This is a genomic window from Rahnella variigena (assembly GCF_003610915.1).
GTDB lineage: Bacteria > Pseudomonadota > Gammaproteobacteria > Enterobacterales > Enterobacteriaceae > Rahnella > Rahnella variigena.
This window is the reverse complement of sequence record NZ_NSDJ01000001.1, coordinates 4,549,903-4,607,573: the sequence shown is the minus strand read 5'-3', so window position 1 is coordinate 4,607,573 and position 57,671 is coordinate 4,549,903. Positions and strand designations below refer to the sequence as shown.

Genomic DNA, 57,671 nt, shown 5'->3' with positions numbered 1-57,671 from the left:
CATAATGCGTGCACCCACTGCATCCCAATATCAGCGCGATAAGAGGAAGTCTGAGCGATACAGATAATCTTTGCATCATAGGGTGGAATTCCAGATAAAAAAAAGCCCGATCACGATGATCAGGCTTTCAGTATAGCCAATTACAGAATTCGGCTGATGAGTCTGTCGATTCTTATCCGCCGTAAGCGTCGGATAAGCTTACGAACTTTGACCGGATAATTTGGAATGCTTTCCAGTTCCATATAGTGCGAAACCACATGCGTATGCTGGCGAATTTCTTCCAGCTCTTTATGACGCGAAGCGGCCATTTCTTTATGCGGATCGTGGATCAAAATGGCATTCTCAAGATCCAGACGCCAGGCGCGGGGATTGAGGTTATTACCGGTAATCAGTTGCCAGCGGTCATCCACCCACATGCCTTTCAGGTGATAGCTGTTATCACCGTCTTTCCACAGACGGACAATTAACTGTCCGCTGTCAACAAAACGCTGTAAACGGCTCAGGAAGCGGCGCAGGTTAATTTCATACAAGTACGGTAAGGCACCTATGATTTTGAATGGCTGATCTTGCGGAATATAGAAATCGTTCGCGGTTTTATCACCCACGATAATTTCCACCTGCTTTCCACGGCGCAGCAGATGAATAATGTTGCGCGCCAGCATGGCAGGCATATTGAAGTAAGGCGTACACAATGTCAGCTTATGATCCGTACTGGCCATAAGATGATGGATAGTCCGGTTCAGCTCATTTTGTTTGCCAAGACCCACAATCGGCGTGATGGCCAGTTCATCATTACCGGCGCTATCTTTAAAATGATAGCCACTGGTACGTAAGGTCTGGCGGAACTGACGTGTTTCGTTCTTGATCTCAATACTTTTTGGACGATCTTCACGATCCAGTCGCTGTACGGCAGACGCGGTCAGGATCGATTTCTTCATAAAGTCGATCATTGTGTTGGCCAGCGCCGTATTCGTCAGTAACTGATAACGGTCATAACGATACTTTTCATGGCGATGCAGATAGACATCGTTAAGGCTCGCGCCGCTGTAAATGACCTGATCGTCGATCACAAAACCCTTGAGATGCAAAACGCCCAGCGCTTCGCGGGTATTTACGGGCACACCATATACCGGCACGGAAAGTCCGGGATGCTCTTTCGCCATACGACAATACCAGTCAGCATTGGTGTTTGCCGCTGCAGCGCCGATACGACCACGCTGAGCGCGGTGCCAGTCAACCAGCACGCAAATCTCCAGCTCGGGACGACGCTGCTTGGCATCATACAACGCCGACAGCACATCGCGACCGCCATCATCGTTCTCAAGATAGAGCGCGACCAGATAAATCCGTTGGGTGGCGTTAGCAATGGCTTCGAGCAGCGTCGTACGGAAATCTGTCGGACAGTAGAGCGTTTTTACAGCATCAACCGTTTGGGGGAGTTTGGGTAGCTGAGCAAGGTGTTGTTGATGTTTATTACGTTTGAATTTTGACAACATCACAGTGCGCTTCTTCTCTCTTCATGTAATGGCTTTAGCGGCACAAACAGATATAGGTAACCGCACAATCGGTCGATAATACCATTAGTCCTGTCTGATGTGCGCATCTTTTGCCTGTTCATCGCGCAGGCTCACGGTTTCCTGCTACAAAATTCGGGTCTTTTCCAGCGTCAGGGAGAGGTTCACGATACCGTCCTGAATCTGAATATCGACGTCAAACCCCAGCTTTCTGGCCAGCGTAATCATGCCGCGATTATTGGGCATAGTGATTCCGGTCAGACGTTGCAGCCCATGCTCTGAGGCGTAATTGATCATCTTATCCAGCAGGCGTCTTCCGAGCCCTAAACCTTTCAGGTCTGAGCGAACCAGAACCGAAAATTCGGCGTCAGTATTATCGGGATCTGATACCGCTCGGGTGACACCAATAATTTCACTTTTTTCATTAACAGTATGAATAGCCACGAACGCCATTTCGCGGTCGTAGTCGATTTGCGTCATATTCGCTAAATCTTCATGTGTGAATTCGTTGATCTCACTGAAATAGCGATAGTAGAGATCTTCCTTCGTCACTTTCAGGATAAACGCTTTAAGCAGCGGTTCATCTTCCGGCAGTATCGGGCGGAACAATGCTTGCGACCCGTCTTTCAGTATAACGTGCTCTTCGAGTTCACGTGGATAAGGACGAATTGCCAGTCGTGAGGGTGCGCCGGGCTTCTGTGCCGAAAGCTGCATTGAAACATCGAGCAGGCTGAGTTCATTGCCGGAAACCAGCAAAGGATGAATATCCAGACGTTCGATTTCCTGGCAATCAATAATCAGGTTCGACACGTTTACCAGCAGCTGACTGAGCGCCGGGATATCGAGAGGATGCAACGCATTGCGCCCCCTGATTTTGCCGCTCTTGAGCGCCTGAACGACCTTATAGCGTGCCAGCGTCATGTTCAGCGGCGGCAGGGAAATCGCCGCCTGTCTTTCCGGAAGCCAGTCAGTGCCGCCCTCGGCCAGCATAATCAGCGGGCCGAAGACCGGATCCTGTTCGACCACCACGCGAAGCTCCTGTGAGCCGGGCCGGTTAGCCATGGTTTGCACCAGCAGCCCCTGAATTCTCGCCTGCGGGAATGCCTGCCTGGCGCGGTCAAATATCGCATTCGCCGCCTGTTCCACTTCACTCGCGGTGCGCAGATATAGCATAACGCCCTGGACTTCTGAATTATGCGGGATGTCCGGAGAACGCAGCTTCAGCGCCACCGGATAGCCAACCTGACTGGCGATATTCACCGCTTCTGCACTGTCACTGGCTATCCATGTCGGCAATACATTCATTCCGTACGCCTGCAAAATTGCGCGCACTTCATGGGTATCGAGCTGTGTGATGCCTTCCGCTAATGTCCGGGCGATCAGCTGATGTGCCTGATCGGTGTTCTGTTCAAGATCTGCCGGTAGTGCCGGCGTTTCTTTCAGCTGTTTCTGGTTACGACGATATTCCACCATGTGCATAAATGCCGTCACCGTGCCTTCCGGCGTCCGGTAAGTCGGGATGCCAGCTTCAGTGAACAGTTTGCGGGCTTCCTGCGACGAAAACTCACCGCACCAGTTAGTCAGCAGCGTAATGTATTTACCTCGGGGATGCTGGCGAACGGCTTCAATCAGCTGGCTGGCCGTCACGGTGCCATGTGCCGCCGCGCTGGGAGCGTGGATAACCAGCACTGCGTCGTAATCTGTGCTGTCGAGCAGCGCGGTCATGACCGCCTGATACAGTTTGGGTGTAGCATCGTCGCGCAAGTCTAACGGATTGGCGGCGGTAATCGATGGTGGCAAAACGGCGCTCAGAGCGTGACGGGTTTCATCACTGAGTTTCGCCAGTTTGCCGTTACGCGAGAGTAACTGATCCAGTGCCATCGCAGCCGGGGCGGCGCCGTTGCTGATAATCAGTATGCGCTCACCGCGCAACGGGCGCATATGGCTCAGCGTTTCAACAGCGGAAAACAGTTCATGCGTATCCTGCACACGCAGTAAACCGGCGCGCTGAATAGCGGCATCATAGGCTGCGTCGAGGCTGAGCGGGCTGTTGAGCAGCTGCTGTGCCTGTCCGCTTCGACCGCTTTTGATCACCAGAATCGGTTTATTTCGTGAGGCACTGCGTGAGGCGGAAAGAAAACGTCGTGCATCGCTGATGTGTTCGAGATACAGCAGGATGGCGCTGGTTTTACTGTCGCGGGCAAGGAAGTCGAGCAGGTCATCGACATCAATATCCAGGCTGTCACCGAGAGAAACGAAATAAGAAAATCCCACGGCACGCTGTTGCGCCCAGTCGAGAATAGTATTGGCGACGGCCGCCGATTGCGAAATAAACGCCAGTTTGCCGGGAAGGATCGGTACCGGTGAAAAACTGGCGTTCAGTTTCTGCCACGGGGCAAGAATACCCAGACTGTTGGGGCCAAGCAGACGCATCGAAAAGCGCTGAGCGCAGGATTTCAGATCAGCGAATTGTTGTGGCTGTGAGGAAAGCACAATGACTGTTTTACAGCCGCGTTCGCCAAGCTGTTCGAGCAGGGCGAGATTGCGGTCAGCGTGCGTGCAGAGAATAGCCAGATCCGGTGACATCGGCAGGCTGGCGACATCCCGCCAGGTTAGTACGCCACATACGGCACGATAAGCGGGCGTGACTGGCAGAACCGGGCCATTAAATCCGCTGTCGAGCAAGTTGCGCATCATCAGATATCCGGCGCGGCCCGGCTTATTGCTGGCACCAATAACCGCGATAGATTCAGGTCGTAAAAGTGCTTCCAGTCCGCGCTGACTCATAACTTCTCCGGTTCATCATGTTCCCATGATTCTAGAGGCTTTCTTCGTTCTTTGCTGTGAGCTGATGCACCGGATGGTGGGGTTTTCCGGCCAGATACTGGGTACGGAAATGGGTGAAGTGTCGTGACAGACCCGCAGAAGCGTCAACATCACCGGCTTTTTCCAGCAGGGCAGCGGCCACTTCCACGGTGCAATGCAGTTCCGGGCGCGAGGCTTCACGCAGGATATAACCGGAGCTGGCGCTTACATCGAGGGAGAACACTGGCAGATTATCCAGATATGGGCTTTTGCGGAACATCTTGCGGGCTTCGTTCCAGGTGCCGTCGAGCATAATGAATAAAGGCGGTTTGCTGCCTGCCGGAACGTCGGTAAATACCTGTCGCGGCGGAGTTGCGAAAGACGCGGGAAACACCACGTAAGCCTGACGTTCGGGATCGGCAATGGCTTCCAGCAACGCCGGATCTGTTTCAGTACGTGACCACAAAAACGCCTGGGTATCGGGCAATACATCCGCGATTAACCGGCCGGTATTGCTCGGTTTCATTGGCTCTGTGTCAAACATCACCAGACAAAAACGGCTGGCGGCCTGATGGATTTCGCGCGTGGCGCAGATGCAGTTACGTGTGGGTAACAGGCAGGTCTGGCAGCGAATGGCCCGGGATCCGCGCGCAAGGAAAGGGCGGGTGGAACGGGCTAAGCGCTGCTCACGCAGGCGAAGAACGGCATTGTCTGACATAAGCATTCCGGTTAACGAAAAACGGCTATTCTAATCACCCGGTCAGGGCAGGCAAGTGGCAACTGCGAATAACAGTAAAAGGCCCGTATTGTACGGGCCTTCGGCAGGGCTTTATGACGGCATATGCGTTACAATGATTCATTAAGCCAGTTGTTGAACGGGGCTTTAGGCATCGCTCCGCTTAACATATCGACCATTTTGCCTTCATTAAACACCATAATGGTCGGAATACTGCGGATACGGAACCGCGCGCTCAGTTCAGGTTCTGCTTCGGTATTAACCTTAATGAAACGGATTTTACCGGCGCGTTCCTGTGCCACATCTTCAAAAATTGGCGCGAAGTTAACGCAAGGGCCACACCACGGAGCCCAGAAGTCGATGACAACGGGCAAATCATCTTGCAGATATTTGTCCAGGGTTGCGGCGGTGGCGTGAACGACATCGCCTTCAAAAAGTGCGTGACCGCAGCGGCCGCATTTTGCGCCGTCGTCGATACGATCCTCAGGCAGGCGGTTGGTGGCCTGACAAGATGAACAAACCGTATTCATAAATAGCCTCTACATTGCTTAACGTGAGAAGGGTATCAACCACAAACCCGTTTTACCCTTAAAAGCGGTTAATAAAACGGCTGATATGTTGCTTGTATGTTGTAAGTATGAGGGCGATACCTCACCTGAACAACGTGGTTTATTCAATGAATACGATAGTTTTAAGCTTTTGGTCCAAAGCCTGTGGCTTAGCTCACAGACATCAGGTAATCTTCGCGCCCTGCGCGTAGGTGGAGAGAAAAATGAACGATTCATTCAGTGGCAAGAACGGCAAAGTCAAAGTGATGTACGTCCGTAGTGACGACGACGGCGATAACCGCAATAACGATAAACGTCCTTCCAACAATAAAGGACGTCCGGGCGATAAACCTCGCCAGGGTTCCCGTCCCGACGATGCCCGCCGCAATGAGCGTCGTAGCAGCGACTCCCGTGGTGATTCCCGCGGTCCGGCTCCGCGTCGTGGCGATGATCGCCCGCGTCGTCCGGCGCGTGATGACGACGGCCCGTACTCTTCGCCGTGGAAAACTGTTTCACGTCCGCCGGCAGATGAATCTGTTCCGGATCACGGGGGTATCAGCGGCAAAAGCTTTATCGATCCTGAGCAGCTGCGTCGTCAGCGTCAGGAAGAAACCCGCGTGTATGGCGAAAACGCCTGTAAGGCACTGTTCGCAAGCCGTCCGGACGCTATCGTCCGTGCGTGGTTTGTGCAATCCGTGACCCCGCGTTTCCGTGAAGCACTGCGCTGGATGGCGGCAAACCGCAAAGCCTACCATGTGGTTGAAGATGACGAACTGGCGAAAGCATCCGGTACCGAACACCACGGCGGCGTGTGTTTCCTGATCAAAAAACGTCAGGGTCTGGATGCAGAAACGTATCTGCAAACGGCTCCGGCGAAAGACTGCGTACTGGCGCTGGAAAACGTCGGCAACCCGCACAACCTCGGCGGTATCATGCGTTCTTGTGCGCATTTCGGTATCAACGGGATGATGGTTCAGGATCCGGCTCAGCTGGAATCTGGCGCCGCAGTCCGTACCGCTGAAGGCGGCGCGGAACACGTTAAAGCCATCAGTGCTGATAATTTCCTTGAAGTGCTGGAAACCTTCCGTAACGCGGGATACACCATCGTGACCACGTCGAGCCATAAAGGTACGGCGCTGGGCAAAGCGCAGTTACCGGCTAAAATGGTGCTGGTGCTGGGTGAAGAAAGTGATGGTTTGTCTGACAGCGCCTGGCAGCAGGGTGACCTGAGCGTGTCAATCGGCGGTACCGGTAAAGTGGAAAGCCTCAACGTTTCCGTGGCATCCGGTATTTTGCTGGCAGAATGGTGGCGTCAGAACCAGGCGTAATCGCCCGGTTTTAGCCATAAAAAAACGGACGCGTAATGCGTCCGTTTTGCTTTCTGACATTCAGGGAATACCTGGATCAGTGCGCGCCACCGGCTCCGCCACCGCTGGTGAACGGCGGACGGGCGAACCAGATTAAGATCAGCAGTACCAGGAATGCGCCACCGGATAACCAGAAAATCTCATTGGCAGAGATGATCAGTCCCTGATTAGTGATTTCCCGCGCTATCCAGCCAGAAGCCTGCTGATGGCTCATGCCCATCCCTTCCAGCTGCTGATAGGTTTGCGTTGCCGCCGGATTAAACGGCGTGATGTTTTCCGTCAATTGCGCGTGGTGCAGCGATTCACGGTTAGACCACATGGTGGTAGTGATCGACGTACCAATCGAGCCTGCCAGCGTACGGATAAAGTTCGACAAACTTGATGCTGCCGCCATGCGTTCAGGCGGTAAACCGGACAGAATAATGGTCGTCAGCGGCATAAAGAAGCAGCCGACGGCGAAGCCCTGAATAAACTGCGGCCACGCAGATGCGCCAAAATCCATCCCCGGTTCGAACGTATACGCACGCCAGAAGAAGCAGTAGGCATACATGATAAAGCTGAAGGTCACCAGCTTTCGCATGTCCAGACGGTGTGCAAAACGCCCGATAATCGGCGACATCAGAACCGGCAAAATCCCCACCGGCGCGGACGCCAGACCCGCCCAGGTGGCGGTATACCCATAGACCTCTTGCAATAGCTGCGGCAGCAACACAATTGCGCCGAAGTAGAGCATGTAGGCCAGGCTGATACACAGCACGCCAATGGTGAAGTTTCGCGATTTAAACAGTGACAGGTCGACTATCGGATGGTCGTCGGTCAGTTCCCAGACCACAAGGAAACAGAGCGCGACCACCGCCACGACCGCCAGCACGATAATTTCCGTCGAGTTAAACCAGTCGAGTTCTTTACCCCTGTCGAGCATCACCTGCAATGCGCCAATGCCCAGTACCAGCAGCACTAACCCCACACTGTCGATGGGCCTGATTTGCGTCGCGGTTTCGCGCCCCTTCAGCGTTCTCAGCGTCAGGAACACCACCGCAATGCCGATCGGCACGTTGATAAAGAAGATCCAACCCCAGTGGTAGTTATCACTGATATACCCGCCCAGGATCGGCCCGCAGATCGGGGCGACGATCACTGTCATCGACCAAAGCGCGAGCGCGGTACTTCGCTTGGCCGGCGGATAGTTATTCAGTAACAGACTTTGCGAAAGCGGGATCAGCGGACCTGCCACCACACCCTGCACCACACGGAAGAAGATCAGCATTTCCAGACTGGTGGACATACCGCACAGCCACGATGCAATCGCAAACAGCACCGTGGACCACAGGAAGAGTTTGACCTCGCCAATACGTTTTGCCAGCCAGCCGGTGATTGGGATCGAGATGGCGTTCGCCACCCCGAACGACGTGATAACCCAGGTGCCCTGTGAGTTCGAGGCACCCAGATTCCCGGCGATGGTCGGGATCGCCACGTTGGCGATCGTCGAGTCCAGCACCTGCATAAAGGTAGCCAAAGACAAAGCCACCGTCATCCAGGCCAGCGGGGCGCCTACCAGCGGTTTATTTGCCACGAAGGCCTCCGGAGATTTTAGCCTGCATTGGCATGGATAACGTCAGCAATGATGGCGTTGACCGGCGCCAGATCCAGCGTCAGCGCGCTGGTCTGATACAGCGGTTCGCTGCGGACTTTATTCGCCAGCACCAGACCATCACGGTTTTGAGTATCGACGGTCACCAGCGTGGATAAACCGATACGCAGCGGATGCTCAGCCACTTCCTGATCGTTAAGTTCGATACGTACCGGCAGACGCTGAACCACTTTGATCCAGTTGCCGGTGGCATTCTGCGCCGGTAACAGCGAGAACGCGCCGCCAGTGCCCATGTCCATACCGACGACTTTGCCGTGGTATTTCACGTCATCGCCGTACATGTCACTGACCACGGTTGCCACCTGACCAATACGCATATTCGCCAGCTGGGTTTCTTTAAAGTTGGCATCGACCCAGATGTGATGCGCCGGAACCACCGCCATCAGGGAGGTTGTCGGACTGATCTGCTGACCAATCTGTACGGCACGACGTGAGACAAAACCGTCAATCGGGCTGCGCACTTTGGTACGTTGCAGGGCAAGCCATGCGTCACGCACCTGAGCGGCGGCCTGCAGAACCTGCGGCTGCTTATCGACCGGCGTATCCAGAATCATCGCCTGATTGGCGTTGTATTGCTGAACGGCGACATCGTATTGCGCTTTCGCCGTATCGACTGCATCACGGGCGTGTTGCAGTTCTTCACGACCAATCGCATCGACATTACCCAGCACGATACGGCGTTTGAGGTCAGTCTGCGCCTGTTGCAGTTGGGTCTGACGCAGCGCGATATTGGCCTGATATTGTTTACCGTTGATGATCAACTGATGCGTCTGACGCACGCTGTTGGCCAGCGCCGTTTTAGAGCGTTCGAAAGCCTGCTCTGCATCGGTCGGATCGATAGTCACCAGCACGTCGCCTTTTTTTACAAAGTCGGTGCTGTCGAAATTGACGTCGGTCACACTGCCCGACACCTGCGCCATAATCTGAACCTGATTACCGGCCACATATGCATCGTCGGTAGACTGGAAATGACGTAACACCAGAAGCCAGTAGAACAGGTAGGCGATGGCGATAATAATGAAAATCCCGGTTAACAAGAGCATCGCGACTTTGCGCGTTTTTTTCTTATTTTTCGGAGCTTGCGTCGTTGCCTGAGTTTCGGCATTTGCGCTCATGGTCTTCTCCACACTGAGTCTTTTATTATGATTTTTGGTCCGCGACCGGGGCCTGATAGCCACCCCCAAGCGCACGGATGAGACTGATTTTTGACTGCATCAACTGACTGCTGGCGTTGAGTTGCGCCTGTTGTTGTTGCAGAAGCGCTGACTGGCTGCTTAACAGCTCATCCCGTCCGATGACGCCAGCGTTGTATCTTGCATCCGAAACGCGATACACCTCTTCCAGCGACTTAGCGGCAGAAGATGCCTGCTGCAATTGTTCCGCGCTGCTTTTCGAGACTGTAATGGCATCCGCAGTTTGCTGGATGGCGTTCAGGATGGTCTGGTTATACGACTCAACTGACTGGTCATATAACGCGGACTCTTCGCCCAGTTTGGAGCGCAGTGCACCGGCGTGGAAAATCGGCAGCGAAATGGCTGGCGCGATATTCCAGGCTTTACTGGCTGCTTCAAAAAGATTCGGGCTGGTGCCGCCGTAATTGGTGGTCGTCAGACCGCCGAAGGCACTGATGGAAAGGCTTGGATAAAATTCTTTTTTCGCGGCACTGACCCGCTGGGAATAGGACTCCACCAGATCACGCTGTGCGGCGATGTCCGGGCGTTTACCCAGTAAATCCAGCGTCAGTTCGGCTTTAGGTGCCAGCGCTTCTGCCGGTGGCAATGCCACGGCGTGGAGGCCATTCATCGCATCCGGACCACGTCCTGCCAGCGCAGAAAGCTGATGTCTCAGCTGTTCAGTTTGCGATTTCAGGTTGATGATCTGCTGTTTGGCACTGTCAGCCTGAGCCTGGGTTTGTTGCGGAATTTCAATGCCATAGACCCCAGCCTGATATTGCGCTTTCCGCAAATCTGCCAGACGCTGGTTGTTATCCACTTCATGTTGCAGAACATCTTGTAAGGCAAGATTGGCCTGCAACTGATAATAGGCTGACGCGACCGAACTGGTCAGCGTCAGAGCGGCTTCAGCCTGTTCAGCACGGGCGGAATCCACCTGTGCTTTTGCGGCATTCACCTGATTGCGGTATTTACCCCACCAGTCAAACTCATAGCTCAGATTCAGCCCGAGGCTGTTGCTGCTGTCGTAGATCGGCGCTTCAGGATAGCTGGTCAGGAACGGCGGGATCGTGTTTTTTGCGACACGTTCACGACGCGTAGAACCATTCAAATCCAGATACGGACCATTGGCGGCATCGGCTTCTCCCATCACGCTTTGTGCTTCGCGCACGCGAGCGGCGGCCTGACGTAATGACGGCGAGTTTTGCAACGTCGTGGTCATCAGGTTATCCAGTTGCGGGTCATTAAGACTGCGCCACCACTGAGGGCCGAGGGTCAGGGAACTGACTTTTGCCTGCTGCAGATGAAGCTGTTGCGTATCCAGCAGCGACGACTGAGGAGCAATATTATTACTGGAGGCACAGCCGGCCAAAATCAAAACGGCAAACAGCGGCGTAAGCCTCCAGCGAGCTTGGAGTGACATGTGTAGTTTACCTGAACAGAAATTTAGAATTGTTGTAGTGCTGTTGCATCCATCTGATCAAGGCGAGTTAACAGTTTGCGGGTCAGGGTTTCTAACTGCTTCTGCTCATCTGCGTCTAAAGTTGACCAGAGAAAATGCAGACTCTTGTGTTGAGGCGGCAGTAACTTCTGGATAAAGGCTTCCCCGTCAGGCGTCAGGTGCAAATGCAGGCACCGGCGGTCGTTATCGCTTTCACGGCGTTCAATCCATCCGCGTTTTTCCAGCTCATCCGCAATACGGGTGGCATTAGTACGGGAAGAACCCAGCGCAGAACTGAGCTCAGAAGGCTGAATGCTGTGACTTTCCTGCGCATCCAGGGTCAGTAACGCCATAAACAGCGTTTCATTAATCCCTTGTGCTTTCAGCATTTTATTGCGGTTTTCAAGCAATTTACTTTGCATGTGCATACACAGGCGGGTCAGCAGAATTTCCTGATAAGGGAAATCTTTTTGCTTTTTGGCCCGGAAATTTAACATGTTTTCAATTGGCGCGAACGAACTGTCCATATGAGAAGCCTCATTAGTTACAGATGACATAGTAACGATGGTAATTAATAATATCAATGTCATGAATCACCAATTCTTTAGCAATTAGTGTGATTCATAACTCCGGTGAATTATTCGATGTTTAAAGTATTCGGCAGAGTTTGCCCTGCGGTTACTCTGCAGTAAAAAAAGGTCTTCAGCCTGCGGCCATCAGCATCACCTTAAACACCAGCCCGTACGCCAGCGCACCGGTCAGTGTGGCAATAATGATACTTTTGGTTCGCCAGAAAATCAGCGCGAGAAGCACAAAACCGGCCAGCGAAGGCAGCAGCTTTTGATGATCACGCAAAATTTCAGGCGTGCTTGAAACCACCAGTAACGCGCAGATAGACGCGATACCGATGCTGTCGAGCACGCGGGACAGAGGGCCACTTTTTGGCCCGGATTTCTGCCTTGCGCCCATGCGCAAAGGCAAATACCGGAACAGGTAATTCACGGTGCCGACGAGCAGACAAACCAGAATGACATTAGTGCTCATCTGAGGTTATCTCCGTGGCAGAAGAGGATTGAGGGCGTTGCAGCAGGGCGGCAACGCACCCGGCGGCCAGACCGCAGCCGATAGCGGCGGGAATTGACCAGAACAGCAGTCCGCCCAGCGCGCCAGCCAGCGACGCGACAAACACCATAATTTGCTGGCGCCTGAACGCCGCGAGCAGAAAACTCAGAAACAGCGCCGGTAACATAAAGCCGAGTGCGGCTTCGACAGCCGGGAAATTTTCCAGTGGCCCGTTGCCAAATAACGCCCCCACAGCAGTGCCAAATACCCATGAAAGCCAGGAAGACAGCGCAATGCCGCACATCCAGTTTTCGCTCCAGCTGCGTTTATCACGGATAAGCCGGGCTGTGGCGGCGGCAAACACTTCGTCCGTCAGGCCAAATGCCCACAGCGCGGTTTTTTTGCCATTGAGTTTGCCCACCAGACGGTTACGCAGCGACGGCCCGTACAGCACATGTCGTACATCCATTGCCATCACGGTAAGGGCAGAAACCCACAAGGACATTCCGGCGCTGAGAAGCGCGGTGATCACAAACTGACTGGCGCCAGCGTAGATAAGAATGGAAAAAAGCAGACTTTCAGCTGGGGTGAATCCCAGTTTTACGGCGCTGAGGCCAAATGCAAAAGCGATGGGCAGATAGCCAATGACAATGGGCAGGCTGTCGGTTATACCTTGTGCGAATGTTGAAACACGGACGGGGTCGGGTGCTTCGAGATCTGGGTTGCTTTGCATGGGTGTTTAAAAGATTGTGAAACCGGATGAGTTCCGGCAAATAATTCATGGTGCAAACATTACCAGACTGTAAGTATTGTTAACACCCTTTGGTTCAAATAAATTTCCAATATGATTATTCGCAAGCTAATCAGGAGGGGTGATGGTTCCCTCCTGATGTAATTTCGTACGTTATTACGCCAGCTTGTATTTATATCCTTTCAGCCAGACCAGTAAATTCAGCACACACATGATGGTCCCTGCTGCTGACACTCCGTACCAGCCTGCGGCCTGATAGGCGGATGCGGACACCAGCGAGCCGACCGCACCCCCAATAAAGTACGTCGTCATGTATCCCGCGGTCAGGCGGTTACGTGCTTCCGGCATGGTTTTGTAGATGACACTTTGATTGGTGATGTGGACGCCCTGAACCGAAAGGTCCAAAACGATGATGCCGATAATCAGCGAAATCACCGAGTGCTGGCCCCAGGCAATCGCCGCCCAGGACAGCAATAGCAGAATCAGGCCCGCCGTGGTGGTCAGATGCGCTTTGCCCTTATCCGCCAGATGTCCCGCACGGGTAGCCGCCAGCGCACCCGCCGCGCCCACCAGCCCGAACAGTCCGATCACCGCTTCGGAATAGTGATACGCCGGGCCCGCCAGCAGGAACGCCATTGACGTCCACAAAATACTGAAGTTAGCGAAACAGAACATGCCGATCAGCGCGCGGGTGCGTAACACCGGCGTGTGGATGAACAGCGTGAAGATGGATTTAAGCAACTGCGGATAATTCAGATCCGTTTTCTGCTGGTGTTTCGGCAGCTTGCGCCACAAGACCAGCGCCATCACGATCATCAGTGCGCTCGCCACCCAGTAAACCGTGCGCCAGCCGCCCAGCGACGCCAGAGCACCGGCGACGGTACGTGCCAGCAAAATGCCCAGCAGCAGACCGGACATAATCAGCCCGACCACCTTACCACGACGCTCTGGTTCAGCCAGCGTAGCCGCCAGCGGCACCAGAATCTGCGCTACTACCGAGAACAGCCCGGTCAGTGCCGTTCCGACCAGCATGATGGTCAGCGTAGGCGCCATGGCTGTGAGCAGCAATCCTGCGGCGGAAAGCAGCGTCATCAGCACGATTAACCCGCGACGTTCGAACATATCGCCGAGCGGTACGATAAACATCAGCCCGCAGGCATAACCAAGTTGTGCCACGGTGACGATAAACCCAGCCTGATTGACTGAAAGATCAAATGCGCGTGCGATAGTTTCCAGCAGCGGCTGCGGGTAATAGTTACTGGCGACGGCGAGCCCGGTGGCGACTGCCATCAGAATAATCAGCGCCGGGCTGAGTGGTGAATGTGTGGTCGTTTTTTTCATAATGGAGATAACAGATCTTATTGAAGAAGCAGGGGAATGCGAAAAACGATTATCGTTTTGGTTGAAATATTAAACCAATGAATAGTTTTCATGGCAACTATTTGGTTTTGCAATAGCGCTTTTTATATATACGTCACCACAAAAAAAACGGGCGGAGATTTCTCCCCGCCCGCTGGCCTTACTGAATCTGATGTAATGTTATTTCGCTGCCGCAGCCGCTTCTTTTACCCAGCCGTCGAACTGTTCCTGGTGGGCTTTGATCCAGCCATCTGTCTGCGCGGAGATATCAGCATCTGAATTTTTACCCGCGTGCATGGCGGCGTTCTGCGCATTGATGTCTTTCAGTGGCAGTTTCATGATGGCGAACAGTTTTGCCGCCGCCGGGTTTTTCTCAGCCCAGGCTTTGTTCGCTACGATGTGCATGGTACTCACCGGGAAACCGTAGTTTTTGCCGTTTGGCAGTGTGGTATCGGCATTTTTATCACCCGGTACCACTGAGAACGGTACCTGCATCCACAGCACGTCTTTGCCCGGAACCAGCACATTGCTGACCCAGTACGGCGTCCAGGTGTAATAGAAGATCGGCTTACCTTCTTTGTAACGCGTGATGGTGTCGGCAATCATCGCGGAATAGTTACCCTGATTGTGGGTCACGGTATTTTCCAGTCCGTATGCTTTCAGCTGTTCATTCAGCGCGGCTTCACAACCCCAGCCCGGCGTACAACCGGTCAGATCGGCTTTACCGTCGCCGTTGGTATCAAACAGCTTGGCCAGTTTCGGATCCTTCAGCTGTTCAATATTGGTAATGTGGTATTTCTCAGCAGTTTTTTTATCGATCAGCCAGCCTTGTGCTGCGCCGGTCACGTAGGTGCCTTCGCGGTAAAAGACTTTGTCGCCACCGGCGGCTTTGTACATTTCATCATGCAGCGGTGACCAGTTGACGGCGGTGAAGGTCGCATCACCGGCAGCCAGCGTTGTGTAACCGACGTTGTAATCGACCTCACGGGTTGGCTGCACGTCATAGCCCAGTTTCTCCAGCGCCTTGCTTACCAGTTCGGTCTGAAAAGACTCCTCACTGATGGTGCTCTGGACTGGCGTCACACTGATGCCTTTACCCGGCAGATCGGCAGCGAATGTAGTGGCTGTTGCAAATGTGGTGAGGGCGGCAACCGCCCAGATTCCTGTCTTTTTCATAAATTCCTCGATTTTTATAATGCGTTATTTTGCTGCGGCAGCAGCTTCTTTAATCCAGCCATCGAAGGTCGCCTGATGCGCCTTGATCCAGCCATCAACGTGCTGCTGGATATCTTCTGATGAGGATTCACCTTCATGCATTCGCAGGTTCTGCGCGTTCACGTCGGCCAGTGGCAATTTCATGATGGCGAACAGTTTCGCGGCCGCCGGGTTTTTTTCAGCCCAGGCTTTGTTCGCCACAATGTGTTCGTTATTGACCGGGAAGCCATAGTTCTTGCCGTTAGGCAGGGTGGTATCCATGTCTTTCTGCGAACCCGGATTTGCCGAGAAAGGCACCGTCAGCCAGACCACGTCTTTGCCCGGTTTCATCTCGTTGCTGACCCAGTACGGTGTCCAGGTGAAATACAACACCGGTTTGCCGGATTTAAAGCGGGTGAGAGTGTCAGCGATAATCGCCGAATAGTTCCCCTCGTTTTGCGTCACGGTATCGCTCAGGCCGTAAGCTTTGATTTGGGTATTGATCACCTGACCGCAAACCCAGCCCGGATTACAGCCTGCCATATCGGCTTTACCGTCACCGTCAGCATCAAACAGTTTGGCGATTTTCGGGTCTTTCAGCTGGGATAAATCATGAATGTGGTATTTGTCGGCGGTTTTCTTGTCGATCAGATAACCCTGTGCCGCGCCGGTGATATAAGTGCCCTGACGGTAGAATTTCTGGTCGCCACCGGCTGCGTTATACATGTCTTTTTGCAGCGGCTCCCAGTTCACGGCCATGTAAGTGGAATCACCGCTGGCGATGGCGGTGTACGCCACGTTGTAATCTACTTCACCGGTTTGCTGAACGTCGTAGCCTAGTTTTTGCAATGCACGGTTAACCAGTTCGGTCTGGAAAGTTTCTTCTGCAATGGTGCTTTGCAACGGTTTGACGACCACGCCTTTGCCCGGTAAATCGGCAGCGAAAGCGGCAGGTGTCGCAATAGATAATGCGAGGATGAGTGTTTTAATGTGTGTCTTATTCTGAGTTGTGCGCATGGTGAACCCTTATTCTTTTCCTCTTCATCATTCAGGCAGCCTCTGCGTTGGCCGCCTTCATTCACCCCGGTCACTTACCAGTGTAAGCTCCCGGGGATTCATTCAGTTGCCGCCTTGATGCCGCCCGAATGATTTTGAGGATTGTTTATCAATACGTAAGAGTGGACTGCGTTGTTTTAGCTTTTGAGAGTTCCCGGCAGCGAACCGCCGGGAAAAATGCAGTGTGTGGATCAGGCTTTTTTGGTGAAAGGCTTCATCACCAGACCGACAGGACCGCGGGTGAACCAGCGGTGACCGCCTTTACTGCGGCTGTCGCGACCCATCGACTGGGTGAGGCGGTCGAGGATAATGGCGAGGATAACGATACCCGCACCACCGACCGATGCCAGACCCATGTCCAGACGACCGATACCGCGCAGAACCATCTGACCCAGACCACCCACGGCGATCATCGAGGCGATGACCACCATCGACAGCGCCAGCATCAGCGTCTGGTTAATCCCGGCCATGATGGTCGGCATCGCCAGCGGCAGCTGAACTTTAAACAACATCTGACGCGGGCTGGAACCAAATGATTTCGCGGCTTCGATCAGGTCTTCCGGCACCTGATTGATACCCAGAATGGTCAGACGCACGACAGGCGGCAAGGCAAAGATAATCGTCACCACGACGCCTGGTACGTTACCGATACCAAACAGCATGACGATCGGCACCAGATAAACGAACGCTGGTGTGGTCTGCATGGCATCCAGTAACGGCCTGATAATCTTGGCCGCCTTCTGGCTGCGCGCCAGCCATATTCCAAGCGGTAAACCTATCAGGATACAGAAGAACAGCGAGGTCAGAACCAGCGCCAGCGTCACCATTGCCTGTGACCAGGCACCGATCGCACCGATCAGCACCAGCGAAACCAGCGTGGCTGCACCCATACCCAAACCGGCCATCTGCCACGCAAGCAGGGCAAAGACCAGGATCGCAATCGGAGCGGGCAGAGATTCCAGACCGTGCTGGAAACCGCTCAGCACGAAATCGACCGGGACGCGGATCCCCTGGAAGACAGGGCGGAAGTTACCGACCAGCCAGTCGATCCCCTCAGTGACCCAGCGGTCGAGCGGGATCAGCGTGCTGTGAAACGGATCGAGAATATTAAAATGCTGATGCTGTTCAGGTGCGACGCTCAGCCAGTCGTTGGCCTGCGCGGCGGCATGATGGGTGGCATCCGGTGCGCTGGTCGCGGCATCGCTGCCACCGCCCCACGGATCACTGCTGCCCGCATCGGCTGGCGCTGCACTCGTCGCGGCGTCAGCTTGTGGTGCAATACCGCCACTGGCGTTATCGGCACTCCACGGATCGACGGACGGATCGAGAGCCTGTGCCTGAGCGGCCTGTGCGTGCTGTGTCATCGTGTTCGTTACGGTTGAAGTGCTCATTCGTTACCCCCTTCTTTGTCCAGAGCCTGAAGCAGCATGGCTTTGGAAATAATGCCGATATAGTTATTGTCCTCATTGATCACCGGTACGGCACAAGGCGCGGCGGCGACATGAGAAATCAGTTCGCTGAGCGGCATGTCTGCCTGCACGGCTGCCGGAGATTCCAGCAGGGCGCTTTCCAGCGACTGATTGGCTTTAAGCGCAGTTTTCAGGGATTCAATCGACACCACGCCGATGAATTTCTGTCCACGTTCAAGCACATAACCATATTCACGGTCTTCGTCTTCAAGCAGCTTAAGGGCGGCACGGGGACCAAAACCGGGGGTTTTACGAATAAGTGTGCCACGACGGCGGGCAATGTCTTTGGCACTGAAGACCTGACTGATATCGACACCGCGGAAGAAGGTGCGCACATAGTCGTTGGCCGGATTATTAAGAATGTCTTCCGGCGTGCCGACCTGCACCACTTCGCCGCCCTGCATAATGGCGATGCGGTCGCCGATGCGCATGGCTTCGTCGAGATCATGAGAAATAAACACAATGGTGCGCTGATGCTGAGCCTGAAGCTTCACCAGCTCATCCTGCATTTCAGTACGAATTAACGGATCGAGTGCCGAGAAGGCTTCATCCATCAGCAGAATGTCGGGATTATTGGCCATGGCGCGGGCTAAACCGACACGCTGGCGCATACCGCCCGACAGTTCATCAGGATAAGAGTTGGCATAGTTTTCCAGCCCGACCTGACGCAGGGCGTCAATCGCTTTGGCATTGCGCTCTTCGACCGGCACACCGGCCAGTTCCATACCAAACGCGGTGTTATTCAACACGGTCAGGTGTGGCATCAGCGCAAAGGACTGAAAGACCATACTGATTTTACTACGGCGCACCTGGCGCAATTTTGCTTCTGAGATTTTGGCGATATCTTCGCCGTCGATCAGGACTTCGCCACGGGTGGGCTCTATCAGACGATTGAGAAGGCGTACCATGGTGGATTTACCGGAACCGGATAACCCCATGATGACGAAAATCTCGCCTTCTTCAATGGCCAGACTGGCATTCTTAACGCCAAGTGAAAGACCGGTTTTCTCAAAAATTTCTTCTTTACCCTTGCCTGCATCAATCATCTTGAAAGCGCGATCCGGGTTTTCGCCAAATACCTTATAAAGATTCTTTACTTCGATTTTAATTGCCATGCAATGTGCATTCCTTGGATATAAATAGCCGTATCGGCTCGATGTCTAGTTTTTGTGTTGGACCGTATAAGATTTTGCCTGTAACAAAATAGTGAACGCTTTATACCCTAACACATCGAAATTCTGAGACAAGTCTCAATGTTTCTGAAGAATATTCGTGATTGTGTTTCGGGTTACGTATTTGTGTGTATCGGGCTTGTCTAATTTTGTCTGGATCCGCTGACATTTAATGACAATTTTCAGGGCTTCATAGCGGGCGGTTTTTCGCTGCATTTAAATTAAGTATATTATTCAGAATATATATTTAAGTGATTGTTTTTAATTGTTTTATTTTATGATCTTGTTGTCGATTTTTTATCATTAATAATTGCAGGGAATTTAACCGGGAAATGCGAATTTTTTGCGCAGACTTTACAGGTGTAAATAGTGATTTCAGGGAGGGTGATTACCGGTGAATTTACCGGTTGTCTGAAAGAGGAAATTGAGTTGATATAATGGCAGGATTCGGCGGGCAGAGGGCGTAATTTGCCGGTGCTGACACCGGCGATGAACGTGAAATTCGTCACAGAAAAAAGAGGAAATTCAGCCTCAGGCCTCAGAATTTTTTGTGATGGCTATTTTCCGGTACAGGCGCCGGGGATGGCCGATATTTCCGTACTGCATCTCGACGCCGATAAAGCCAATTTCCACGCAATATTCCAGATATCGGCGGCCTGTCGTTTTGCTGATCCCGACTTCCTCAACGACTTCTTCAACCGACCAGCTGACGTCCGGTTTCGCGTTAAATGCGCGCTGAACCAGTTCGAGCGTATTGGGCTCGATCCCTTTGGCAGAAGGGGCTGCCGGTGTATCGCTGGCGGGCAGATTGAACAACTTATCCAGAGCCCGCTGATCGACGACTTTCACACTACGCAGCGTTTGCACCAGTTGCATAAAACGTTCCAGTGAACTTTGCAGCCGGTGGAAAGACACCGGTTTGATAATGTAATCGAACGCGCCGCTCCGCATCGCCTGACTACAGGTTTGCATATCGCTGGCAGCGGTAATGAAAATCACCGAACAGTCGAAACTTTTCAGCAGCGGGCTGTCGATTAAATCTACACCCTGGCCGTCCGGTAAATAGTTATCGAGCAAAATCAGCCGTGGCTCATGCAGGCGCAACAACGAGCGCGCCTGTTCCAGCGTGGCGGCGATGCCCACGACACGCAGATTGAAATTTTGCTCGATAAAATCGCGGTGCAGACCGGCCAGATGCGGCTCGTCTTCCACAATCACGACATCGAGAGCGCTGCTGTTATTCATGATACGTTCCTGTTAAAGCCTCAGCCGGGTACGGGATAAAGACTGAAAATATCGTACCTTGCGGCGTGTTGTCTGAGATTTCGATGCTGCCACCGGCCTGACGGACATATCCGGCCACCAGATAAAGCCCGATACCATGTTCCGCGCCGGTCGTGTCGTGGTCGCCTGAGGGCTTGCTTGTCACGCCCTGTTCAAACAGACGCGGTTTCAGGGCATCATCCACGCCGCTGCCCTGATCGGCGACTTCAATCAGCAGCTCCTGATTCCTGTCTGAAATATACAGTTCGACCGGCACAGAAGGCGTGAGCGCGTTGAGGGTGGCATCCACGGCGTTATCCAGCAGATTACCGACCACCGACATCAGCTCGGTTTCAGTGATAGCCGCCGGAATGCGGGTGAGCTGGCAGGCGGGATCGAAACTGAGTTCAACGCCTTTTTCGCGCGCACTGACGTATTTCCCCAGCAGCAGGCCGCAAAGTGCAGGCGAAGTGAAGCGCGCCGAGACAAAATCCAGCACCGCCTGCGCACCTTCCGACTGCGCCTGAATATAGTGCATCGCATCGTCGTAACGCTGCATTTGCAGCAAACCCGCCAGTGTCGCGGTCCAGTTCAGCTGTTCGTGGCGCATGATGCGCAGATTGTCCGCGTAGCGTTTCACCTGACTCAGCTGGCTGCTCAGCGTATTTATGTCGTTTTTATCGCGGAAACTGAACACCCAGCCGCTTTCTTTACCCGGTTCCAGTTCTATCGGGACGCGGTTGACGATCACCTGTCTCTGATTGAGCACCGTAATCTGATCATGCTGGCTGTTATTTTCACTGATACCGCTTTGCGTGAAGAAGGTGGGCGGTGTCTCCAGCACCTCATTAAGTGGTTTACCCAGCAGTTCATTTTCAGGCTGATGGATATCAAGCAACTCGCGTGCGGCGCGGTTAATGGAAATCAGCTGTTTTTGGGCATTAACTGCGAATACGCCTTCGTACATGGCTTCCAGCAAGGCTTTTTGCTGGCGAACCAGCAGCGCGATATCTTTGGGTTCCAGCCAGAACATCTGTTTTTTAACGTTGCGGGTAAACATCCACGAAAAAATAAACAGCAGTAATAAAAGAAGCAAACCGTATAAACCGGCCTGCGCCAGACGATGGCCGTTAATATTATCAATATAAGAAGTGAGGTAGCCGACGGAGACAATACCAATGACCCGATTATTCTCATCCAGGATCGGCGCTTTACTGCGCAATGAAACACCTATGCCGCCTTGCCGGACGGAAATAATGGTTTTCCCCGCCAGCACCTCTGCGTTATCACCGCCAATCATCGGCAGGTCGATCCGCTCCGGTGATTGTGAATGATAAAGATGCAGCTCGCGGTTATCGCCGATGACGATATAACTGGCATCGCTTTTATCGCGTAAAGGCTGGATAAGTCGTGCGATCCCGGTGGTATCCCGCGCCTTAACCTTCTGCGCCAGTCCCGGCATCAGCGCGATTTCACTGGCCTGAACCCGTGCGCGCTGGCCGAGGTCGTGATGCAACTGACGATCGATGATATGAAATAAAATAGCACCCAGCAGTGCCAGCAACAGGCAGGAAAATACCACCAGAGATAAAAAGAGTTTTACCTGAAAAGGCATGCGGAGTTTCATACGGCCTGCTGCAAGATTAACGTAAAGATACACATTGAATAAGCGTACCACGGGGCAGTAAGGGCGGTAATCGGACAAAGACAGAGTTGTGAACAGGCAATATAAATAGTGATGAATTCACTCAGTGATTACAAGGGTAATAGGGCTTTTTACTACAAATCTGATAATCCTTATAAATCAAATAACATTAACTCCATAAACACCATAATAACCTTAATCCCTGCGGTTTTAATTTGAACAAACTCACATCCGGCTGACCTGCTGTTTTCTTATCCTCAGAACATCAATAAGAAAAGTATTTATAAGAAAGAGGCAATGCCATGAGCACAACCGACGATTCCTACATCGCAGTCAAAGAAAAGAAAACCTCCGGCCTCTCGGCCAGGCAAAAATGGTGGCACATTCTAGAAAACTACAATATAGGCATTATCCCGCTGCCTTTTTTCCTGCTGGCCGGTGTGCTGATCCTGCTCGACTGCCTGAACGGCAAATTACCCAGCGACATTGTGGTGATGGTTGCCACGCTGGCCTTCTTCGGTTTTGCCTGTGGCGAATTCGGCAAACGCTTACCCGTCGTCGGCAAACTCGGCGCGGCGGCGATTTGCGCCACCTTTATTCCTTCGGCGATGGTGCATTACGGGTTACTGCCGGACGTCGTGGTGGATTCCACGGTCAAATTCTATAAATCCACCAATATTCTGTATCTCTACATCTGCTGCATTATCGTCGGCAGTATCATGAGCATGAACCGCCAGGTGCTGATCCAGGGCTTTATGCGCATTTTTGTGCCGATGTTATGCGGTGAAGTGGTGGGCATGATTGCCGGAATGGCGATGGGCACGGTGTTAGGTTTACCGCCAATGCAAACCTTCTTTTTCCTGATCCTGCCGATCATGGCCGGTGGCGTAGGTGAAGGTGCGATCCCGCTGTCGATGGGTTATGCGACGATTTTGCACATGGAACAAGGTGTGGCGCTGGGGCGTATTCTGCCGATCGTGATGCTGGGCGGTCTGACGGCAATTGTGCTGGCGGGCGTGCTGAATCAGCTGGGGAAACGTTATCCGCATCTGACCGGTGAGGGGCAGCTGATGCCGTCGAAAAAAGGTGAGCTGGGCAGCGGTACTGACAAATTCGAAGGAAATCCGGGCGTGAATGCGCTGGCCTGTGGCGCGCTGCTGGCGATCCTGCTTTACATGGTCGGGATGCTCGGTCAGAAGTGGATCGGCCTGCCCGCGCCGGTCGGCATGTTATTCGCGGCAGTACTGGTAAAACTGGCAAATGGCGTTTCACCGACCATTCAGCACGGCTCGATGACGGTGTATAAATTCTTCCGCACTGCAGTGACCTATCCGGTGCTGTTCGCGGTGGGCGTGGCGATCACGCCGTGGCAGGAACTGATCAACGCTTTTACCCTGCAAAACCTCCTCGTGATCGTGACCACCGTGCTGGCGCTGGTCGGCACCGGTTTTTATGTCGGCAAGAAAATCGGTATGCATCCGATTGATGTGGCAATTGTTTCCTGCTGCCAGAGCGGGCAGGGCGGCACCGGCGACGTGGCTATTCTGACTTCCGGTAACCGTATGACGCTGATGCCTTTCGCGCAAATCGCTACCCGCATCGGTGGTGCAATCAACGTTTCTGTCGGATTATTTGTGCTGGCGAAGTTCTTTTCATAATCCCCGTAACAGCCCCTTTCACCGAAGGGGCTGGTTTCACTGAGAAAAAATCCCCAGTCCAAAACTGGACAGAAAATAGCCAGATTATTTCACTTTATCTGGTTATTATTTGCGCACTCAGAGACGAGTCACCCGCCCCGAGAGCCGGTTCCCACGTAAGGAAGAGCATTATTTTTTAACGAAAGAATCCACGCATGTTCCGTATTAAATCTCTTGTTTCTGCCTTACTGCTTCTTGTAGCCGGTTTATTCAGCACCCATTCCTTTGCTTTTGATATGCCTGAAGAGTTTGAGTCTATGGATACCTATAAATTTTTCCATAGCGAGCTTTTTGATGGAAAGGGATCCACCATCACTGCGGTCAACACCGGCAATTCAGAAAATATTAAAAGTGCGCTGCTGGCTGAATATCCGCGCTGGAAAGGGACGCATTATCGCTGGGGTGGAACCACACACAAAGGCATCGATTGTTCGGCGCTGATGCAACATCTCTTCCGGGATTCCCTGCAAAAACGCCTGCCGAGAACCACGTTTCAGCAAATCAGGAACGGCAGAAAAGTGAGTAAAAATAGCCTGAAACCGGGAGATTTAGTTTTTTTCAAAACGTCGCCGGGGGATCGTCATGTCGGCGTGTATGTCGGGGATCATCAGTTTATTCATGCCTCGAAAATTGAAGGCGTCACGATTTCATCACTGGATAATCAGTACTGGGTCGAGCATTACGAAACAGCACGACGTTTAGAGCTGATGAGCTAAAAAAAAGCGGATCCTTTTCAGGATATCCGCCTGTTTTACTTTGAATATTTACTTATCTGATGACGCCTGCCACAGATTCAATTCACCATCCGCCACATGTTTATCAATCGCTGCCAGTTCTTCTGCGGTGAAACGCAGATTGTCCAGCGCCTTGACGTTTTCATCCAGTTGTTCAGGACGGCTGGCACCAATCAGCACTGACGTCACGCGGTTGTCTTTCAGCAGCCAGCTCAGCGCCATCTGCGCCATCGTCTGTCCGCGCTGTTGCGCCATTTCATTGAGCAACCGCAGGCTGTTCAGGTTTTCCTCAGACAGCATCCTGGCATTCAGCCCGCGCACTTTATTCCCTTCCACCTGCATCCGCGAACCGTCCGGAATACCGTTGAGGTATTTACCGGTCAGCAAGCCCTGCGCCAGCGGCGTAAAGGCAATGCAACCCGCGCCATTTTGTTCCAGCGTATCCAGCAAACCGCTCTTATCGACCCAGCGGTTCAGCAGATTGTAAGAAGGCTGATGTATGAGCAGCGGGACTTTCAGCTCGCGCAGCAGTTCAGCCATTTTCTGTGTACGTTCCGGCGAATAAGATGAAATCCCGACATACAACGCTTTGCCGCTTTGCACGGCATACGCCAGCGCTGCTGCGGTTTCTTCCATCGGCGTTTCTTCATCCACACGGTGTGAATAGAAAATATCGACGTAATCCAGTCCCATGCGTTGCAGGCTTTGATCAAGGCTTGCCAGCAGATATTTGCGTGAACCGCCGGACCCGTAAGGGCCGGGCCACATGTCATAACCGGCTTTGGTGGAGATAATCAGTTCATCGCGATACGGGGCGAAATCCTGCTTCAGCAAACGACCAAAATTCTCTTCGGCTGAACCCGGAGGCGGGCCGTAGTTATTCGCCAGATCAAAATGAGTGATGCCTAAATCAAAGGCTTTTTGCAGTAATGCGCGCTGGGATTCCAGCTGGCTGACATGGCCGAAGCTGTGCCACAGGCCAAGGGACAGTGCAGGGAGTTTTAAACCGCTCTGACCGCAGCGGCGGAATTGCATGGTTTCATAGCGGGAGGGGGAGGCCTGATACGGCATGATGTTTCCTTCTTTTTAGAGGAAGTAGGGTTATTTTTGAAACACTGTTTTATTGTAACCCTTGAAGAAATAACGGCAACATCAGAAATCCCAGTCCTCGTCTTCGGTATTAACGGCTTTGCCGATCACATACGAGGATCCGGATCCGGAGAAGAAGTCGTGGTTTTCATCGGCGTTTGGCGATAATGCGGAAAGGATCGCCGGATTCACATCTGCCATGCTGGCCGGGAACAGGGCTTCGTAGCCGAGATTCATCAGCGCTTTGTTGGCGTTGTAATGCAGGAATTTCTTCACGTCTTCGCTCCAGCCTACGCCGTCGTACAGTTCTTCGGTGTAGCGGATCTCGTTGTCGTACAAATCCTGAATCAGATCAAACGCCTGCTCCTTGACCTGACGCTGACGCTCTTCGCTTTCCAGTGCCAGTGCTTTCTGGAATTTATAGCCGATGTAGTAACCGTGAACCGCTTCATCGCGGATGATCAGACGGATCAGATCCGCGGTGTTAGTGAGCTTGGCGCGGCTCGACCAGTACATCGGCAGATAGAAGCCCGAATAGAACAGGAACGATTCGAGAAACACGCTGGCGACTTTCTTCATCAGCGGATCTTCGCCGTCGTAATACGACAAAATGATCGCCGCTTTATTTTGCAGCGCGACGTTTTCCTCGCTCCAGCGGTAGGCTTCATCCACGTCCACGGTGGCGCACAGTGTCGAGAAAATCGAACTGTAAGAACGCGCATGCACCGCTTCCATAAAGCAGATATTCGAGTAAACCGCCTCTTCGTGTGGCGTCACCGCGTCTTTCATCAATGTGGGGGCACCGACCACGTTTTGCACGGTATCCAGCAGCGTCAGGCCGGTAAACACGCGGATCGTCAGTTGCTTCTCTTTCGCGCTGAGCGTCGCCCAGGACGGAATATCGTTCGACAATGGCACCTTTTCCGGCAGCCAGAAATTCGAGGTCAGGCGGTTCCACACTTCGAGGTCTTTATCGTCCTGGATTTTGTTCCAGTTGATGGCTTTGCTGACCGGTTGGGGTACTAACCTTTGTTTTACTGTGAATGTTTTTACTGCGCTCATCTTTTAAGTCCTTTCAATCGGTTACAGCGTGCAGGAAACGCAGCCCTGAACTTCGGTGCCTTCCAGCGCCATCTGGCGCAGACGGATGTAATAAATGGTTTTGATGCCTTTGCGCCAGGCGTAAATCTGCGCTTTGTTGATGTCGCGCGTGGAGGCGGTATCGCGGAAGAATAGCGTCAGTGACAACCCCTGATCGACGTGCTGTGTGGCTTCGGCGTAGGTATCAATGATTTTTTCCGGGCCGATTTCGTAGGCATCCTGGTAGTAATCCAGATTGTCATTGGTCATAAACGCCGCCGGATAATACACGCGTCCAATCTTGCCCTCTTTGCGGATTTCTACGCGGGACACAATCGGGTGAATACTCGACGTCGAGTTATTGATGTAAGAAATAGAACCCGTCGGTGGCACCGCCTGTAAATTCTGGTTATACAGCCCGTGCTGCATCACGGAATCTTTCAGCGCCGCCCAGTCTGCGGTAGTCGGAATAGCAATCCCGGCCTCAGCAAACAGTTCACGCACGCGGTCGGTTTTCGGCTGCCATTTCGCAGCCAGTGTGTCATCGACATATTTATCGAAATAGCGGCCGCTGGCGTAGGTGGAATCTCTGAAACCTTTAAACGACTGCTGGCGCTCGATAGCGATCTGGTTTGAGGCGCGGATCGCATGGAAAGCCACGGTGCAGAAATAGATATTGGTGAAATCCAGACCTTCTTCTGAGCCGTAATAAATACGCTCGCGGCACAGATAACCGTGCAGGTTCATCTGGCCGAGGCCGATGGCGTGCGAATCCTGATTTCCCTGATCGATAGATGGCACCGAACGGATATGGCTCATGTCAGAGACTGCCGTCAGTGCGCGAACCGCCATTTCCACGGTATTGCCGAAATCCGGTGAATCCATCGCCGAGGCGATATTCAGTGAGCCGAGATTACAGGAAATGTCTTTGCCAATTTCCTGATAAGACAGGTCTTCGCCGTAGATCGTCGGCGAATTCACCTGCAAAATCTCCGAACACAGGTTGCTCATATTGATGCGACCTTTGATCGGATTGGCGCGGTTCACCGTGTCTTCAAACATCATGTACGGATAGCCGGATTCAAACTGAATCTCCGCCAGCACCTGGAAGAATTCACGGGCGTTGATTTTGCTTTTGTGAATGCGTTTGTCATTCACCATCTCGCGGTATTTCTCGCTGATGCTGATTTCAGACATCGGCACACCGTACACTTTCTCCACGTGATACGGCGAGAACAGGTACATATCTTCGTTGTTCTTCGCCAGTTCGAACGTGATATCCGGAATGACTACACCGAGCGACAGCGTTTTAATCCGGATTTTTTCGTCGGCGTTTTCGCGCTTAGTATCGAGGAAACGCAGAATATCCGGGTGATGAGCGTTCAGATACACCGCGCCCGCTCCCTGACGCGCACCGAGCTGATTGGCGTAAGAGAAGGCATCTTCCAGCATCTTCATGATCGGAATAACGCCGGAAGACTGGTTTTCGATGCGCTTGATCGGCGCGCCCACTTCACGGATGTTGGTCAGCATAAAGGCCACGCCGCCGCCGCGTTTGGAGAGCTGTAAGGCCGAGTTGACCGAGCGACCGATAGATTCCATGTTGTCTTCAATACGTAACAGGAAACAGGACACCAGTTCGCCGCGCTGTTTTTTGCCGCAGTTGAGGAATGTCGGCGTTGCCGGCTGGAAGCGGCCGGAAATGATCTCATCAACAAAATGGCGGGCGAGCTGAATATCGCCGCGTGCCAGCGTCATCGCCACCATACACACGCGATCTTCATAACGCTCCAGGTAGCGTTTGCCGTCAAAGGTTTTCAGCGTGTAGCTGGTGTAATACTTGAATGCACCCAAAAAGGTCTGGAAGCGGAATTTTTTGGCGTAAGCCTGTTTGAATAACGCTTTAATATCGTCAAACGCGTACTGATCCAGCACGGCGGCTTCGTAATAGCCTTCTTCCACCAGATAACGCAGTTTCTCCGCCAGATTATGGAAAAACACCGTGTTTTGATTGACGTGTTGCAGGAAGTATTGGCGCGCGGCCAGGCGGTCTTTATCAAACTGGATCTGGCCGTTAGCGTCGAACAGATTCAGCATCGCGTTAAGCGCGTGATAATCCGGGCTGCTGGTGCCGGGGTCGGTAATTGCTAGTTCTGTCGCTGCCAAAATTCTGTTACTCCCTGTCTGACCTTTGCAACGTCTTCCGGCGTTCCCAGCAATTCAAAGCGGTACAGGTAAGGCACCTGACACTTCTGGGAAATAATCTCACCGGCAATGCAATACGCTGCGCCGAAGTTGGTGTTACCGGCGGCGATAACGCCGCGGATGAGTGAACGGTTATGTTCATCGTTCAGAAAACGGATCACTTGTGTCGGCACCGCGCCTTTGGCCGATCCGCCGCCGTAGCTCGGCACCACCAAAATATACGGTGTGTCGACACGCAATTTTTCAGGCTGACGATCTATCGGGATGCGGATCGCCGGCAATCCCGTTCTGCCGACGAAGCGATGGGTGTTTTCTGAACTGCTGGAAAAATAGACCAACGGATTCATCCGCCGGTCCTCAGAACGCGTTCTGAAGCTGGCGCAGGGCGCTGATTTTGTCCGGACGGAAACCAGACCAGTGGTCGTCACCGGCTACAATCACCGGAACCTGCTGATAACCCATCGCACGAACCTGCCCGAGAGCCTGCTCATCCTGAGTCAAATCGACAACTTCGTAGGCGATGCCTTGTTTATCTAATGCACGGTAAGTCGCGTTGCACTGGACACAGTCTGGTTTACTGTAAATAATAATGCTCATGATTCGTATTTCCATCTAGTAAGAAATCAGAGACAATTTTTGCCTGCCCGCTGCGCGGCTGTTTCAGCCGGGGGAAAGGCGCGAGAGTCGGTGCCATCGTGGCGTTCCGATGGACTGAATACTAGATGTGGTGATTTAAATTTTCAACCACACAATATGTAGATTTTCTAAATTTGCTTATTGCAAAAACGGCAAAGCCCGCAGGCAGCGGGCTGGAGAGGGGAAACTTTTTTTAGTTTAATTTTTAAGCGGTCAGATTACTGGCGCATACCCACCGCGAGACGGTTAAACGCATTCATCAGACCGATGGCGAAGGTCAGTTCTGAGATTTCCACGTCGCTGAATTGTGCTTTCAGTGGCTCAAAGGCGTTATCCGGTGCGCCGGTAGCGGCAATCAGAGTGAGTGATTCAGCCCAGGCCAGCGCCGCGCGTTCACGCTCAGAATACGCGTGGCTGACCTGCCAGCCCGCCAGCTGATCCAGTTTGGTCTGCGCGACGTCCATTTTGCGCAACGCTTTAGAGTGCATATCCAGACAATATGCACAGCCGTTAATTTGCGAAACACGCAGGAAAGCCAGTTCGATAATCACGTTATCCAGCGGACCGTTTTCCAGCGCGCTGAGCGCCGCTTTCATCGGTTCCATCACCGAAGAAGACAGGGAATAGTAAGGCAGGCGAAGTGCAGTCATGATGATTTCCTCTGGGAGATATTGGAGTAAACAGTGACGCACCGTGCGTCTCAATGACCGTAACTTTACGCCTCGCATGGTCTATACTACAGGGCCATAAAATACATATTTAAACAGGTCATGATGCGCGGCTTCAGTCTTTCCTTTCAGCTCGATCCCCGGCACAAAGAACCGCTTTACCGCCAGATTTATCAGCGGGTAAAACAGGCGATCATGGCAGGACAGCTTAAACGCGGCAGCCGTGTGCCGTCGGTGCGGGCGCTGGCCAGTGAACTCGGCGTGGCGCGCGCCACGGTGGAAAATGCCTATGGCCTGCTGATGGCGGAAGGCTTTTTGCAAAGCCGCGGACAGGCCGGAACAGTGGTCAGCGCGCCGGAAAGTTTATCCTCACCCGAGCCAGCGCCGGTCAGAAAGGACGCCGGACGTAAGCCCATCAACCCGATGTTGCCTTCTGTTTCTTCCCTTCCTTTCCAGCTCGGACTTCCGGCGCTGGATGCGTTCCCGCGTGCTATCTGGTCGCGCATTGTCTCAAGGCAAATCCGGCACACCGGCATGAATGATTTAGGCCATCCGCCGCTGGCGGGTACAGACGTTTTACGCCACGCGGTTGCCCGTTATCTGCAGCTTTCCCGCGGATTTACCTGCCGTCCGGAACAGATATTTATCTGCGGCGGCTATGCGCCGGTACTGGATTTGATCATCGGCAGTCTGCTGCAACCGGGCGACGGCGTCTGGCTGGAAAACCCCGGTTATCCGGTTACGCAGGCATTTTTCCGTGCGGCAGGTGCGGTTGCCATGCCGGTGAACGTGGATGACGAGGGCATGAATGTGCCGCAGGCGGTGAAGCAGTATCCAGACGCACGTTTTGCCGTTGTTACGCCCGCGCACCAAAGCCCGACCGGTGTGACCATGAGTTTAGCGCGGCGCATGGCGCTGCTGGACTGGGCAGCACAGCAACAGGCATGGATTATTGAAGATGATTACGACAGCGAGTTCCGTTATCACGGCCAGCCTTTGCCTTCGCTGAAAAGTCTCGATACGCAGGGGAGGGTGATTTACGCCGGAACGTTCAGCAAAGTGATGTTCCCGGCGCTTCGCTGCGGCTATGTGGTGGTGCCGGAAAGTCTGGTGGAAAAAATCGAGGCGTATTGCCCGCTGCGAATTTGCGGCACGCCGCCGTTGGTGCAAAGCAGTATCGCGGAGTTCATCGAACAGGGACATTTCTACCGGCATCTGAAACGGATGCGCCAGCTTTATGCTGAACGCCGTGGTTATCTCGAACAGGCGCTGACGGCGCAGTTTCCGGCCGAAGTGTTACGCGTGAATCAGCAGGTCGGCGGGATCCAGTTATCCGCCAGCCTGAATACCCGTCTGGATGACGCGCTGATCGCCAAAAATGCCCGTGAACAGGGGCTGGCGGTGCAGGCGCTGTCCGACTGGCAGGTTGAGCGGCGTGAGCGTGGCGAAGCGTTACGCCCGAACGGTTTGCTGATGGGGTTTCCTAATATCAGTTCTCAGGAGCAGGCCCAAGGGCTGGTGCAGCGGCTGGAGCGGGTGATTTCTGGTTTCCTGAAATAGAAAACGGAGCCCGAAGGCTCCGTCGTCTTTTTAGCAATTGCGCGGCAATGAGGGAGCCACGCGGATGTTTCAGCTTTTTAAGGCATATTCCCGACACAGGAGTGAAACATCACAAATTGCCTTTTTTGTTAGCGACGTCCCAGCAGGACACCGATAACAATACCGATTGCCGCACCGGCACCGACGCCATACCACGGATTATCTTTCACATAATCATTGGCTGTAGCCGCCGCATCACGTGCCTGCTGGCTAATTTTATCGGTGTTGAAACGTGCGCGCGTATCACGCAGAACGCCCTGTGCTTTGCTGCGGAGTTTATCCAATTCATCCTTGGATTTATCGCCTGCAGACTGAAGTACTTCATCCAGCGTATCCGCCAGCAGGGTTACGTCCTGATTGATATTTTTTTCTACTTTATCTGTTTTCTTAAACATTCCGTCTCTCCTTGTGTGACTGTTGGATTAAGCATAGACCATAATGTCGTACCAGATGGTTCTTTAAGGACAAAGACCTGTGATGATGGGGCTTTTCAGGCCATGACCCTGTGGCAGCAAGTCAGGCGGGGCGCGGGCTGACGTGATACGTCTCAGATTTCTCTGCAAAACAAAATCTGCGTTACAGCCAATAACATTTTTAGCCCGTTTCGAGGCTAAAACCTGTTTATACTGTTGATTCCACTCTCAGTGATCTCATTTTCGGGTCCGCCCATGTCTTTAAGTACGCTTCGTTCTAACGCTCTGCTCAATAAACGCATTTTGTCGTTCATGCTGTTTACCTTCGTTGTCTATCTGACCATCGGCTTACCGCTCGCCGTCTTGCCGGGCTTTGTGCATAACACGCTGGGATACAACTCGGTGCTGGCCGGACTGGTGATCAGCGTTCAGTATTTTTCGACGCTCATCAGCCGCCCGCATGCCGGGCGTTACGCGGATATGCTTGGGCCAAAACGGGTGGTGATTTTTGGTCTGATTTGCTGCGGGATGAGTGGCGTGTTTTACGCGATTGCCTTCTGGTTTGCTGCTTGTCCGCTGGCGAGCCTGCTATTACTTTGTCTGGCACGCGTTTTCTTAGGCGTAGGCGAAAGCTTCGGCAGCACCGGAACCACCTTGTGGGGGATTGGCGCGGTGGGTGCGAAACATACGGCGCGGGTGATCTCGTGGAACGGTGTGGCTACCTATGGCGCGATGGCTGTCGGCGCGCCGCTTGGGGTATTGCTCAATCATGCTTACGGGCTGATGGGCGTAGCCGTTCTGATCATTGTCGCTGCTGCATTTGCCGCCATTCTTGCCTGTATGAAAGCGGCGATTTCTGTCACCGCCGGTAAACGTATTGCCTTTAAAGCGGTGGTCGGACGCATCTGGCTTTACGGACTGGGGCTGGGTTTCGGCACGATCGGGTTCGGCGTTATCGCCACCTTTATCACGCTGTATTACGCCGATAAAGGCTGGAGCGGAGCGGCGTTCACGCTCACTTTATTCAGCCTCGGATTTGTTGGCGCGCGTCTGATTTTCGGCAATATGATTAATCGCTTTGGCGGCCTGCGCGTGTCACTGGTTTCGTTTGTGTTTGAAGTGGCGGGGCTGCTGATGATCTGGCTGGGGCACGATCCGCTTTCTGTGCAGTTTGGCGCGTTCCTTACCGGCTCCGGCTTCTCGCTGATTTTCCCTGCGCTGGGCGTGGAGGCGGTAAAACAGGTGCCGCCGCAAAATCAGGGCACGGCGCTGGGGCTGTACTCCGCGTTTCTGGATCTCGGGCTGGGCATCACCGGGCCGGTTGCCGGGCTGATTATTTCGCATCTGGGGACGCCGTCTATTTATCTTGCTGCGGCATTTATGGTGGTGATTGCCTGGCTGCTGACGCTCAGATTGTGGGTGAACACTTCGCGGCAATCTCCCGCAGAATAGCCTTTTTCGTGGCAGGGTTAAGGCGTTTAGATAAATCCTAAATACGCCAAAATTTGGGATAAACGCATTGTCTGGCAGAGTTATTGCGGTAAGGTCGCCTTGCGGTTAAAGAAGCGAGGAGCAACCATGTATTTACGGCCAGATGAAGTGGCACGTGTTTTAGAAACCTCAGGGTTTGAACGCGATTTTGTTGATGATAAAGCTTACGGTTATCGCCGTGGCGAGCATTATGTGTATGTAAACCGGGAAGCGCGGTTTGGCCGGACTGCCCTGGTGATACACCCGGCGCTGAAAGAGCGCAGTGAGCGTTTTGCGGAACCGACAGCATCGTTTCGTAGCTGTGATGCGTACAAGAATTTCCCGCTGGATGTTTCCAGCGACAACGAAACCTATTATGGAATTTGCCACGGTTTCAGTTCACGCCAGATCCTGGCGAGTTATCTGGATAACGTTTTCAGATAATCCTCTGGCGATGCCGGGGATGCAAAAAAGCCGCTGAATCAGCGGCTTTTTTACGTTTAAACCAGATGGATCTGGTTATAGGTTTCGTTGTAGTTGCGCCGAAACTGCGCCAGTTCGAAGGGTTCAATATCCAGTTCGGCAAAATAGAACAGCGCCAGTTCGGCGTGTTCACTGCTTAACTGTGGCGACAGATGTGCGCGCACCAGAATGTTACGCCAGCGGATGATATTTTCTTCTGAGGCATCTTTAATAAATGTCTGATAAATAAACACAACGTAGGCTGCTTTGCGGATCTCTTCAGCGTATCCACCGCTTATTGAGCGGATAAACATCTGACTTTGTCGTTTGCCCATTTCCAGCAGCATTGAATCAATATAAACCGGCTTAATTTTCAACAGACTGGCGAGAGACGCGTTCGCTTTACGGGTGTCTGCCGTCATAAACCAATAACCCACAATAAAAACCACAACAATTGCAGCAAGCATAATCCATATCATTCTGGACTCTGGCCTCCGGCCTTTTCTGGCGTGATGTGAAAGGTGCATGCAACACCCGATGTGGGGAGTTTATCTGCTAATGACAGGAAATACGTGAATGAGTGACAAAGAATTTGCGCCCGCTTCGCAGAATGTCATTGTAAGGTCATGGGATATTGATTAAATCAGATAAAAAGCGTGAACCATTAAAGGAGTAACGGATGGCCAGAAACATTGAAATTAAAGCCAGAATTGATGATTTTTCAGCGATGTATGAAAAACTTGCTCTGCTTGCCGACGGCTTGCCGGACTTCATTGATCAGGACGATACCTTTTTTATCTGCCCGCACGGACGACTTAAATTACGCACTTTTTCGCCTGTTCGCGGTGAACTGATTTTCTATCAGCGTCCGGATCAGGCAGGCCCGAAAACCAGTTTCTACCAGCTGACCGAAACTCAGGATCCCGACAGTCTGCGTGAAACTCTGACGCTGGCTTATGGCGCTGCCGGGCGGGTCATCAAACAGCGGACGTTATTTATGACCGGCCAGACCCGTTTGCATCTCGATCGGGTCAAACATCTGGGGGATTATCTTGAGTTTGAAGTGATGCTGGATGAGAGCGAAACGCCGGAACAGGGCATTGCGATTGCTGAGGATTTACTGGAAAAGTTAGGCATTGAGCGGCAGGAACTGGTCGATCAGGCTTATGTTGATTTGCTCAATGCCAAAGGCAAACACCCTCACGATTAAGTGAATAATCACCGCCTTGCGGATCGAAGGCGGTGATGTCAGTTACTGTTACTTCGTTTCTTCCAGCGAATACGGCAATGGCTGAATGCTCAGCTGACTGGTGGCATCTTCACGCACACGCAGATTAGCGTCGGCTTCAAGGTCATTATTCAGCACCGCCTGAACCCAAACCGTGCCGTCGCTGAGCTGAACGGCCGCCAGAACGGTACCGGTACGACGCCAGTTTTCCCCGAGTTGCAATTCAAGGTCATCTGCCGGAGCGGGCACTTTGCTCGCCTTGCCGGACAACCAGTAAAGCGCGCGTTTATTGGCGCCACGGTATTTTGCTCGCGCCACCATTTCCTGACCGGCGTAGCAGCCCTTGGTAAAGCTGATGCCCTCGAGCGCCTGAATGTTGGTCGCCTGAGGAATAAACTGAACGGCGTTTGGTGTATCAATCACCGGGAAACCGGCTTCGATATCCAGCGCCAGCCATTGCTGACTGTCGTTACGCTGCGCCTGCTCGCCTAATTCTTCGACCACCTGACGGGCTTTTTCCGGGCTGGTCACAATCAGATAACGTTCTGCCGGCAGGGAGAAATGCAGCAGGGTGGTTTCATCCTGTTGCACGACCTGTTGCTCTGCCGTTGGCAATGTTGAAAAGAGACCTGTCAGTGCGGCGCTGGCCTGAAAACCTGCCACGCCGAGCAATACGACGTCGTCGTCAGCCGTGAACGTCACTTTAGAGAACACCGCGTATTTCTTCATTTCGGTTAACTGAGTGTCGCGCAAATTACGACGCTCAATAAAAGCCATACCGTCGCCACGTTTGAACAGACGAAGGTTACTCCACATTTTTCCTTTCGCGTCACAATGCGCGCAAAGAACGTGGCTGTCGGCTGCCAGCGCATCGACATCCACAGTGACCTGACCTTGCAGGTACTTCATGGTGTCTGCGCCGGTCATGGTTACCAGCGCCCAGTCTTCCAGAGAGATCAACGTCAGCGGCAGATGAGACGACGCTGAAGGTTTTTGCGGTGGAAAGGGAAATTCGTTAGCCATTTTCTAATCCCGGTCAATGAAATGTGACTGATACCTCATGGTAAAAGAGCCCACCCGCTTTGAAAACAGTTATTGGTGCCTTTTACGGGATGCCTTCCAGAGAATGTAAAACATCCGACAGGTTTACAGCAGGTTTTACGGCACATCACGTAGATTGACAAAACAGGGCACTGAAAAGTTACGTTGCTTGACGTGCCGCTGGTAGAATCATCGCAGACATAAAGAAACTCACGTTCTGTATCCCAACAAAGAGCCTTGTTATGGAAAGCAAAAATCAACTGGATATTAATAACCGTTCCCGAGTTCACTGGGCCTGCCGCCGTGGTATGCGCGAGCTGGATATTTCTATCATGCCGTTTTTCGAGCATGAATATGATTCGCTGAGTGAGGCCGATAAAGAGGTATTTGTCCGCCTGCTGACCTGCGATGACCCAGATCTGTTCAACTGGCTGATGAATCACGGCGAGCCAAACGATACCGAATTACAACGCATGGTTGCCCTTATTCAGACGCGAAACAAAGCCCGTGGCCCTGTGGCGATGTGATCTCAGGGTGTCCTGGCGCAGTCAGCTTTTCTCACTGGGATGTTACGGTGCGGTGATGCTGATGATTTTGCTGGCACCCTGGCCTGCGGGTTACTGGCCTGTCTGGATGACGCTGCTGTTGCTGGTGCTGTTTGAATGCATTCGTAGTCAGCGGCGTATCACGGCACGTACGGGTGAAATTGTTCTGACTGATGATTACCGTCTTTTGTGGCGCGGTCATGAATGGCAGATTAAACACCCGGTGTGGATGATAAGTCACGGCGCGTTGCTTTCACTGCGTCGGGAGAAACTCAAAGGCGGTCTGGCGCAGGCAATGCGCAGCAGAAGGCAGCGTTTGTGGCTGGCCTCGGACAGCATGAGTCAGGAAGAGTGGCGGCATTTGCGCCAGATACTGCTGAATACTCATCCGCGAAGCCCGGCAAAACCGGGCTGAAGTTGCGGCGTACCTGTTGCGGATGGCGAGGCGTTACAGCAGGGCGTCCATTTCCAGCAGGATTTGCTCGCACCACTGTTGCAGGCGCTCTTCGGTGAGATCAAACTGATTCACATCGTCGAGTGCCAGTCCGACGAAATGTTTGCCATCGGCACTTAGCGGTTTCGGGCTGGTAAATTCAAAGCCTTCAGTCGGCCAGAAACCGATAAAGCGAACTCCCAGCGGCACCAGCTGATGGTAAAGCATCCCAAGCGCGTCGAGGAACCATTCGCCGTAGCCGAGCTGGTCGCCCATACCGTACATGGCAACAATTTTGCCGCGTAATTTAAGCGTAGGAAGTTGATTCCAGACGGCTTCCCAGTCTTCCTGAATTTCGCCGAAATCCCATGTCGGGATGCCTAGGATCAGGATGCTGTAGTCTTCCATCACATCAGGATCAACATCTTTAATGTTGTGCAAATCAACCAGTTCTTCGCCCAGAATGTCGCGAATTTTTTCCGCCGCCATTTCGGTGTAACAGGTGCTGGAACCGTAGAAAAGTCCAATTTTCATGCTTGTTGCCATAACGTCATAAGAATACGAATGGCAGGCAGTGTAGCAGATTTGGATGCATGAAAGGCATAATGGCTGGCGCAGTATGTGCTCAGGAAACAGGAGTCGGAATGCCAAAACAAGATAATGTGAACACTCAGGACGTGACCTCTGAGCAGGCTCTGCAAGCGGTGAATCAGGCGGATCAGAGCCTGACAGAACAGTTTCTGGATATGCTGTGGATTGAGCGGAATCTCGCAGAAAATACGCTCTCGTCTTACCGGCAGGATCTGAAATCTCTGCTGGGCTGGCTGCATCACAATAAGACCGATTTGCTGCATGTCAGTGCGGAAGATTTGCAGTCTTTCCTTTCCGAACGTATTGAAGGTGGTTACAAAGCCACCAGTTCGGCGCGGTTGCTCAGCGCGATGCGCCGTTTGTTCCAGTATATGAACCGCGAATCTGTACGTCAGGATGACCCGACAGCTTTGCTGTCTTCGCCAAAATTACCGCAGCGGCTGCCGAAAGATCTCAGTGAAGCGCAGGTCGATGCATTACTGGCTTCGCCAAGTGTGGATGTTCCCCTGGAATTGCGCGATAAAGCCATGCTCGAACTGCTGTACGCCACCGGGTTGCGTGTTTCTGAACTGGTCGGGCTGACGCTCAGTGATCTGAGCCTGCGGCAGGGTGTGGTGCGGGTTATCGGTAAAGGGAATAAAGAACGCCTGGTGCCGATGGGCGAGGAAGCGGTGTACTGGATCGAGAATTATTTCGAGCACGGCAGACCGTGGCTGCTCAACGGTCAGTCGCTGGATATCGTCTTCCCGAGTAACCGCGCGCAGCAAATGACGCGTCAGACGTTCTGGCATCGTATCAAACACTATGCGATCCTTGCGGGCATTGATGCGGAACGTTTGTCACCCCACGTTCTGCGCCACGCTTTCGCCACTCACTTACTAAACCACGGTGCGGATCTGCGCGTGGTGCAAATGTTGTTAGGTCACAGTGACTTATCAACCACTCAAATTTACACCCATGTAGCGACTGAACGACTCAAACAGCTACATCAACAACATCATCCCCGCGCGTAACACGCCGGAGAGAAAGGACGACATGATGAAAAAAGGTTTACTGCTGCTGACATTCCTGACTGCGTGTATGAGCTCCGCGGTCCATGCTGACGATGCAGCAATCAAAGCCACGCTGGGCAAACTGGGTATGAGCAATGCCGAGGTACAGCCTACGCCGGTAAAAGGCCTGAGCGCCGTTTCCACCGACAGCGGCACGATTTATATCACTGAAGATGGCAAGCATGTTTTGCAGGGGCCGATGTATGACGTCAGCGGCACTCATCCGGTCAACGTGACCAACAAAGCGCTGGTTAAAAAGCTGGATGCGCTGCAAAACGAGATGATCATCTACAAAGCTAAAAACGAAAAACATGTGATTACGGTGTTTACCGACATCACCTGTGGCTATTGCCACAAACTGCATCAGCAGATGCAAGAGTATAACGATCTCGGGATTACCGTGCGTTATCTGGCGTTTCCGCGTCAGGGGCTGAATTCTAAAACTGAGAAAGATATGCAGTCGATCTGGTGTACAGGCAACCGCAAAACCAGTTTTGATGCGGCAATGCGTGGTGATGACATCACATCAGCGACCTGCAAAACCAGCGATATAGCGAAACACTTTGAGCTGGGCGTGCAGTTTGGCGTCACCGGCACGCCGGCTGTGGTGCTGGCAGACGGTACTTTGATCCCTGGCTATCAGCCGCCAAAAGAAATGGCCGCCATGCTTGATCAGCAGGATCCTTCACATAAAACGGGTGGTTGATTTTTCGTGACCTTGCAGACTCAACTTCGCCGCCGTGAGGCAGCGACTGGCGTGGAACTTCCCGCCGATCTTTCCCCTTTGTTGCGCCGTTTGTATCTCGCCCGGGGCGTGAAAGAAAGTCAGGAACTTGAGCGCAGCGTGCGCGGAATGCTGCCTTATCAGCAACTCGACGGCATTGATACTGCGGTCGCGTTATTGCAAAAAGCGCTGGCTGAACGTCTGCGTATTATTATCGTCGGTGATTTTGATGCGGATGGCGCAACCAGCACCGCGCTGACGCTGTTGTCTTTACGCAGCATGGGCTGCGGGAATCTGGATTATCTGGTACCTAACCGTTTTGAAGACGGCTATGGCCTCAGCCCGGAAGTCGTCGAACAGGCAGCGTCACGCGGCGCAGAGCTGATCCTGACCGTTGATAACGGTATTTCATCTCATGCAGGCGTCACGCTCGCCCATGAAAAGGGCATTCAGGTGCTGGTCACCGATCACCACTTGCCAGGCGAAACGTTGCCGGATGCCGAAGCGATTATTAACCCGAATCTGGTCGGCTGCGAGTTTCCGTCTAAATCGCTGGCGGGCGTCGGCGTAGCGTTCTATCTGATGCTGGCGTTACGCAGTGCTTTACGTGACAGCGGCTGGTTCGAGCAAAACGGTCTGGCGATCCCTAATCTGGCGGAACATCTGGATCTGGTGGCGCTGGGAACCGTGGCGGATGTTGTGCCGCTTGATGCTAATAACCGCATCATGGTGTATCAGGGGCTGAACCGTATCCGTGCCGGAAAATGCCGGGCGGGGATCCGCGCGCTGCTCGAAGTGGCGGGGCGCGAAGCCCGCACATTGTGCGCCAGCGATTTAGGTTTCGCGCTCGGGCCACGGCTCAATGCCGCCGGACGTCTTGATGATATGTCGGTGGGCGTGGCGCTTTTACTCAGCGAAGATATCGGTCAGGCGCGTGCGCTGGCCAGTGATCTGGATGCGCTGAACCAGACCCGCCGCGAGATAGAACAGGGCATGCAGGTTGAAGCGCTGGCGCTGTGCGACAAACTCGAGCGGAGCACCGAAGCGCTGCCGTTTGGGCTTGCGATGTACCATCCGGAATGGCATCAGGGCGTGGTCGGTATTCTGGCATCACGTTTGAAAGAGCGTTTTAACCGGCCGGTGATTGCGTTTGCTCCCGCAGGCGATGGCATTCTGAAAGGCTCCGGCCGTTCGATTGCGGGGTTGCACATGCGCGATGCGCTTGAACGTCTCGATACGCTAAATCCCGGTCTGATGATGAAATTCGGCGGGCATGCGATGGCTGCCGGTTTGTCGCTTGAAGAAAGCAAGTTCGACGAATTTCGTGACAAGTTCGCCGAACTGGTCGGTGAATGGCTGGATCCTTCACATCTTGAAGGCGTGGTCTGGTCGGATGGCGAACTGTCGGCTCATGAACTGACAATAGATACGGCTGAAATGCTGCGTGACGGTGGTCCGTGGGGACAGGCGTTTCCTGAACCGACGTTTGACGGCACCTTCCGCATCCTGCAACAAAAACTGCTGAAAGAACGCCATCTCAAACTGATGATCGAACCGGTCGGCGGAGGCCCGCTGCTCGACGGTATCGCCTTTAACATTGATCCGACGTTTTGGCCGGACAGCAGTATCCGCGAAGTGCAGCTGGCGTACCGGCTGGATATCAATGAATTTCGGGGAAATCGCAGCGTTCAGTTGATCATCGAACATTTATGGCCGAAATAAGCGATTTTCACCCACAATAAACCCTGCAAAAAAACGGCTCGTTGCTATAAAAAGACCGCTAATTCCGTTAGAATCGGCGGTTCGAATGGCATTGGGCCAACTCCGAATCTAACGTAAGACGCGAAAAATCATGTTTGAAATTAATCCGGTTAAGAACCGCATTCAGGACCTGTCCGAGCGGACAGTCGTTCTTCGGGGGTATCTTTGACTATGATGCCAAGAAAGAACGCCTCGAAGAAGTAAACGCCGAGCTGGAACAGCCGGACGTCTGGAACGAGCCAGAACGCGCACAGGCGCTGGGCAAAGAACGTTCCTCTCTGGAAGCTATCGTTGAAACCATCGATGAGTTGTTGCAGGGCGCGGAAGATGTGACCGGCCTGCTGGAACTGGCTGTTGAAGCCGACGATGAAGACACGTTCAACGAAACGGTTGCCGAACTCGATGTACTGACCGCCAAACTGGAACAGCTGGAATTCCGCCGCATGTTCTCCGGCGAATACGATAACGCGAGCTGCTATCTCGATATCCAGGCGGGTTCCGGTGGTACGGAAGCGCAGGACTGGGCGAGCATGCTGCTGCGTATGTATTTGCGCTGGGCAGAAGCCAAAGGTTTCAAAACAGAAGTTATCGAAGAATCTGACGGTGAAGTGGCAGGGCTTAAATCTGCAACCATCAAGATTATCGGTGATTACGCGTTCGGCTGGCTGCGTACAGAAACCGGCGTTCATCGCCTGGTGCGTAAAAGCCCGTTCGACTCCGGTGGCCGTCGCCATACGTCTTTCAGTTCCGCGTTTGTGTATCCGGAAGTGGATGATGATATCGAAATCGAAATTAACCCTGCCGACCTGCGTATCGACGTATACCGCGCGTCCGGTGCGGGTGGTCAGCACGTCAACAAAACGGAATCTGCGGTACGTATTACCCACCTTCCGACCAACATTGTGACTCAGTGTCAGAACGACCGCTCCCAGCATAAAAACAAAGATCAGGCCATGAAGCAGATGCGTGCGAAGCTTTATGAGTATGAGATGCAAAAGAAAAATGCGGATAAACAGCAGCTGGAAGACAACAAGTCTGACATCGGCTGGGGCAGCCAGATTCGTTCTTACGTGCTGGACGATTCCCGTATCAAAGATTTACGCACGGGCGTCGAAACGCGAAATACGCAGGCCGTACTGGATGGCGACCTGGATAAATTCATTGAGGCAAGTTTGAAAGCCGGGTTATGAGGAACCAAAATGTCTGAGCAACAACCAGCAGCGCAAAGCGCAGAAAACGTACCAGATCTTAACAACGAGCTGAAAGCTCGTCGTGAGAAGCTGGCTTTACTGCGTGAATCCGGTATCGCTTTCCCTAACGATTTCCGTCGTGACAGCATCTCTGATGAATTGCATGCGAAATATGGCGAAAAAACCAACGAAGAACTGGAAGCATTAAACATCGAAGTCACCGTCGGTGGCCGTATGATGACCCGCCGTATCATGGGCAAGGCATCTTTTGTGACCTTGCAAGATGTCGGCGGCCGTATCCAGCTTTACGTTGCGCGTGATGACCTTGCGGAAGGCATCTACAACGAGCAATTCAAGAAATGGGACCTGGGCGATATCCTGGGTGCGACCGGTAAACTGTTCAAAACCAAGACCGGCGAACTGTCGATCCATTGTTCTGAACTGCGTCTGCTGACCAAAGCACTGCGTCCGTTGCCGGATAAATTCCATGGCCTGCAGGATCAGGAAGCGCGTTACCGTCAGCGTTATCTCGACCTGATCGCTAACGAAGATTCCCGTAAGACCTTCAAAATCCGTTCTCAGATCATGTCTGGCATCCGCAGCTTCATGGTGGAAAACGGCTTCATTGAAGTCGAAACCCCGATGATGCAGGTGATCCCTGGTGGCGCAGCGGCACGTCCGTTCATCACCCACCACAATGCCCTCGACATCGACATGTACCTGCGTATCGCGCCGGAACTGTATCTGAAGCGTCTGGTTGTTGGTGGCTTCGATCGCGTATTCGAAATCAACCGTAACTTCCGTAACGAAGGCGTTTCTCCGCGTCACAACCCAGAGTTCACCATGATGGAACTCTACATGGCGTACGCGGATTACAAAGACCTTATCGTTCTGACTGAAACCCTGTTCCGCACGCTGACTGAATCCGTTCTGGGCAGCAGCGTTGTGCAGTACGGCGACCAGACTTTCGATTTCGGCAAGCCTTTCGCCAAGCTGACCATGCGCGAAGCGATCTGCAAATACCGTCCGGAAACTCATGTAGCTGATCTCGACGATCTGGCTAAAGCGACCGCTATCGCAGAATCTATCGGCATCAAAATCGAGAAGAGCTGGGGTCTGGGCCGTATCGTGACCGAGATCTTCGAAGAAACCGCTGAAGCACAGTTGATCCAGCCAACCTTCATTACCGAGTATCCGGCAGAAGTTTCTCCGCTGGCGCGCCGTAATGACGAGAACCCTGAAATCACTGACCGTTTCGAATTCTTCATCGGCGGCCGTGAAATCGGTAACGGCTTCTCTGAGCTGAACGATGCAGAAGACCAGGCACAGCGTTTTGCTGATCAGGTTTCTGCGAAAGATGCAGGCGACGACGAAGCGATGTTCTACGACGAAGACTACGTAACAGCGCTGGAACACGGCCTGCCACCGACTGCCGGTCTGGGCATTGGTATCGACCGTATGGTTATGCTGTTCACCAACAGCCACACCATCCGCGACGTTATCCTGTTCCCGGCAATGCGTCCGCAGACACAAAAATAAGTTTCATCAGAAACCACAAAAGGGCGCTCCGGCGCCCTTTTTCATGCCGCAGATCACGCCATACGCTAACTGCTTAAAACTCCAGCGTTTATCCGCAATCACGCCTTGCTCCGCCGTCGTAACCGGTTATAATGCCAGTCGCACACCGATGCGGGTGTAGTTCAATGGTAGAACGGCAGCTTCCCAAGCTGCATACGAGGGTTCGATTCCCTTCACCCGCTCCAAAAGCTTCTTCCTCGAATCTGTTCAATACCCTACAAAATTCACTATTTAATATCTTTTATTCGTATTTCCTTTACGACGCTTCTGCATGTCTAAATTTCGAACTCAAAAGTTAAAAAACGATTAAAATCAGCTATATAACCTGCTAGGGAGAGGGGTGGGGTGGGGTATTAAGGTCAGATCGGAATGCGGAAGCTTTTGCTATTTTATGGTTTGCGAAACCCCCTCCCAGCCTCCCCCTTCGCAGGGGGAGGAGCACACAAGGGACTTCTGCAACTTCTTGCAAATTGTTTAAACCGACAGCAATTACTTATTCTTCACCTGTAATCCGCGCGGCAGGTTGTTGTTATCCACCTGCGGTAAACCGGTAGAAGCGGAAGAAGTCAGCAAGCCTGTCTCAACGTAGTTTTGCAGTTTCTCGCGGGTATCGGTGATATCCAGGTTACGCATGGTCAGCTGACCAATACGATCATCTGGTGAGAACACTGAGTCGCCTTTTTCCATGGTCAGGCGTTCTGGTTTGTAAGTCAGATTCTCAGACACGGTATTCATGATGGTGTAATCATTACCGCGACGCAGTTCCAGAGTGACTTCACCGGTGATTTCACTGGCGACCCAACGCTGAGCGGAGTCACGCAGCATCAGCGCTTGTGGATCGAACCAACGTCCCTGATACAGCAGACGACCCAGAACACGGCCATTTGCGTGATATTGCTCGATGGTGTCTTCGTTATGAATACCGGTCAGCAGACGCTCGTAAGCGATGTGCAGCAGCGCCATTCCCGGAGCTTCGTAGATGCCACGGCTTTTGGCTTCGATAATACGGTTTTCAATCTGGTCGCTCATACCCAGACCATGACGGCCACCGATGCGGTTGGCTTCCATCATCAGCTCAACGCTGTCGTCAAAAGTCACGCCATTCAGCGCAACAGGGTAACCACGTTCAAAACGGACAACCACTTCTTCCGCTTTCACGACCACGTTCTCATCCCAGAATTTCACGCCCATAATCGGATTAACGATTTTGACGCCGGAATCGAGGAATTCCAGATCTTTGGCTTCGTGCGTCGCGCCCAGCATGTTGGAGTCGGTTGAGTAGGCTTTCTCGGTCGACATTTTGTAGTCGAAACCAGACTGAATCATGAATTCGGACATCTCATGACGGCCGCCGAGTTCATCGATAAAGTCGGTATCCAGCCACGGTTTATAAATCTTCAGTTCAGCATTGGTCAGCAGACCGTAACGATAGAAACGCTCGATATCGTTACCTTTGTAAGTGCTGCCGTCACCCCAGATATTCACGCCATCTTCTTTCATTGCGGCAACCAGCATGGTGCCGGTCACAGCGCGACCCAGCGGCGTGGTGTTGAAATAAGTCACACCGGCGGTGGTGTTATGGAATGCGCCACATTGAATGGCGGCAATGCCCTCAGCAACCAGTTGTTTACGGCAATCAATCAGGCGGGCTTTCTCTGCACCGTACTCCATCGCTTTACGCGGAATGGCATCGTAATCTTCTTCATCAGGCTGACCCAGGTTTGCCGTGTACGCATAAGGGATCGCGCCTTTTTTCTGCATCCACAGCAGCGCCGCACTGGTGTCCAGACCGCCGGAGAACGCGATACCGACACGCTGATTGATAGGAAGGTGCTTGAGAATAGTTGTCATCGATTAAATCCTGTATGAATTAGGTCTGTCTGCTAAAGGTTTCAATGCCTATATTGATAACGCAAAACCGGGGTAAGGTAAAAGGGATTTTGCATATTTATGTAAATTTTATCGCATAACTATCTACTTGTCATGTTGGCTAAGAGGTGTTTTATTCAACATCGTTCAGCATTTTGCCATACCCTCGAATGTCCTTAAATCCCCTCCAGTGGCAACACATCCAGCGGTTTCACCTCCCGGAGTACAAACGAGGTTTGCATCTCTTTAATCCCCGGTAAACGGCGCACGACTTCCATCGCGAAGCTGGAAAAACTGTCGAGATCTTTCGCCACCACCTGCAACAGAAAGTCCGCATCACCAGCAATTGCATAGCAGGCAATCACTGAGGGTAGCGCGCCGACTTCCTGCTCAAAACGCCGGGCATCTTCCTCGCTGTGGCTGTCGATTTTCACCCGGATAAATGCCAGCAGCCCCAGCCCGATTTTTTTCCGGTCAATGTTCGCCTGATAACCGGTGATCACACCGCTGTCTTCCAGCTGTTTCATGCGCCGCCAGCAAGGCGAGGCAGCCATGCCCACTTTTTCCGCCAGCTCCTGATTGGTCATTCTGCCGGAACTCTGTAGTTGTCTAAGAATGCGAAGGTCTGCCGGCGAAATTTCAGATACAGACATAATCTGCCTTTTAAATGTGATTATGGGGAAGGGATGACCAGATTAGGGCATTTTATCGCGTAAAAAGAAAGCACCTTTCCGCGGCTCAACGCTATCATTTTTGTCATCAATGATGATGAAAAGGGGGACAAAATGGCAGATAACCTGCGGGTGGCAATTATCCTCAATCCCGAACTTCCACCGGGATTACTGGCGAACACGGCAGGCGTAATTGGTATCGGATTAGCAGCAAAATTCCCGATGCTGGCGGGCAGTTCACTGACGGATGCAAAGGGCGTCATGACCGATACTATCTCTAAAACTCCGCTGCCCATTCTACAGGCAACGCCGGATCACATTAAGGCGCTGATGTTCAAAGCGCTGGACGCAGCAGGCGAGCGCAGCGTGGTGCCGTTCCCGGCATTTGCGCGTACGATGCATCAGTTCGAGCAATACGAAATGACGTTTCCGCTGCGGGATTTATACGATGAAGTACTCGATGGCGTGGGCCTGGTCGGGCCGGAAAAATGGATTAAATCGCTGACAGGGAATCTGAAGTTATTGCGATAATTCCTTGAACATTCAGGCATAAAAAAACCGGCAGATGTGCCGGTTTTCCTTTGCAAGTCCCGATATCAGTTCGTTACTTTCAGCTGCGGATAGCGTTTAAAAATCGTCAGACACCAGACCAACGCGATGCAGCCGATCAGCCCGCCCGCATAGCCGACGTTGCTCATTTCCAGATGCAGACTCACCTGATTCCCGATCAGCGCGCCCGCGCCTATACCAATGTTATAGATGCCGGAAAGCAGTGCCATTGAAACGTCCGTTGCATCGGTCGCCAGCGCCAGTACACGCACCTGCAGTGCCAGGCCGATAATCATCATTGCCAGCCCCCAGATCACACAAAGGACTGAAATAGCGACCGGATTCATCACCGCCACAAATAACAGCAACATGCTGAGGGTGACCAGCAAGATCGGGCCGCTGAGCATCGCCGCCGGGAAGCGGTTGCCAAGCACACTGAACGCAATGCTGCCGAGAATACCTGCGCCACCAAAAATCAGCAGCAGGAAGGTGGTGAAGTTTTCACCCATATTCGCGACGGTCTGGATAAACGGCTCGATGTAGCTGTACGCCGTGTAGTGAGCAGTCACTATCAGTGCAGTCAGCAGATACATGCCGACCAGCGCCGGACGGCGGAATAACATCGGCACGCTTTTCAGTGAACCGGTATGTTCACTTGGCAGCGGCGGCAACAGTTTGATCAGGCAAATCAGCGTCAGCAGCGCAACGATGCCGATGCTCATAAAGGTGGTGCGCCAGCCGAGATATTGTCCGATCAGGCGTCCCAGCGGTAAGCCCAGCACCATCGCCAGCGCGGTACCGGTGGCTAACATACTGAGCGCCTGTGTTTTTTTACCGGCCGGTGCGACACGGATTGCCAGTGATGCGGTGATCGACCAGAAAATCGCGTGGGCGAGGGCGATACCGACGCGCGAGGCCACCAGACTCCAGAAATCCCAGGCCACGACCGAAAGAATATGGCTGGCGATGAATATCACGAAGATGACGATCAGTAAGCGCTTTCGCTCAACATTGCGGGTCAGCAGCATCAGCGGCAGTGACATCAGCGCCACAACCCAGGCGTAGATGGTCAGCATCAGACCGACCTGTGCGGTCTTCATGTTGAAACTGGCGGCGATATCGGAAAGTAATCCGACAGGCACGAATTCAGTGGTGTTGAAGATGAACGCGGCAATAGCCATCATCACAACGCGGAGCCATGCTGTCCTGCGCGAAACGGTATCTGATTGCATTGAAATTTATGACTTATAAGAAGATGTTGGGATCAGGCATCTGTCTGGCAGACACCTGTTGAGGGCATAGTGTGTTTTATTTGTGCTAAAAATGAAACAGAAAATTGGCCTAACAGATAAATGTTTCGACGACAATTTTAGTTATGGAAACTGAGATGCAGGTCACTGTGTTTTATTGCGGATGCCAGCACCAGTGCCACGGCTCATAAATAAAGCCCCAGGGATTATTCAGCGGGAAGGACATCACGAAACCGAAGCGGGCGGCATGAGTTTGCAGCCACCGAAAAGCGTCTGTTTCGCCAAAAACGCCGGTCACTTCGTCGCAGCCGGGGGTATTGATATCTATAGCGCGACCGGTGTGATGTTCGCTGCATCCGGGCGGCGCCAGCGAGGTGAAGAAATCTTCCGGTGGGATGCCTGCCTGTTGTTTGATGCGGATTAATCCCGCCTGATAATCCAGACTGCGAAAAGCAGAGACCAGATAAATGCCCACGCCGTCGGCGGCAGCCTGTTGTTTCATCTGATGCCAGGCGCCAGCAGCGGGGGAGATCAGCCGGTAAACTTTGCCGCTCTCTGCGTCGGTTTCCGTATCCTCCAGTAAGTACTCACTTACTTCTTCAAAGTAAGGCAGCGTACGGTGTGCGATAACCTGCGGGTCGATGCCCAGATCATGCAGTATCTGGCCGGTTCTGATTTTAAGCGCCGCCTGATTCACGCCTGCTCATTCCCCGGACGGGAAATCGCGTCGTTCATCGCTTCTGTCATGGCTTTACCCGCCGTGCGCATTGACTGCTGATAGCGCGACGATGCTGCAACAAAGGCTTTCAGCAGTTGCGTATCCTGCTGATGTTGCTGATATTCAGGGTGCCATTGCACGCCCAGGCAGAAATCATACTCCTCGCACTCAATGCCTTCGATCACGCCGTCAGGCGCATAAGCATTCACAATGCAGCCGGGGCCGACCGATTTCACCGCCTGATGATGCGAGCTGTTGACCTCATAATGATCGCGATCGACGCAGCGGCTGAGCAGCGAACCTTCAACAATCTCTACAGGATGACGGGCGCGCTTTTTGCCGCCGGCGTTTTCGGTATCCACGGTCGTGCTGTGTTCAAGGGCATCGGGCAGTGCATCGGGAATGTGCTGATGGAGCGTGCCGCCGGTTAACACGGCAAGCAGCTGCTGACCGCCGCAAATCCCCAGCAACGGCATATTGCGCTGCATGGCACCTTTGACGATGGCTTTTTCAAATTCAGTTCGCGCCGGTTTCAGACGCACCTGATCGCTGGTCTGTTGCTCATCAAAGAGTTCAGGCGGAACATCAAACGCGCCGCCGGTCACGACAATACCGTCGCACATCGACAGATATTCATCCGCCAGTTCCGCGTGGTGCGGCAAAGCCAGCGGCACTGCGCCCAGCTCTGCCAGACTTTTCAGGTAGTTTTGACGCAGGGCATACCAGGGAAAATCGGCGTAGCCACCGGCGTCCTCACTGTCCAGCGTTACCCCAATCACCGGTCTGGATTGAAATTTTTTCTGCATTCGCCTGAATCCCTTTCAAGAAGATGAAAACCAATCAGAAAATTCACCTTATCAAGCCGTGGTCGGCGCAAACAATATAAATTATCAATACATCCAATTTTCGGGATTTACCTCTGGTTTTATAACCAGTTAAGGTGAGCTGGCAGGTTAAATTTCACGCTAAAACTGCGTTTTCCTGACAAAATTCCGCGACTGGCTGACATTTCATAATGATTTTCTGTCTGTGTCTTCAATATTCATTCTCATTTAGTTCTTAACATTAAAGGGTCAGAAAGGATAAATTAGTGCGTATAATTCATCCTGCTGAATGAAATAAAAATTCTTAATTGCTAACGAAATCTTTACGTTGTCCTAAAAACAGCCGGTGAGCCTTTTAGGGATAATGTGTTTTTGACTGATATTGAAAATCTCTGGTTGAAGGTCATTTTTCAGCTGCTTTCTCCTCTTTAATACTGCGAAACCAAGAAATTTATGCTGCCGACTGCCTCGTCTCGTTCCAAAAAACGCACTCTCGTGTGGGTTATCATCGCCATTATCGTTGCTGCGATCCTGGTCTGGTTCTTTGCTTTCCATCAAAGTGCTTCCGACTCATCTGCCCAAAAAAAACCGGGCCGCGGCGGAATGCGTGCGATGCGCGGCCAGATGATGGCCGGAATGGCCACACCGGTGCAGGCGGGAAAAGCCACGCAAGCCGATGTGCCGGTGTATCTGCGCGCGCTGGGTACCGTTGTCGCCAACGCGACAGTCACGGTCACCAGCCGGGTGGATGGTCAGCTGATGAAGGTATATTTCACCGAAGGGCAGAAAGTCGAGCAGGGGCAGTTGCTGGCGCAGATTGATCCGCGCAGTTATCAGGCCACGCTGGAACAATATCAGGGTGATTTGGCGCAGAATCAGGCGCTGTCGAAAAGCGCTGAACTGACGCTGGCGCGATACCGCAAACTGTATGCGCAAGATTCCCTGGCCCGTCAGGATCTGGAAAGCCAGATTGCAACCGCCGGTCAGTATGCCGGTGCAGTGAAAGCCGATCTGGCACAAATCGCTGCCGCCAAGCTGAATCTTGAGTTCGCAAAAATTACCGCACCGGTCAGCGGGCACGTTGGTCTGCGTCTGGTCGATCCGGGCAACATGGTTACCAGCAGTTCCACCACCGGTATTGTGACGATTACCCAGACCCAGCCGATTGCCGTTACCTTCAGCGTGCCGCAAAGCAATCTGCAAACCTTGCTCAAAGCGCTGCGTGGCGGCAATCAGTTGCCGACGACTGCCTTTGACCAGAGCGGCAGCGAAGTGCTCGGACAAGGCAAACTGCAATTTATCAGCAACGAAATTGATACCAGCACCGGCAGCATTAAACTGAAAGCGCTGTTCGATAACGCCGATGAGAAACTCTATCCGAACCAGTTTGTGAACGCCCGCTTACAGGTGGCGACACTGAAAGATGCCACGGTGATCCCGGCGGCAGCATTACAACTGAGTAGCGACGGCGACTTCGTGTATGTGGTGAAAGCCGACAGCACCATTGAGCGCCGCAGCGTGAAATCCGGGCCAGACTTTGGTGACGATCAGGTGGCGATTTTGTCCGGCGTGAAGCCGGGCGAGCAGGTGGTGACTACCGGTATTGACCGCCTGAACAATGGCACCAAAGTCGAGATTGTCACGCCGAATTCCGGTGAAGCTGCAGCAGCGGACGGCTCGTCTAAAGCCCGCGAGCAAAGTGGCGGTGTGGATAAAGCCACCACCGGTGCCGACAAAACTGTCGCCGCGCCCGATGCAACTCCAAATACAGCCGGTAAAGACAGCGGGTCTAAATGAATCCTTCACGCCTCTTTATACTCCGGCCGGTTGCGACCATTCTGCTGATGGTCGCCGTGCTGTTGTCGGGGATTTTCGCCTACAACATGCTGTCGACCTCGGCGCTGCCGCAGGTCGATTATCCGACCATTCAGGTGACCACGCTGTATCCGGGCGCCAGTCCGGATGTGATGGCATCAGGGATCACCGCCCCGCTTGAGCGTCAGCTCGGTCAGATGGCCGGTCTGAGCCAGATGTATTCCACCAGCGCCAGCGGTTCCTCCATTATCACGCTGAAATTCTCGCTGGATTTGTCCCTCGACGTGGCCGAGCAGGAAGTCCAGGCGGCGATTAACGCGGCTGACAGCCTGCTGCCCAGCGATTTACCGAATCCGCCGACTTACAAAAAAGTGAACCCGGCAGATGCCGCGGTGCTGACCCTGGCGGCGACGTCCGAATCCCTGCCACTGACCAAAGTGCAGGATCTGGTGAATACCCGCGTGGCGCTGAAACTGTCGCAGATTTCCGGCGTCGGTATGGTCACGCTGGCGGGCGGTCATCAGCCTGCGGTTCGTGTGCAGGTCGATCCGCGTAAACTGGCGGCGCATAACCTCAGTCTGGAAACCATCAATACGCTGATCGGCAACAGCAACGTCAACGGCTCGAAAGGGGGCTTCGACGGCCCGCATCATTCGATCACCATCGATGCCAACGACCAGCTGCGCACCGCCGCCGAATACGGCAATCTGATCGTCAATTACGAAAACGGGGCAGCGCTGCGTCTGCGCGATGTGGCGACGCTTTCCGAAGCGCCGGAAAACCAGTACTTGTCTGCCTGGGCGAACAAGCAACCGGCCATTATTATCAGCGCGCAGCGCCAGCCGGGTGCCAACGTGATTCAGGTGGTGGACGCCATCAAAGCGCAACTGCCGAAATTGCAGGAAGCGCTGCCGGAATCGGTCAAAATCAGCGTGATATCCGACCGTACGCAAACCATTCGCGCCTCGATCAGCGACGTGCAGTTCGAACTGTTGCTGTCTGTCGCGCTGGTGGTGATGGTCACCTTCCTGTTCCTGCGCAATGTCGCCGCGACACTGATCCCGAGCGTTGCGGTGCCGCTCTCGCTGGTCGGCACCTTTGGCGTGATGTACCTGTGCGGTTTCAGTCTTAACAACCTCTCGCTGATGGCGCTGACTATCGCCACCGGTTTTGTTATCGATGACGCCATCGTGGTGGTCGAGAATATTTCGCGAAGGCTGGAGGAAGGCGAAACGCCGATGCAGGCGGCGCTCAAAGGCTCGCAGCAAATCGGTTTCACCATTATTTCCCTGACGTTCTCGCTGATTGCGGTGCTGATCCCGCTGCTGTTTATGGGCGATGTGGTCGGACGCTTGTTCCGCGAATTCGCCATCACGCTGGCGGTGTCGATACTGGTGTCGATGGTGGTGTCGCTGACGCTTACACCGATGCTCTGCGCCTATTTACTGCGCCACACGCCGGAAGAAAAACAGAGCAAGTTTTACCGTAAAGGCGGCGAGTTCTTCGACAAAATGATCGCCGGTTACGACCGCATGCTGATCGTGGTGCTCAATCACCAGAAGCTCACTCTGCTGGTCGCCGCCGCCACTCTGGTATTTACCGCGTTGCTGTATGTGATTGTGCCAAAAGGCTTCTTCCCGTCCCAGGATACCGGGATGATCCAGGGGATCACCCAGGCGTCACAGGACGTATCCTTCAGTGAAATGGGACGCCGCCAGCAACTGCTGACCGCGGCCATTCTCAAGGATCCGGATGTGGAAAGTGTGTCGTCCACCATTGGTGTGGACGGCAATAACACCAGCCTGAACAGCGGGCGTTTGCAGATCAGCCTCAAATCTTTCGATGAGCGCAGCGAACGTGCGCCGGCAATTATTGCGCGTCTGCAACAGGAGACGGCAAATGTGCCGGGCATCGAACTGTACATGCAGGCTTCGCAGGATCTGACCGTTGACGATCAGGTCACGCCAAGCCAGTACCAGTTCACGCTGGATGATTCCGACAGTGAAAATCTGGTGGAATGGACGCCAAAGCTGATTGAAAAACTCAGCGCGCAGCCGGAATTCAGCGAAGTGGTCAGCAACCTGCAAAATCAGGGGCAGATTGCGTATGTGGAACTGGACCGCGATGCCGCCGCCCGTTACGGCATTACCGCTTCAGATGTCGATACCGCGTTGTACAACGCGTTCGGTCAGCGACTGGTTTCCACCATCTTTACCCAGGCGAACCAGTACCGCGTGGTGCTGGAAGTCGCCCCGGAGTTCCAGCAGTCACCGGCGTCGTTTGATGATGTGTATCTGGCGACCAACAACAGTTCTTCGACCAGCGGCACGGTAGCGACAACGACGACAACCACGACCACGACGTCGGACAGCGGCAACCCGACCACCAATTCCGGTGCGACTAACGGCATGGTGAAACTGACGTCGATTGCCAAAATCCATATGCGCACCGGCGCACTGTTGCAGGCGCGCCTCAACCAGTTCCCGGCGGTCACCGTCTCCTTTAACCTCAAAGACGGCTATTCGCTGGAACAGGCGCAGCAGGCGATCAAAACCACCGTGGCCGATATCGCCATGCCGGACAGCATCACTTTGCGCTATCAGGGTGCGGCGGCGTCGTTTGAAAGTGCCACCGGCAACACGCTGTGGCTGATCCTCGCCGCGCTGCTGACCATGTATGTGGTGCTCGGCATTCTGTACGAAAGCTTTATCCATCCGGTGACCATTCTGTCCACGCTGCCGTCGGCGGCGGTGGGCGCGTTGCTGTCGCTGATCTTTGCCGGTACGGAATTCAGCCTGATCGCATTGATCGGGGTGATCCTGCTGATCGGGATCGTGAAAAAGAACGCCATTATGATGATCGACTTTGCGCTGGATGCGGAAAACAAGCAGGGGCTGTCGCCGCGTGAGGCGATCCACCAGGCCTGTTTACTGCGCTTCCGTCCGATCATGATGACCACCATGGCTGCACTGCTCGGCGCTCTGCCGCTGATGCTGGCGAGCGGATCCGGCGCGGAACTGCGTCAGCCGCTGGGGCTGGTGATCGTCGGCGGTCTGATCTTCAGTCAGGTTCTGACACTGTTCTCCACGCCGGTGATTTACCTGATGTTTGACCGGCTTTCTCACCGTCTGAATCCGCGTCATCGCCGCGCAGCGAAGCAGGCGGAATAAATGAATATTTCGCGTTTCTTCATCTTCCGTCCGGTCGCCACAATGCTGCTGACGCTGGCGATACTCCTGCTCGGTTTGCTGGGATATCGCCTGCTGCCGGTTGCGCCGCTGCCACAGGTGGATTTCCCGACCATTCTGGTCAGCGCCAGTCTGCCCGGTGCCAGTCCTGAAACCATGGCGGCAACGGTGGCGACGCCGCTGGAAAGGGCGCTCGGGCAAATCGCCGGGGTGACGGAAATGACCTCGCGCAGCTCGCAAAGTTCGACCAGCGTTATCCTGCAATTCGATCTGGATCGCGATATCAACGGCGCGGCGCGCGACGTACAGGCGGCGATCAACGCCTCCCGCGCCTTGCTGCCGAGCAGCATGCCGTCGCTGCCGACCTATCGTAAAGCCAACCCGTCTGATGCACCGATTATCATGCTGGCGCTGACGTCGGCTACGCGCAGTAAAGGCGAGCTGTACGATATCGCCTCGAGCCAGTTGCAACAGAAAATCGCGCAGGTGAACGGTGTCGGCCAGGTTTCGCTGGTCGGTTCCGCGCTGCCGGGGGTGCGCATTGATTTGCGTCCGGAAGCGATCACCTCTTACGGCATTTCCCTCGACACCATTCGCACCGCCATTGCCGACAGCACCAGTAACCTGCCAAAAGGGCTGCTGCAAGGCTCGGATCAGTCGTGGATGATTGAAGGTAACGGCCAGCAAAGCACCGCCGCGCAGTACAAAACGCTGATCGTCACCTACATCAACGGCTCGGCAATCCGCCTGAGCGATATCGCCAATGTGTATGATTCTGTTGAAGATAAATACAACGTCGGTTATTACAACAGCACACCGTCGGTCATGATCGGCGTGACGCGTCAGGCTGGCGCGAACATGCTGGAAACCATCGAAGCGATCAAGGCCGCGCTGCCGCTGATGAAAGAAAGTCTGCCGGGCGACGTACAGCTTAATCTGGCGCTGGATCGCTCGCCGAACGTTTCTGCTTCCCTGCGCGATACCGAAATGACCTTGCTGGAAGCCACGCTTCTGGTGATCGCCGTGGTGTTTGTGTTCCTGCGTAACTGGAATGCGGTGCTGATCCCGGCGGTGGCGCTGCCGGTTTCGCTGATCGGCACCTGCGCGGTGATGTATCTGCTCGGCTACAGCCTGGATAACCTCTCGCTGATGGCGCTGATTATCTCCACCGGTTTCGTGGTCGATGACGCCATTGTGGTGCTGGAAAATATTACGCGGCACATCGAGGAAGGGCTGGGGCCGGTGCGGGCCGCGCTGAAAGGCGCGCAGGAAGTCAGTTTCACCGTGCTGTCGATGACGCTTTCACTGATTGCCGTTTTCATTCCGATCCTGCTGATGGGCAGTATCGTCGGGCGTCTGTTCCGCGAGTTTGCGGTGACGCTGAGTGTCTCGCTGATCATCTCCATGCTGGTGTCGCTGAGCCTGACGCCGATGCTGTGTGCGCGTTTCCTCAAACGTAAACCGCCGGTGGAAAAACGTCAGCCGCGCATTTACCGCATGATTGAACGCGGGCTGAACAAACTGCTGGCGGCGTATTCTGCGGCGCTCGGCTGGGTAATGCGGCATCAGCTGATCACGCTGGTCGGCCTGTTCCTGACGATCCTGCTGAATTTCTATCTGTATACCGTGGTGGAAAAAGGCTTCTTCCCGGATCAGGACACCGGGATGCTGATGGGCATGTTACGTGCGGATCAGAACACCTCGTTCCAGTCGATCCAGCCGCAGGTGCTGAAATATAGCAAGATCATTCAGGACGATCCGGCGGTAGAAGCGGTAATGAGTTCAGCGGGCAGCGGCGGTTTTGGTTCACGTAATACCGCGACCTTCTTTGTACGTCTGAAAGATTTTGATAAACGCACCGCGACGGCCAATCAGGTCGCCAACCGCCTGATGATGGCGACTGGCAAAGAACCGGGCGCGCAGTTGTTCCTGATGGCGGCGCAGGATCTGCATATCGGTGGACGCAGTGCCAACGCCCAATATCAGTACAGCCTGCAATCTGACGATCTTTCCGTGCTGCGTGAATGGGCGCCGAAGGTGCAGAAAGCGCTGGCGAAACTGCCGCAACTGACCGGTGTGGATTCCGATGCGCAGACCGGCGGGCAGGAGATCATGCTCAATATCGACCGGGATCGCGCTACGCAACTCGGCGTGAACGTGAAGATGATCGACACGCTGCTCAATAACTCCTTCAGCCAGCGGCAGATCGCTACGATCTACAAAACGCTGAACCAGTATCACGTGGTGATGAACCTGACGTCTGACTACACCAGTAATCCGGATGTCCTGCATCAGCTGTATGTCGTCACCGATTCCGGTAATCAGGTGCCGCTGTCGGCGTTTGCTACCTTCAGCGGAGCCAATGCACCGCTGTCGGTTTCTCATC

At 53.4% G+C, this 57,671-nt stretch carries 52 protein-coding genes and 1 tRNA gene (2 of these 53 only partly in view); 19 read left to right on the top strand and 34 right to left on the bottom strand.

Features of this window, described 5'->3' with window-relative positions; genetic code table 11:
* The 6 genes from CKQ54_RS21235 to trxC form a co-directional block, all read right to left on the bottom strand.
* Positions 1-76, bottom strand: partial view of a YfiM family lipoprotein gene (locus tag CKQ54_RS21235; protein WP_113877599.1) — the start only. 269 nt of this gene lie to the left of the window's left edge; 76 of the gene's 345 nt are visible here — the first part of the coding sequence; the start codon lies at positions 74-76; its stop codon lies beyond the left edge, outside the window.
* Between the two features lie 64 nt (positions 77-140).
* Positions 141-1,493, bottom strand: coding sequence for a CDP-diacylglycerol--serine O-phosphatidyltransferase (gene pssA / locus CKQ54_RS21230; protein ID WP_244220276.1), 1,353 nt, complete (start codon positions 1,491-1,493; stop codon positions 141-143).
* Positions 1,474-1,521 (bottom strand): hypothetical protein, encoded by a 48-nt coding sequence (locus tag CKQ54_RS25850; protein WP_217203873.1) that lies wholly within the window; start codon positions 1,519-1,521, stop codon positions 1,474-1,476. Before CKQ54_RS25850 ends, pssA begins: the two co-directional genes overlap by 20 nt.
* Positions 1,522-1,640: 119 nt before the next feature.
* Complete coding sequence (locus CKQ54_RS21225; RefSeq protein WP_120163707.1) at positions 1,641-4,301, bottom strand: bifunctional acetate--CoA ligase family protein/GNAT family N-acetyltransferase; 2,661 nt, start codon at positions 4,299-4,301, stop codon at positions 1,641-1,643.
* 31 nt (positions 4,302-4,332) lie between these two features.
* Positions 4,333-5,037, bottom strand: coding sequence for a tRNA-uridine aminocarboxypropyltransferase (locus CKQ54_RS21220; protein ID WP_120163708.1), 705 nt, complete (start codon positions 5,035-5,037; stop codon positions 4,333-4,335).
* Positions 5,038-5,165: 128 nt separating this feature from the next.
* On the bottom strand, positions 5,166-5,585 hold the full coding sequence (trxC, locus tag CKQ54_RS21215; protein ID WP_015695963.1) for a thioredoxin TrxC: 420 nt from the start codon (positions 5,583-5,585) through the stop codon (positions 5,166-5,168).
* A gap of 242 nt (positions 5,586-5,827) precedes the next feature.
* On the opposite strand from trxC, the gene CKQ54_RS21210 reads away from it, so the two are divergent.
* A complete protein-coding gene (locus CKQ54_RS21210) occupies positions 5,828-6,931 on the top strand; it encodes a tRNA/rRNA methyltransferase (RefSeq protein ID WP_095923430.1) in 1,104 nt (367 codons plus the stop codon).
* Between the two features lie 76 nt (positions 6,932-7,007).
* On the opposite strand, the gene emrB is transcribed toward CKQ54_RS21210, so the two are convergent.
* The 13 genes from emrB to CKQ54_RS21145 all read right to left on the bottom strand — a co-directional run bounded on the left by emrB (position 7,008) and on the right by CKQ54_RS21145 (position 22,187).
* Positions 7,008-8,543, bottom strand: coding sequence for a multidrug efflux MFS transporter permease subunit EmrB (gene emrB / locus CKQ54_RS21205; protein WP_113877526.1), 1,536 nt, complete (start codon positions 8,541-8,543; stop codon positions 7,008-7,010).
* Positions 8,544-8,560: 17 nt separating this feature from the next.
* Positions 8,561-9,736, bottom strand: coding sequence for a multidrug efflux MFS transporter periplasmic adaptor subunit EmrA (gene emrA / locus CKQ54_RS21200; protein WP_120163709.1), 1,176 nt, complete (start codon positions 9,734-9,736; stop codon positions 8,561-8,563).
* A gap of 25 nt (positions 9,737-9,761) precedes the next feature.
* Entirely contained in the window at positions 9,762-11,216 is a 1,455-nt protein-coding gene (locus tag CKQ54_RS21195) for an efflux transporter outer membrane subunit (RefSeq protein ID WP_120163710.1), read from the bottom strand.
* Positions 11,217-11,239: 23 nt separating this feature from the next.
* Complete coding sequence (gene mprA, locus CKQ54_RS21190; protein WP_095923421.1) at positions 11,240-11,761, bottom strand: transcriptional repressor MprA; 522 nt, start codon at positions 11,759-11,761, stop codon at positions 11,240-11,242.
* Between the two features lie 175 nt (positions 11,762-11,936).
* On the bottom strand, positions 11,937-12,278 hold the full coding sequence (gene ygaH / locus CKQ54_RS21185; RefSeq protein ID WP_113877529.1) for an L-valine transporter subunit YgaH: 342 nt from the start codon (positions 12,276-12,278) through the stop codon (positions 11,937-11,939).
* The gene (locus CKQ54_RS21180; protein WP_120163711.1) at positions 12,268-13,029 is read right to left on the bottom strand and encodes an AzlC family ABC transporter permease; all 762 of its coding nucleotides are present in this window, start codon (positions 13,027-13,029) and stop codon (positions 12,268-12,270) included. Before CKQ54_RS21180 ends, ygaH begins: the two co-directional genes overlap by 11 nt.
* 174 nt (positions 13,030-13,203) lie before the next feature.
* Positions 13,204-14,388, bottom strand: coding sequence for an MFS transporter (locus tag CKQ54_RS21175; RefSeq protein ID WP_120163712.1), 1,185 nt, complete (start codon positions 14,386-14,388; stop codon positions 13,204-13,206).
* 198 nt (positions 14,389-14,586) lie between these two features.
* On the bottom strand, positions 14,587-15,582 hold the full coding sequence (proX, locus tag CKQ54_RS21170; protein ID WP_112290456.1) for a glycine betaine/L-proline ABC transporter substrate-binding protein ProX: 996 nt from the start codon (positions 15,580-15,582) through the stop codon (positions 14,587-14,589).
* Between the two features lie 24 nt (positions 15,583-15,606).
* A complete protein-coding gene (gene proX / locus CKQ54_RS21165; RefSeq protein ID WP_120163713.1) occupies positions 15,607-16,617 on the bottom strand; it encodes a glycine betaine/L-proline ABC transporter substrate-binding protein ProX in 1,011 nt (336 codons plus the stop codon).
* 230 nt (positions 16,618-16,847) lie between these two features.
* Positions 16,848-18,047: a glycine betaine/L-proline ABC transporter permease ProW gene (gene proW / locus CKQ54_RS21160; protein WP_120163714.1), complete on the bottom strand. Its 1,200-nt coding sequence runs from the start codon at positions 18,045-18,047 to the stop codon at positions 16,848-16,850.
* Entirely contained in the window at positions 18,044-19,240 is a 1,197-nt protein-coding gene (gene proV / locus CKQ54_RS21155) for a glycine betaine/L-proline ABC transporter ATP-binding protein ProV (RefSeq protein WP_112290451.1), read from the bottom strand. The genes proW and proV overlap by 4 nt, the downstream gene beginning before the upstream one ends.
* A 588-nt stretch (positions 19,241-19,828) precedes the next feature.
* A complete protein-coding gene (locus CKQ54_RS21150) occupies positions 19,829-20,542 on the bottom strand; it encodes a response regulator (protein WP_113877535.1) in 714 nt (237 codons plus the stop codon).
* On the bottom strand, positions 20,535-22,187 hold the full coding sequence (locus tag CKQ54_RS21145; protein ID WP_120163715.1) for an ATP-binding protein: 1,653 nt from the start codon (positions 22,185-22,187) through the stop codon (positions 20,535-20,537). Before CKQ54_RS21145 ends, CKQ54_RS21150 begins: the two co-directional genes overlap by 8 nt.
* A 320-nt stretch (positions 22,188-22,507) precedes the next feature.
* Here CKQ54_RS21145 and CKQ54_RS21140 point away from each other — a divergent pair, with 320 nt between their 5' ends.
* On the top strand, positions 22,508-23,863 hold the full coding sequence (locus CKQ54_RS21140; RefSeq protein WP_120163716.1) for a 2-hydroxycarboxylate transporter family protein: 1,356 nt from the start codon (positions 22,508-22,510) through the stop codon (positions 23,861-23,863).
* A gap of 194 nt (positions 23,864-24,057) precedes the next feature.
* Positions 24,058-24,618, top strand: a complete 561-nt coding sequence (locus CKQ54_RS21135; RefSeq protein ID WP_120163717.1) for an NlpC/P60 family protein — start codon at positions 24,058-24,060, stop codon at positions 24,616-24,618.
* Between the two features lie 48 nt (positions 24,619-24,666).
* On the opposite strand, the gene mgrA is transcribed toward CKQ54_RS21135, so the two are convergent.
* The 6 genes from mgrA to CKQ54_RS21105 form a co-directional block, all read right to left on the bottom strand.
* On the bottom strand, positions 24,667-25,707 hold the full coding sequence (mgrA, locus tag CKQ54_RS21130; RefSeq protein ID WP_120163718.1) for an L-glyceraldehyde 3-phosphate reductase: 1,041 nt from the start codon (positions 25,705-25,707) through the stop codon (positions 24,667-24,669).
* 81 nt (positions 25,708-25,788) lie between these two features.
* Entirely contained in the window at positions 25,789-26,787 is a 999-nt protein-coding gene (gene nrdF / locus CKQ54_RS21125; RefSeq protein ID WP_120163719.1) for a class 1b ribonucleoside-diphosphate reductase subunit beta, read from the bottom strand.
* Positions 26,788-26,808: 21 nt separating this feature from the next.
* On the bottom strand, positions 26,809-28,971 hold the full coding sequence (gene nrdE / locus CKQ54_RS21120; RefSeq protein WP_120163720.1) for a class 1b ribonucleoside-diphosphate reductase subunit alpha: 2,163 nt from the start codon (positions 28,969-28,971) through the stop codon (positions 26,809-26,811).
* Positions 28,953-29,357, bottom strand: coding sequence for a class Ib ribonucleoside-diphosphate reductase assembly flavoprotein NrdI (nrdI, locus tag CKQ54_RS21115; RefSeq protein ID WP_120163721.1), 405 nt, complete (start codon positions 29,355-29,357; stop codon positions 28,953-28,955). The genes nrdE and nrdI overlap by 19 nt, the downstream gene beginning before the upstream one ends.
* Positions 29,358-29,367: 10 nt before the next feature.
* Positions 29,368-29,607, bottom strand: coding sequence for a glutaredoxin-like protein NrdH (nrdH, locus tag CKQ54_RS21110; protein WP_013574097.1), 240 nt, complete (start codon positions 29,605-29,607; stop codon positions 29,368-29,370).
* 257 nt (positions 29,608-29,864) lie between these two features.
* Complete coding sequence (locus CKQ54_RS21105; protein ID WP_120163722.1) at positions 29,865-30,296, bottom strand: carboxymuconolactone decarboxylase family protein; 432 nt, start codon at positions 30,294-30,296, stop codon at positions 29,865-29,867.
* A gap of 123 nt (positions 30,297-30,419) precedes the next feature.
* Between CKQ54_RS21105 and pdxR the strand changes: the two genes are divergently transcribed.
* Positions 30,420-31,874: a MocR-like pyridoxine biosynthesis transcription factor PdxR gene (gene pdxR / locus CKQ54_RS21100; protein ID WP_120163737.1), complete on the top strand. Its 1,455-nt coding sequence runs from the start codon at positions 30,420-30,422 to the stop codon at positions 31,872-31,874.
* A gap of 128 nt (positions 31,875-32,002) precedes the next feature.
* Here the strand turns inward: pdxR and CKQ54_RS21095 are convergent, their stop codons facing one another.
* Positions 32,003-32,308, bottom strand: coding sequence for an ElaB/YgaM/YqjD family protein (locus tag CKQ54_RS21095; protein ID WP_112289780.1), 306 nt, complete (start codon positions 32,306-32,308; stop codon positions 32,003-32,005).
* A 273-nt stretch (positions 32,309-32,581) separates the two neighbouring features.
* Here CKQ54_RS21095 and CKQ54_RS21090 point away from each other — a divergent pair, with 273 nt between their 5' ends.
* A complete protein-coding gene (locus CKQ54_RS21090) occupies positions 32,582-33,778 on the top strand; it encodes an MFS transporter (RefSeq protein ID WP_120163723.1) in 1,197 nt (398 codons plus the stop codon).
* 126 nt (positions 33,779-33,904) lie between these two features.
* Positions 33,905-34,240, top strand: a complete 336-nt coding sequence (locus CKQ54_RS21085; protein ID WP_095923373.1) for a DUF2002 family protein — start codon at positions 33,905-33,907, stop codon at positions 34,238-34,240.
* Positions 34,241-34,296: 56 nt separating this feature from the next.
* Here CKQ54_RS21085 and CKQ54_RS21080 read toward each other — a convergent pair whose 3' ends face one another.
* Positions 34,297-34,737 carry a DUF1198 domain-containing protein gene (locus CKQ54_RS21080; protein WP_120163724.1) on the bottom strand — a complete coding sequence of 147 codons (441 nt, stop codon included), beginning with the start codon at positions 34,735-34,737 and terminating at the stop codon, positions 34,297-34,299.
* Positions 34,738-34,937: 200 nt separating this feature from the next.
* Between CKQ54_RS21080 and CKQ54_RS21075 the strand changes: the two genes are divergently transcribed.
* A complete protein-coding gene (locus CKQ54_RS21075) occupies positions 34,938-35,468 on the top strand; it encodes a class IV adenylate cyclase (protein ID WP_120163725.1) in 531 nt (176 codons plus the stop codon).
* A gap of 48 nt (positions 35,469-35,516) precedes the next feature.
* Here the strand turns inward: CKQ54_RS21075 and ygfZ are convergent, their stop codons facing one another.
* On the bottom strand, positions 35,517-36,509 hold the full coding sequence (gene ygfZ / locus CKQ54_RS21070; protein WP_112291253.1) for a tRNA-modifying protein YgfZ: 993 nt from the start codon (positions 36,507-36,509) through the stop codon (positions 35,517-35,519).
* A 278-nt stretch (positions 36,510-36,787) separates the two neighbouring features.
* Here ygfZ and sdhE point away from each other — a divergent pair, with 278 nt between their 5' ends.
* Both sdhE and CKQ54_RS21060 read left to right on the top strand, forming a co-directional pair.
* Positions 36,788-37,054 carry an FAD assembly factor SdhE gene (sdhE, locus tag CKQ54_RS21065; protein ID WP_112291258.1) on the top strand — a complete coding sequence of 89 codons (267 nt, stop codon included), beginning with the start codon at positions 36,788-36,790 and terminating at the stop codon, positions 37,052-37,054.
* Positions 37,035-37,487: a protein YgfX gene (locus tag CKQ54_RS21060; protein WP_120163726.1), complete on the top strand. Its 453-nt coding sequence runs from the start codon at positions 37,035-37,037 to the stop codon at positions 37,485-37,487. Before sdhE ends, CKQ54_RS21060 begins: the two co-directional genes overlap by 20 nt.
* Positions 37,488-37,520: 33 nt before the next feature.
* On the opposite strand, the gene fldB is transcribed toward CKQ54_RS21060, so the two are convergent.
* The gene (gene fldB, locus CKQ54_RS21055; RefSeq protein WP_112291250.1) at positions 37,521-38,039 is read right to left on the bottom strand and encodes a flavodoxin FldB; all 519 of its coding nucleotides are present in this window, start codon (positions 38,037-38,039) and stop codon (positions 37,521-37,523) included.
* 110 nt (positions 38,040-38,149) lie between these two features.
* Here fldB and xerD point away from each other — a divergent pair, with 110 nt between their 5' ends.
* From xerD to CKQ54_RS21025, 6 genes are all read left to right on the top strand, one after another.
* A complete protein-coding gene (xerD, locus tag CKQ54_RS21050) occupies positions 38,150-39,109 on the top strand; it encodes a site-specific tyrosine recombinase XerD (RefSeq protein WP_112291248.1) in 960 nt (319 codons plus the stop codon).
* Positions 39,110-39,134: 25 nt separating this feature from the next.
* Positions 39,135-39,854, top strand: coding sequence for a bifunctional protein-disulfide isomerase/oxidoreductase DsbC (gene dsbC, locus CKQ54_RS21045; RefSeq protein WP_120163738.1), 720 nt, complete (start codon positions 39,135-39,137; stop codon positions 39,852-39,854).
* Positions 39,855-39,860: 6 nt separating this feature from the next.
* The gene (recJ, locus tag CKQ54_RS21040) at positions 39,861-41,594 is read left to right on the top strand and encodes a single-stranded-DNA-specific exonuclease RecJ (protein WP_120163727.1); all 1,734 of its coding nucleotides are present in this window, start codon (positions 39,861-39,863) and stop codon (positions 41,592-41,594) included.
* 130 nt (positions 41,595-41,724) lie between these two features.
* A protein-coding gene (prfB, locus tag CKQ54_RS21035) for a peptide chain release factor 2 (protein ID WP_112291244.1) occupies positions 41,725-42,823 on the top strand; the annotation gives its coding sequence in 2 pieces (ribosomal slippage) (positions 41,725-41,799 and positions 41,801-42,823; 1,098 coding nt in all).
* Between the two features lie 9 nt (positions 42,824-42,832).
* Positions 42,833-44,362 (top strand): lysine--tRNA ligase, encoded by a 1,530-nt coding sequence (lysS, locus tag CKQ54_RS21030; protein ID WP_120163728.1) that lies wholly within the window; start codon positions 42,833-42,835, stop codon positions 44,360-44,362.
* A 150-nt stretch (positions 44,363-44,512) separates the two neighbouring features.
* A tRNA-Gly gene (locus CKQ54_RS21025) sits at positions 44,513-44,586 on the top strand.
* 304 nt (positions 44,587-44,890) lie between these two features.
* Here the strand turns inward: CKQ54_RS21025 and argG are convergent.
* Together argG and CKQ54_RS21015 are read right to left on the bottom strand one after the other, a co-directional pair.
* Positions 44,891-46,252 carry an argininosuccinate synthase gene (gene argG, locus CKQ54_RS21020; RefSeq protein WP_112290320.1) on the bottom strand — a complete coding sequence of 454 codons (1,362 nt, stop codon included), beginning with the start codon at positions 46,250-46,252 and terminating at the stop codon, positions 44,891-44,893.
* Positions 46,253-46,446: 194 nt separating this feature from the next.
* Positions 46,447-46,923 (bottom strand): Lrp/AsnC family transcriptional regulator, encoded by a 477-nt coding sequence (locus CKQ54_RS21015; protein WP_120163729.1) that lies wholly within the window; start codon positions 46,921-46,923, stop codon positions 46,447-46,449.
* A gap of 132 nt (positions 46,924-47,055) precedes the next feature.
* Here CKQ54_RS21015 and CKQ54_RS21010 point away from each other — a divergent pair, with 132 nt between their 5' ends.
* On the top strand, positions 47,056-47,472 hold the full coding sequence (locus CKQ54_RS21010; RefSeq protein WP_120163730.1) for a DUF2000 domain-containing protein: 417 nt from the start codon (positions 47,056-47,058) through the stop codon (positions 47,470-47,472).
* Between the two features lie 65 nt (positions 47,473-47,537).
* Here CKQ54_RS21010 and CKQ54_RS21005 read toward each other — a convergent pair whose 3' ends face one another.
* The 3 genes from CKQ54_RS21005 to CKQ54_RS20995 all read right to left on the bottom strand — a co-directional run bounded on the left by CKQ54_RS21005 (position 47,538) and on the right by CKQ54_RS20995 (position 50,264).
* A complete protein-coding gene (locus CKQ54_RS21005) occupies positions 47,538-48,722 on the bottom strand; it encodes a sugar transporter (RefSeq protein ID WP_112290324.1) in 1,185 nt (394 codons plus the stop codon).
* Positions 48,723-48,894: 172 nt separating this feature from the next.
* Positions 48,895-49,437, bottom strand: coding sequence for a M15 family metallopeptidase (locus CKQ54_RS21000; protein ID WP_120163731.1), 543 nt, complete (start codon positions 49,435-49,437; stop codon positions 48,895-48,897).
* On the bottom strand, positions 49,434-50,264 hold the full coding sequence (locus tag CKQ54_RS20995; RefSeq protein ID WP_120163732.1) for a gamma-glutamyl-gamma-aminobutyrate hydrolase family protein: 831 nt from the start codon (positions 50,262-50,264) through the stop codon (positions 49,434-49,436). Before CKQ54_RS20995 ends, CKQ54_RS21000 begins: the two co-directional genes overlap by 4 nt.
* A gap of 471 nt (positions 50,265-50,735) precedes the next feature.
* Here CKQ54_RS20995 and CKQ54_RS20990 point away from each other — a divergent pair, with 471 nt between their 5' ends.
* The 3 genes in view from CKQ54_RS20990 to CKQ54_RS20980 are tightly spaced (each overlapping or abutting the next) and all read left to right on the top strand, a layout consistent with a single transcriptional unit that may run on beyond the window.
* Entirely contained in the window at positions 50,736-52,079 is a 1,344-nt protein-coding gene (locus CKQ54_RS20990; protein WP_113877557.1) for an MdtA/MuxA family multidrug efflux RND transporter periplasmic adaptor subunit, read from the top strand.
* On the top strand, positions 52,076-55,267 hold the full coding sequence (locus CKQ54_RS20985) for an efflux RND transporter permease subunit (protein WP_120163733.1): 3,192 nt from the start codon (positions 52,076-52,078) through the stop codon (positions 55,265-55,267). The genes CKQ54_RS20990 and CKQ54_RS20985 overlap by 4 nt, the downstream gene beginning before the upstream one ends.
* On the top strand, positions 55,268-57,671 hold the 5' portion of the coding sequence (locus tag CKQ54_RS20980; RefSeq protein WP_120163734.1) for an efflux RND transporter permease subunit. Its footprint extends 722 nt past the window's final position; 2,404 of the gene's 3,126 nt are visible here — the first part of the coding sequence; the start codon lies at positions 55,268-55,270; its stop codon lies beyond the right edge, outside the window. It begins immediately after the preceding gene.

Coding starts and splice junctions, on each gene's coding strand:
- CKQ54_RS21225 (WP_120163707.1), bottom strand. CDS start 4,301: ATGAGTCAGCGCGGACTGGAAGCACTTTTACGACCTGAATCTATCGCG.
- CKQ54_RS21220 (WP_120163708.1), bottom strand. CDS start 5,037: ATGTCAGACAATGCCGTTCTTCGCCTGCGTGAGCAGCGCTTAGCCCGT.
- trxC (WP_015695963.1), bottom strand. CDS start 5,585: ATGAATACGGTTTGTTCATCTTGTCAGGCCACCAACCGCCTGCCTGAG.
- CKQ54_RS21210 (WP_095923430.1), top strand. CDS start 5,828: ATGAACGATTCATTCAGTGGCAAGAACGGCAAAGTCAAAGTGATGTAC.
- emrA (WP_120163709.1), bottom strand. CDS start 9,736: ATGAGCGCAAATGCCGAAACTCAGGCAACGACGCAAGCTCCGAAAAAT.
- CKQ54_RS21195 (WP_120163710.1), bottom strand. CDS start 11,216: ATGTCACTCCAAGCTCGCTGGAGGCTTACGCCGCTGTTTGCCGTTTTG.
- mprA (WP_095923421.1), bottom strand. CDS start 11,761: ATGGACAGTTCGTTCGCGCCAATTGAAAACATGTTAAATTTCCGGGCC.
- ygaH (WP_113877529.1), bottom strand. CDS start 12,278: ATGAGCACTAATGTCATTCTGGTTTGTCTGCTCGTCGGCACCGTGAAT.
- CKQ54_RS21180 (WP_120163711.1), bottom strand. CDS start 13,029: ATGCAAAGCAACCCAGATCTCGAAGCACCCGACCCCGTCCGTGTTTCA.
- CKQ54_RS21175 (WP_120163712.1), bottom strand. CDS start 14,388: ATGAAAAAAACGACCACACATTCACCACTCAGCCCGGCGCTGATTATT.
- proX (WP_112290456.1), bottom strand. CDS start 15,582: ATGAAAAAGACAGGAATCTGGGCGGTTGCCGCCCTCACCACATTTGCA.
- proX (WP_120163713.1), bottom strand. CDS start 16,617: ATGCGCACAACTCAGAATAAGACACACATTAAAACACTCATCCTCGCA.
- proW (WP_120163714.1), bottom strand. CDS start 18,047: ATGAGCACTTCAACCGTAACGAACACGATGACACAGCACGCACAGGCC.
- proV (WP_112290451.1), bottom strand. CDS start 19,240: ATGGCAATTAAAATCGAAGTAAAGAATCTTTATAAGGTATTTGGCGAA.
- CKQ54_RS21150 (WP_113877535.1), bottom strand. CDS start 20,542: ATGAATAACAGCAGCGCTCTCGATGTCGTGATTGTGGAAGACGAGCCG.
- CKQ54_RS21145 (WP_120163715.1), bottom strand. CDS start 22,187: ATGAAACTCCGCATGCCTTTTCAGGTAAAACTCTTTTTATCTCTGGTG.
- CKQ54_RS21140 (WP_120163716.1), top strand. CDS start 22,508: ATGAGCACAACCGACGATTCCTACATCGCAGTCAAAGAAAAGAAAACC.
- CKQ54_RS21135 (WP_120163717.1), top strand. CDS start 24,058: ATGTTCCGTATTAAATCTCTTGTTTCTGCCTTACTGCTTCTTGTAGCC.
- mgrA (WP_120163718.1), bottom strand. CDS start 25,707: ATGCCGTATCAGGCCTCCCCCTCCCGCTATGAAACCATGCAATTCCGC.
- nrdF (WP_120163719.1), bottom strand. CDS start 26,787: ATGAGCGCAGTAAAAACATTCACAGTAAAACAAAGGTTAGTACCCCAA.
- nrdI (WP_120163721.1), bottom strand. CDS start 29,357: ATGAATCCGTTGGTCTATTTTTCCAGCAGTTCAGAAAACACCCATCGC.
- nrdH (WP_013574097.1), bottom strand. CDS start 29,607: ATGAGCATTATTATTTACAGTAAACCAGACTGTGTCCAGTGCAACGCG.
- CKQ54_RS21105 (WP_120163722.1), bottom strand. CDS start 30,296: ATGACTGCACTTCGCCTGCCTTACTATTCCCTGTCTTCTTCGGTGATG.
- pdxR (WP_120163737.1), top strand. CDS start 30,420: ATGCGCGGCTTCAGTCTTTCCTTTCAGCTCGATCCCCGGCACAAAGAA.
- CKQ54_RS21095 (WP_112289780.1), bottom strand. CDS start 32,308: ATGTTTAAGAAAACAGATAAAGTAGAAAAAAATATCAATCAGGACGTA.
- CKQ54_RS21090 (WP_120163723.1), top strand. CDS start 32,582: ATGTCTTTAAGTACGCTTCGTTCTAACGCTCTGCTCAATAAACGCATT.
- CKQ54_RS21085 (WP_095923373.1), top strand. CDS start 33,905: ATGTATTTACGGCCAGATGAAGTGGCACGTGTTTTAGAAACCTCAGGG.
- CKQ54_RS21080 (WP_120163724.1), bottom strand. CDS start 34,737: ATGATATGGATTATGCTTGCTGCAATTGTTGTGGTTTTTATTGTGGGT.
- CKQ54_RS21075 (WP_120163725.1), top strand. CDS start 34,938: ATGGCCAGAAACATTGAAATTAAAGCCAGAATTGATGATTTTTCAGCG.
- ygfZ (WP_112291253.1), bottom strand. CDS start 36,509: ATGGCTAACGAATTTCCCTTTCCACCGCAAAAACCTTCAGCGTCGTCT.
- fldB (WP_112291250.1), bottom strand. CDS start 38,039: ATGAAAATTGGACTTTTCTACGGTTCCAGCACCTGTTACACCGAAATG.
- xerD (WP_112291248.1), top strand. CDS start 38,150: ATGCCAAAACAAGATAATGTGAACACTCAGGACGTGACCTCTGAGCAG.
- dsbC (WP_120163738.1), top strand. CDS start 39,135: ATGAAAAAAGGTTTACTGCTGCTGACATTCCTGACTGCGTGTATGAGC.
- lysS (WP_120163728.1), top strand. CDS start 42,833: ATGTCTGAGCAACAACCAGCAGCGCAAAGCGCAGAAAACGTACCAGAT.
- argG (WP_112290320.1), bottom strand. CDS start 46,252: ATGACAACTATTCTCAAGCACCTTCCTATCAATCAGCGTGTCGGTATC.
- CKQ54_RS21015 (WP_120163729.1), bottom strand. CDS start 46,923: ATGTCTGTATCTGAAATTTCGCCGGCAGACCTTCGCATTCTTAGACAA.
- CKQ54_RS21010 (WP_120163730.1), top strand. CDS start 47,056: ATGGCAGATAACCTGCGGGTGGCAATTATCCTCAATCCCGAACTTCCA.
- CKQ54_RS21005 (WP_112290324.1), bottom strand. CDS start 48,722: ATGCAATCAGATACCGTTTCGCGCAGGACAGCATGGCTCCGCGTTGTG.
- CKQ54_RS20995 (WP_120163732.1), bottom strand. CDS start 50,264: ATGCAGAAAAAATTTCAATCCAGACCGGTGATTGGGGTAACGCTGGAC.
- CKQ54_RS20990 (WP_113877557.1), top strand. CDS start 50,736: ATGCTGCCGACTGCCTCGTCTCGTTCCAAAAAACGCACTCTCGTGTGG.
- CKQ54_RS20985 (WP_120163733.1), top strand. CDS start 52,076: ATGAATCCTTCACGCCTCTTTATACTCCGGCCGGTTGCGACCATTCTG.